Below are 57,486 nucleotides of genomic sequence, written 5' to 3' on the forward strand. Positions count from 1 at the left end.
CGAGGGCAGGCCCGCGGCCTTGTCCGCGCGGGCATTGAACAGCGGCCTCCCCTTGACCGGCACCCCGGGTTCGGCGGGTTTGGTCCAGTGCGGGATCAGCCCCCAGCGCATCCGCCGGAGGCGGCGGGTGGCGGGCCCGTCGGGGTGGTCGTGGTCGTGGCGATCGACCACGGTGACGATCTGCGTGGTCGGCGCGACGTTGTAGTTCACCCCCCGGTCCCGCTCGGTCGGGTCGGCGGATTCGGCGGCCGCGCTCGACTCGCCCCGTATACCGCTGCCCGATCCGGTCGCGGTGGCGGGTTCGGTCTCGTCCAGCGCGTCCAGTTCCACCGCGAGCCGTCCGGGGTTGGTCGTGGTCGCATATCGTCCGCACATATTTCGATCCTGGCACCGGATACCGACAGATGAGCACAATTACCGGCCGATGAACACAAATATCCGCCGAGTGGACGACAATGGGACTTGTACTGGGTGACGCGTTGAGAGTTATGCCCTAACATTCTCTCATCGGGGACGAGGCGGTCGGTTACTGCCCGTTCGCGCGCGCAGCTACCGCCCTACTTCCCGCAGAGGAGACCCTGTGACAACCACAGAAAAAGCCACCGAGAAAGAATCGGTGCTCACCTCGGTCGATCCGGCCACCGGCGCGACGCTGGCCACCTATCCGATCGCGGACGAGGCGGCCGTCGCCGCTGCCGTGGCCAAGGCCCGTGCCGCCGCCCCGGTCTGGGAAGATCTGGGTTTCGAGGGCCGTAAGAAGGCGCTGCTGCGCTGGTCCAGCAAGCTGGTCGCCAAATCCGACGAATTCTGCGCGCTGATCCACGCCGAGAACGGCAAACCGGTCGACGACGCCTTCCTCGAACTGATGCTGGCGCTGGAGCACATCGCGTGGGCGGCCAAACACGCCAAGAAGACGCTGTCCCCGCAGAAGGTGCCCTCGGGCGCCACGATGGCCAACTTCGCGGCGCGGATCGAATACCGCCCGCTCGGCGTCATCGGCGTCATCGGCCCGTGGAACTACCCGGTGTACACCCCGAACGGTTCGCTGGCCTACGCGCTGGCCGCGGGTAACACCGTGGTGTTCAAACCGTCGGAATTCTCGACCGGTATCGGCAATTTCATGGCCGAGGCGTTCTCCGAGGCCAATCCGGAACTGCCCGAGGGCGTATTCGTGGCGATCAACGGCTACGGCGCGACGGGCGCCGCGCTGGTGAAATCCGGTGTCGACAAGGTCGCGTTCACCGGATCGGCCGCCACCGGCAAGAAGATCATGGCCTCGGCTGCCGACACCCTCACCCCGGTGCTGCTGGAATGCGGCGGCAAGGACCCGGTGATCGTGGCGGCGGACGCCGACGTCAAGGCCGCCGCCGACGCCGTGGCCTGGGGCGCGACCGCCAACAGCGGGCAGACCTGCGCCGGTGTCGAACGTGTCTACGTCGACAAATCGGTCAAGGAGGAGTTCCTCGCCGAACTCACCCGCATCCTGAAGAACGTCAAGCCCGGTTCCGACGCCGGCGCCGCCTACGGCCCGATGACCATGCCCAGCCAGATCGATATCGTCAAGCGTCATATCGAGGCGGCGATCGCCAGCGGCGGCAAGGCCCTGCTCGGTGGGCCGGAATCGGTGAAGGGCCCCTTCATCGAGCCGGTGGTGCTGGTCGATGTGGACGAGGACTCCGCGGCGGTCAAGGAAGAGACCTTCGGCCCGACCGTCACCGTCACCACGGTGAACAACATCGACGAGGCCGTCGATCTGGCCAACAACACCACCTTCGGCCTGGCCTCGGCGGTGTACTCGAAGAAGCAGGGTCTCGAGATCGCGCGCCGGCTCAAGGTCGGTGCCACCTCGGTGAACTCGGTGCTCGGTTTCGCCGCCATCCCCGGCCTGCCCTTCGGCGGCAGCGCGGATTCCGGTATCGGCCGTATCCACGGCGAGCCCGGCCTGCGTGAATTCGTCCGCCCGCATTCGATCGCGGTCCAGCGGTTCGCGATCCCCGGGATGGCGCTGATGAGTTACAGCCGCACCGCGGCCAATATGAAGATGCTGCGGCGGATGGTGCCGCTGCTGCACGGCCGGAACAAGTAGGCCCCCGGTTCACACGACCACGCGGCCGGTGGTGCTCGGCGACACACTTGCGAGCACCACCGACGCGCATGTCACCCCGATGCGCCAAGATGGTCGGGTGAGTTTCTGGCCAGCGCCCCATGTCGACGCCCCCGTGCAGGCGACTGTCACCCTGCCCGGATCCAAATCGATCACGAACAGAGCGCTGGTCCTCGCCGCGCTCGCGGACGGGCCCTCCACCATCACCGGGGCCCTGCGCAGTCGTGACACCGGGCTGATGATCGCGGCGCTGCGCGCGCTCGGCACCCAGATCATCGGGGACGCCGAAACGCTGGCCGTCACCCCCGCCGCGCTCACCGCCGGCCGGGTCGATTGCGGTCTGGCCGGGACCGTGATGCGGTTCGTCCCGCCCGTCGCGACCCTCGCCGCCGGCGACAGCGCGTTCGACGGCGATATCGCGGCCCGGGTACGCCCACTGCGCACCATCCTCGACGCCCTGCGCGGGCTGGGCGCCGTCATCGAGGGCGACGCCCTGCCGTTCACCGTGCGCGGCGGCGGCGCGCTGCGCGGCGGCGAGATCACCATCGACGCCTCGGGTTCGTCCCAGTTCGTCTCCGGCCTGCTGCTCTCGGCCGCGCGTTTCGACGAAGGGGTGGTCGTCCGCCATTCCGGTAGCGCGCTGCCGTCCATGCCTCATATCGAGATGACGGTCGAGATGCTGCGACGGGCCGATGTCACCGTCGAATCGCCCGCCGACGCGCGCGGCGAGCAGACCTGGACCGTGGCGCCCGGTCCGATCCGCGCGGTGGACTGGACGGTCGAACCGGATCTGTCCAACGCCACCCCGTTCCTCGCGGCCGCCGCGGTCACCGGCGGCCGGGTGAGCATCCCGCACTGGCCCCGGCTGACCACGCAGGCCGGCGATGTGATCCGGGAGATCCTGGTGCGCATGGGAGCCGAGGCCGGTTTCTACGACGGCGCGCTCACCGTCACCGGCCCGGACCGGCTCGCGGGTATCGATATCGACCTGCACGATGTGGGCGAGCTGACCCCCACCGTCGCCGCACTGGCCGCACTGGCGGATTCGGAGTCGCGGCTGCGCGGGATCGCGCATCTGCGCGGCCACGAGACCGACCGGCTCGCCGCGCTGTCCACCGAGATCAACCGGCTCGGCGGACAGGTCACCGAGACCGAGGACGGCCTCGAGATCACCCCCGCTCCGCTGCACGGCGGACGCTGGCACTCCTACGCCGATCACCGGATGGCCACGGCGGGAGCGATTCTCGGCCTCGCGGTGCCCGGTATCGAGATCGAGGATATCGGGACCACCGCCAAGACCCTGCCCGATTTCGTCTCCCTGTGGGAGTCGATGCTCGACCCGGCGACCGCCGAACCGGGGGCGGCGCACTGAGCCGGCGCGGCCGCTCCACCGCCTCCTACGACGAATCCGATGTGCGGGTGCGGCCGGGGCGGAGCTCGCGGCCGCGCACCAAGACCCGCCCGGAGCATCGCGACGCGCAACCGGCGATGGTGGTGTCGGTCGACCGGGGCCGCTGGGGTTGTGTGCTCGACGGCGATCCCGAACGCCCGCTGATCGCCATGCGCGCCCGTGAGCTGGGCCGGACTCCGATCGTGGTCGGCGACCGGGTGGATGTGGTCGGCGATCTCTCCGGCCGCCCGGATACGCTGGCGCGCATCGTGCGGGTGGCCGAGCGCACCACCGTACTGCGCCGGACCGCCGACGATACCGATCCGTTCGAACGCGTCGTCGTGGGTAACGCCGAACAGCTGTTCATCGTGGTGGCGCTGGCGGATCCGCCGCCCCGCACCGGTTTCGTGGAGCGCGCCATGGTCGCCGCCTACGCCGGCGGCCTGACCCCCGTGCTCTGCCTGACCAAACACGATCTGGCCGCGGATTCGGATTTCGCGGAGGCCTTCCACGATCTGGACCTCACGATCGTCTACGCCGGGGTCGACGATCCGCTCGACGAGACGCTGGCCTTGCTCGGCGGCCGGCTGACCTGCTTTCTCGGCCATTCCGGCGTCGGGAAATCGACGCTGGTGAACCGCCTGGTCCCGGCCGCGGAACGGGCGGTCGGCGAGGTGTCGGGGGTCGGGAAGGGGAAGCACACCTCCACCCAGTCGGTCGCGCTGGCGCTACCGGGCGGCGGCTGGGTGATCGACACCCCGGGAGTGCGCTCGTTCGGACTCGCCCATATCACTCCCGACGATGTGATCGCGGCCTTCACCGATCTCTCCGACGCGATCGAGGACTGTCCGCGCGGGTGCACCCATCTGGGGCCGCCCGCCGATCCGGAGTGCGCGCTCGACGAACTTCCCGACCGGGCCCGCCGGGTAGCGGCCATCCGGCGACTACTGGTCGCGCTCAATTCCAACGACCAGTGGTGAGGCAGGGGCCGGGGTAGGACCCTACTTCGGTCGTTTCGGTTTCTTGGGTGGCAGCGAGCGGGCGAATCGCGCCCCGCGGCCGACCCAGGTGTCCAGGTCCCGGTCGGCGGCCACCGCGTCGGCGGTGATCCGCAACCAGCCGTCGAGCTCCCGGCCCTGCATCACCATGGGCCGCACCGTGCGGTCGTCCACCAGTTCGGCGGCCTCGGCGGGCGTCATCCGCACCATCAGCCCGCCTTCGCGGCTCACGGCGACCCCCATATGCCCGCCGAACAGGAAGGCCAGACCGCCGAACATCTTGCGTTCGGAGATATCGGCGCCCGGTTCCACCGAATCGCGGACACGTTCCGCCAGTTCTTCGTCGTAGGCCATCGGGTCATTGTGCGCGCACCGGCCGACAATTTCCGGCCTCGGACGCGCGGAACAAAAGTCACTTGTTATGATTCAAATATAACAAGGAGGTGCCCATGACGACCCTCGGCACAATCCGGCTCGGACTCCTCGCCGGACTACCACCCGTCCTGTCCGCCGTCCCCAACATTCTGTTGCTGAACGCCGCGGCGGACCGGCTGCCCGACCCGATCGCCACGCATTTCGGCGCGCACGGCGCCGACGGATTCACCGGCCGGGTCGCGACCATGTTCGTCTCCGCCGGTGTGGGAATCGCCCTGGGAGCGCTCATCGCGCTGATCGTCGTGGTCGGGGTGAAGACCGGCAAGCTGGTCCGCACGCCGGATACGCCACTGGATCCGATCCGCTTCCTGATCGCCACCGCCTGGGGCGCCGGCGCGTTCACCGGCGCCCTCATGTTCTCGGGCACCCGCGCCAACTTCGGCCTCGCCGATGCGGCGACCGCGCACCTGCCGGGCGCGGCGGTCGTACTCGCCCTGGCCATCGGAGTGCTGTTCGCGGTGGGGGGCTGGTTCAGCGCGCCGAAGGCCCCGCGGGTGGAAAGCACGAAGTCCCCGGCCCGGCCGCTGCCGCTGGGCCCGACGGAGCGGGTGAGCTGGACCCGCCGCATCTCGTCACCGTGGATGCTGCTGGCCGGGGCCGTCATGGTGGTCGTCGGCGTGATCGCCGGTTTCCTCACCCAACCCGGGATCGGCGTGCTGCTCGCGCTCACGGGCCTGCTCGTCGCCCATCTGGGCGTGATCCGGGTGGTCGTGGATCAGCGCGGACTCACGGTGGGTACCGGGCTGTTCGGCTGGCCGCGCTGGCGGCTGGATCCCGGCGAGATCACCTCGGTCGCGATCGAGGACCTCTCCCCCGCCCGCTACGGCGGCTACGGGATCCGGATGATTCCGGGCGCGACCGCGGTACTGCTCCGGAGCGGGCCCGGCATCGTGGTGACCCGGCGTTCGGGACGGCATTTCGCGGTATCGGTCGACGACGCGGAAACCGGCGCGGACGTGCTGGCCGGTGTCGTGCACCGGGCGGCCTGAGCGGTGTTGATCCGAGTCGACCCGGCGCGATCGGAACCCCTGGCCGATCAGATCGCCGCCTGCGTCCGCCGGGCGATCGCCGACGGCGAGATCCCCGCGGGCGGGCGGCTACCCGGCGCCCGCGAACTGGCCGCGTCGCTGGATGTCAGCATCCACACCGTGCTGGCCGGTTACCAGCAGCTCCGCACCGAAGGGCTGATCGATCTGCGCCGCGGCCGCGGCGCCACGGTCCGGGCGGGAGCGCCCGACGGCCGGGCGGCGGTCGTCGATCTGGCGCGCCGGCTCGTGACCGCGGCCCGGCGCATCGACCTGGACGACGAGGAACTCCTCGACCTGGTACGCGCGACCGCCGGCGACGGGCGCCGGGCCGGGCCGGACGGGGCCCGCGAAGCCTAGGCGCCGATCCCCGCCACCTCCGCCGGGGCGACCCGGCCGGGATGGCGGCCGAGCCCGTAGTGCCCGCGCAGCGTGGTCGCGGTGTAATCGGTGCGGAACAGCCCCCGCGCCCGCAGGATCGGCACCACCCCGTCCACGAAATCAACCAGGCCACCGGGCAGGTACGGGGGCATGATGTTGAATCCGTCGGCGGCGCCCGCTTCGAACCAGGCCTGCAGATCGTCGGCGATCTGCTCGGGCGTCCCGGCGAGCGTGCGGTGTCCGCGGCCACCGCCGAGCTGGGCGATGATCTCGCCCACGGTGAGCGATTCCCGCTCCGCCAGATCCTTCACCAGCTGGTAACGGCTCTTGTTGCCCTGGATCTTCTCGATCGGGGGCAGCGGCGGCAGCGGGGCGTCCAGCGGATGTCCGGTCAGGTCCAGTCCGAGCATCTGGGAGAGCTGGCGCAGCGAGTACTCGGGTGAGATCAGATCGGTGAATTCCTGTTCGAGCCGCTTCGCGGCGGCCGTCGTCTCCGCGATGAACGGGACGATCCCGGGCAGGATCCGCACCTCGTCCGGGCTCCGGCCGGAGGCCACCGCACGCGATTTCACCTCGCGGTAGAACGACTGCCCCTCCGCGATCGAACGCTGCGCGGTGAACACCGCCTCGGCGTAACGGCCCGCGAAATCCTTCCCGTCCGGTGAGGAACCGGCCTGGACCAGCAGCGGGCGGCCCTGCGCGGAACGCGGGACGTTCAACGGTCCCCGGACCTTGAATCGCGCACCCACGTGATCCACCGTGTGCACCTTCGCCGGATCGGCGAAGATCCCCGTGGCGGAGTCCAGCACCACCGCGTCGTCCTCCCAGGAATCCCACAGCGCGCTCACCACGTCGACGAATTCCGCCGCCCGGCGATACCGGCCGGCGTGATCGGGGACCTCGTCGTAGCCGTAGTTGGCGGCCTCGTCGGCGGTCCCGGAGGTCACGATGTTCCAGCCGGCCCGGCCGCCGCTGATCCGGTCGAGGGAGGCGAATTTCCGGGCGAGCGTATAGGGCTCGTTGTAGCCGGTCGACGCGGTGGCGATGAGTCCGATCCGCTCGGTGACCACCGCCATGGCCGTGAGCAGGGTGACCGGCTCGAAAACCGCCTGGGTGTTGTGCGCGATCCGCGGTCCCACGGCGAGACCGTCGGCGAAGAACACCGAATCGAGGGTGCCGCGTTCGGCGATCCGGGCGAGATCCTGGAAATGCGCCACCGACAGCACATCGTGGGCGCGGGTGCGCGGATGCCGCCAGGCCGCCTCGTGGTGACCGACGCCCATGAGGAAGGCGTTGAGATGTAGTTGCCGAGTCATCGGTACCTGTCTAGAGAGCCACACGCCAGCGCGACAGCCGGCGTTCCACGAATACGAGCACTGCGTTGAAGACCAGCCCGACCAGCGCGATCGCGATGATTCCGGCGTACATGTCGGGAATCTGGAAGTTCAGCTGGGCGGCGGTGATCAGATAGCCGAGACCGGCCTTGGCGCCGACCATTTCGGCGGCGATCAGCACCAGGATCGAGGAGGCGGCGGCCATCCGGAGCCCGGTGAAGATCGTCGGCACGGCGGCCGGCAGCACCACCTTGTACACCAGCGCGATCTGGGAGAAGCCCAGCGACCGCGCCGATTTGATGAGCAGCGGATCCACCGTCCGCACCCCGGAGATGGTGTTCAGCAGGATCGGGAAGGTGCACGCGTAGATCACCAGCGCGACCTTCGAGGTCTCGCCGATACCCAGGATCAGGACGAACACCGGCAGCAGCGCCAGCGCGGCGGTATTACGGAAGAGTTCGAGCACCGGGTTCAGGAAATCGGCCACCGGCCGGTACCACGCGATGGCGACCCCCAGCGGTACCGCGAACGCCGCGGCGATCACGAATCCGGTCAACGCCCGCGACAGACTCGTGGACACGTGCTCCCACAGCTGCCCGTTGCCCACCAGTTCGAAGAAGGTCCGGGCGACCTCGGTGAAGGGCGGCAGGAACACCTTGTCCACCAACCCGGCCCGCGGCGCGGCCTCCCACAGCGCGAGGAAGGCCAGGATCGCGAACGAGGGTTTGGACACCCGCCAGGCCAGGGCGCCGGCGCGGCGTCCGAGTCGCCGGGCCGGCCCGGGCGCCGCCGCCCGGGAGCGCGACGGCGCGGGCGCCGAAGTGGCGGTGCCGGGGGCGCGGTCGAGGGTGCCGGTGGCGAGAGCGCTAGACATGCTGGACCTCTTCGGTTGTCGAGATATCGGCGAGTTCGAGCGATCGGGCCCGCTCCACCTCGTCGTGCAGCAGCGACCAGATCCGGTGCCGCAGATCGCGGAAGCCGGCGCTGGAGCGCACATCGTCGGCGGAGCGGTCGATATCGACATCCACCACCGTTTTGACCCGGCCGGGCCGCGAGGTGAGCACGGCCACCCGCTGCCCCAGGTAGATCGCCTCGTCGATGCCGTGGGTGATGAACAGGATCGTCTTACCGGTGCGCGCCCAGATACGCAGCAGTTCGTCCTGCAGCGATTCCCGGGTCTGCGCGTCCAGCGCCGCGAACGGTTCGTCCATCAGCAGCACCTCGGGGTCGAAGGCCAGACTGCGCGCGATGGCGACCCGCTGCTTCATCCCGCCGGACAGTTCGTGCGGGTAGCGGTCGGCGAAACCGGCCAGCCCGACGAGTTCGAGGTAGTGCTCGGCACGCGCCCGGCGTTCGGACCGCGGCACCCCTTTGGCCTCCAGCCCGAATTCGATATTGCGGCGCGCGGTCCGCCACGGCAGCAGCGCGTACTGCTGGAAGACGATGCCGCGGTCCAGGCCCGGGCCGGTGATCGGCCGGCCGTCGAGCAGGATCCGGCCCGACGTGGGGGTGGAGAGCCCGCCGAGCAGGTCGAGCAGCGTGGATTTCCCGCAGCCGCTCGGCCCCACCAGTACCAGGAACTCACCGGCCGCCAGGTCCAGGGTGATGTCTTCGATCGCGGTCAGCGCGCTCCGCTGCCCCCGGATCGGGAACTGTTTGGTCACCTGCGCCAGGCGGAGTTTGGGTGTCGTGCTCATTTCTCTCCAGCCAGTGCTTGTCCGTCGGGGCCGCTCTCGGCGGGATAGGTCCCGTTGGCGTACGGGTTGTATTCGTTGGTGTACAGATCGCGGGCCGTCAGTTCGCCTTCGTCGAGCTCGCCGTTGCGCACCAGCCAATCGATCCAGATCTGCAGTTCGCGTTCGGCGATCACCGCGCCCGGTACCGGGACGCCGGAACTGCGCCAGTACTGGATCGCCTTATCGCTCTCGGCGCGGCCACGTTTGTGGATGATGTCCACGAAACGGGCGACCACCTCCGCGCGCGGATGGGTCTGGGTCCAGCGCACGGCCCGCGCGGTGCCCTGGACGAAGTCGCGCACCGCGTCCGGGTTGGCGGCGATGAAATCGTCGCGCATCACATAGGTGCCGTAGCTGAAGGCGCCGAACAGATCGCGATCGGTGAACAGCGCCCGGATACCCCCGCGTTCCAGCGCGACTTCCCGCTGCACGCTGCCGAGTGTGGCCACATCGATCTGGCCCTCGCGCAGGGCCTGTTCGGTGTTCACCGGCGGGACCACGATCAGCTGGACGGTGTCGATCTCCTCGGGGGTGAGGCCCTGCTGAGCGAGCCATTCCCGGGTGAGGAACTCGTGGTGCGCACCGAGTGTGTTCATCCCGACCTTCTTGCCGATGAGATCGCGCGCGGTGCGGATCGGGCTGCCGTCGAGGACGTAGTAGCCGGTGTAGTCGCCCTCGTCCGCTCCGTAGGAGCTGAGTACCGAGGTGATCGGGGCGCCGGCCGCGTCGAGTTTCACCACCGCGCCGTTGAAGGCCGATCCGACCTCCGTGTCACCGGTGGCGGCCGCCTGGATATCCTGCGGGCCGCTGGTGGTGTCGCCCACCCATTCCAGCTGGATCTTCTCGAAATAGCCCAGATCCGCGGCCAGCTCGTGGAACAGCACATCCCCGGACCAGCCCTGATATCGCACGATCGTGCGGCCGTCGGCGGTTTCGGCCGCCTTCCCGCCCGCACCGCAGGCGCACACCAGCAACAGTACGGCGAGCAGCGCCGTCCCCACCGGTCCGAGCGACCGGCGGTGCGCTCGTGGCTTCAAGTGTCCTGGCATGGCATCGATCCTCAACGTGATTGGGCTGCCAGCCATGGTGCGGACACGGTGGCGAAGTCTGAACCGTTTGAGTCAGTGCGAGCCGAACCGCGAGGCATTCCGGCGGAGCCGGGGCCGGGGCGGCATACCCCCGGACGCGTATCCGCCACAGCGAAATTTCGGCGAATTTACTTGTGCGCCATAGGAAGTTAAATGTGCTGCGATGTAATCCGAAGGCGTGTTCGGCGTGCCTACACTGGCGGGGCGCACCGAACGGCCGGATGCCGAAGGGAAGGTCAGTTCCTATGGTTCAAGAGCCGGGCACCTGGGCCGGTCTGAAACAGGACGCATCGCAGGACCTGTTGTATTTCGACCCGGCCGCGGCGGTGACCGGCGCGGAAGCGGCGAAAAGGATGGTCGATCAGATGCTGGCCATGCGGGCCGCGATCGACGATTTCTATATGGACGAGCTGGGCAACTTCACCGGCGGCATCCTGACCTCGGGCCAGAAGCTCGCCGAGATCTACAACAAACGGGCCGACCGGCTGTCCACGGTCCTGCAGGATCACGCCAATATCGGCACCGAGATGGCGAACGCGTTCGTCCAGGCCGGGCTCTACTACCGCCGGACCGAGGACCAGAACTCCGCCGACCTCGACAAACTCGCGAATTTCCATGTACCGGTCGAGGCGACCTCGGAGATTCCCAGCCTGTTCACGGGCGAAACCCGGTGGGACGACTACGTCCGCAACCACTACCCCGACGGCACCTCGACCGATGCGGGCCGGCCCGGGACCCAGGACGACTTCCTGCTCACGCCCGCGGCCGGTCTGCCGAACGAGTTGCAGAACTACCTCGGCCGTCAGGAGTCGATATCACCGGATGTCGTCGGTCTGGAGAACAGCGCGGCCCTGGGCTTCACGCATTTCCGCGGCCTCGCCGACAATCTGCCGTGGGGCATTTTCGTGCTCGCGGGAATATCGCGCCGCTGGTGGCAGCTGGCGGGGCATACGAAGGCCGAACTGGAGAAGTTCGAAACCGCCATCGAGGGTATCCAGGACAAATGGCTCGGGCAGGCCGCCGACAAGGCGCGGACCGCCACCAGGAACTACATCGACGCGATCGCGCCGCTGTGGAACTCCATGTTCTCGCTCAGCGAGAACATGCACTACAGCGCCGACTGGATGAACCGCACCCAGATGTCGATGCCGAAGGAGGACTTCACCTTCGACAGCATCTCGGTCGAGCAGGCCGTCCTGCAGCGGTATCGCGAGGAGTGGGAGAAGCACTACGCCGAGGGGATGCGCAACACCCTCCGGGAGATGCCGGTGATCGAGGGGCCGATCGCCGAGCCCAAACCGCCGCCGCCGGCCGACAACAACGATCCCGGCAACAACGGTCCCGGTGACAACAACAACAACGGAAACAACAACAACGGCGGAAACAACAGCCCCGAGGACGCCGCCTACCAGGACGGCTACGACGACGGCTACGAACAGGGCTTCGAAGACGGCCAGGAAGAGAACCAGGGGCAAGGCGGCAACGAAGGGCAAGGCGGCAACGAAGGTCAGGGCGGAAACCAGGGCCAGGGCGGAAACGAAGGCCAGGGCGGCAACGAGGGCCAAGGCGGGAACCAGGGGCAAGGCGGGAACCAGGGGCAAGGCGGCAACGAAGGCCAAGGCGGGAACCAGGGCCAGGGCGGCGAGGAGCAGACCGGGGGCCAGACTCCCGAGGTACCCAGCTACGACCAGGCCGAGTACGGATCCGGTGAAGAGACGACCGGGTCCGGGGGCAGCAGCGGCGGTTCGGGTGAATCGGATGGCCAGACCACGCCGACCGTGCCTTCCGTGCCGGCCGCGGATACCCCCGGGGAATCCGTTCCCGGGGAAGAGGCGATACCGGCGGGAGCCCCGGGCGTTCCGGTCACCGGCACCACCATGCCGAAGAACCCCACGGCCGCCGATATCCTCTCCAAACTCACCGGTATCCCGAAGTCACTGATGCCCGAGTCCCTGAAGAATCTGCCGATCACCGGCAAGGACGGCAAACCGCCCACCCTCGCCGACGCGCTGGCGGCGATCACCGGTATCCCGGTCGACGAGATGCCCCAGGAACTGCACGACACCCCGCTGGAGTCCCTGTACTCCGAGGACTCGCCGTACGGTATGGCCGATTCGTTGTTCGGGGCGATGGGCGGCGATACCTCGGGTGCGACGCCGAACGGACCGGAAGAAGCGATATCCGCGCTGCTCGGCGGCGATCCGAGCCTACCGGCCGGGGACACCTCGGTGCCCGGTCAGCAGCAGAACATCCTCGAACGACTCACCAATATGCTCACCCAGGGCATCACGGCCTTCACCTCCAACCCGCTGCCCGGCTTCGACCAGTTGCAGCAAATGCTCGATCCCAGCAGTGTGCAGCAGCATCTGGAGCAGTTGCTCGACCCGGCGAAATCCCTCGCGGCGGCCGGGATTCCCGCCGGCGATATCTCCGGCGGCGGGGGCGGCGGAGGCGGCGTGCCGGGTGGGGATTCCAACCCGCTGGAACCCTATCCGGGTACGAAACCGAGCCCGTTCCCCCGGGCCTCGGTCGCCGGGCCGGGGCTGGAACTCGCCGGGTACGCAGGCATATCGGCCGGTTCCGGTAGTCCGGGTGGAACGCCGGGTATGCCCATGATGGGTTCGCCCGCCATGGGCGGCGGCGCGCCCGGACGCCCGGGCGGGGGCGAGGACCACACGCCCGCGGAATTCCTGGTGGGACGCGAGAATCTGGATGAAGTCTTCGACGAGACCCCGGCCAAGGTCCGGCCGGTGATCGAGCAGTGAACCATACCTGGGAACTGTCCGACCTCGAATTCGTGCTGCTGTGCGAGGAACACGGCTGCAGCGAGATACCCGTCCCGTTCACCTTCACCAGCCGCACCTGGCTGGCCGCGGACTACCGGCAGGAGCGCGAGAAGACCCTGCGCGCCCTGCGCGAACGCGACGATTCCGACCTCGAGGCCATGGGCGGCACCGTCGCCCGGCCGGATGTCACGATCGTGGCGCAGGCCTGGGACGAACAGGATCCCGAGCGCCCGGAGGGCTGGACCCGGGTGCACGCGGTGCGGCAGCGGGCGCGCGGCTTCGTGATCACCCAGCGTCCCGGGGAGACGGTCTGGCACAGTGGCGGTTTCGATGTGACCACCTGCGATCCGCACGCCCTGGCCGAAGCCGCCCTGGAACTGTTACCGCACGCCAAGGCCGGCCGGATGCGCCAGATCACCATCATGGACCCCGAAATCGTGCCCGACGCCCGGCCGTTCGTACCGCTGATCAGCGACGACGACGAACCCGAGGACGACGAGGCCTACCGCAGCGAGACGTTCCTGAACACGCCCGCGACCGCGACCGGTCTGGTGCGGGTCTTCCAGGGCCGCTCCATGTTCGGGCCCCGCGGCCGGGTCGATATGGGGCTGCGATGGCGGGACCTGCCCGACGACGGCCGCTATGTGATCCCGCTGTCCGCCGAGATCCCGGTCGCGACCGGGATGGGGACCAAGGGCATGGTCGACTGGGTCCAGGAGCAGGTCGCCGAGGTGGTCCTGCGCCTGGACCGCAACCTCGAACACGAGGAATGACCTCTCCTCCCGCACCCGGCCGCGCGTCGCGTCGCACGACTCGCGGTCGCTGACGTCGCGGTCCGCGGCGCGTCGGCGGTTCTCCCCCGAAAAACAAACCGGCGGGAACTATTCCGGATACTATGCGCGCGTCGATGCAGTTCCTCCGCGACCGGTCGCGAGGTATCGATGTAATCGTCCGGGCCTGCGGCCCGGATATCTGTGTACGACAGCACCTCCCGTCCCCGCATGTCATCGAGCACAGAAGGAACGATGTCGAGAATATTGATCATCAGCGCGGCCGCGGCCGCGCTCGTATGCGCCGGTTCGCCGGCCGTCTGGGCCCATCCCCAGTCAGGTACCCGGCCCGGCGCCGCGGCCACCACCGGAATCCACAATCCGGCGGGCAAGGACGATTCCGTCGCCCAGCTACCGTTCAACGATCGAGAGTTCCTCCGGGCCAGCGCGTTCGACGACGAGGTCCGGCCCGTTCAGGACGGTGCCATCGCTCTGGCCCACGCCCAGTGCGAATATCTCGACAAGGCCGGGAACACCTCGGCCAACCGCACCTACCTCGCCGAGGAGGCGCGGCCTTTCGTGGAGTACCCCTACCTTTTCCTGGCGGCCGCGGTCGCGTCCTACTGTCCGCGGCACGGTTCCGCGGGCTAGCACGAACGGTCCGCGGACCGCGCCGGGCGGACCCGGGACCGGACAGCGAAACGGCGGCGCCCCTCCGGCCGGAGGGGCGCCGCCGGATCCGGTGCCTAGTGCTTACGGCGGGATTTCGGTCCCTTGCCCTGTTTGGTCTGCGCCCGGGCCGCCTCCCGGCGTTCCCGCCGGGTGCCCTGCGGCTGGCCGTCGGCGCCGTACTCCTCGACGTCACTGTGTACCGCCGTACGGCCGCCCTCGTCGGGTCCGGAGTAGCTCAGCCCGCGCGGGCCCGACTGGTCGAGACCCCGGGCCCGCAGGGCCGGCGGGGCGCCGTTGATGATCGGCAGCTTCTCCGTGGGGTACTGGCTCTCGGGCAGCGGCTGGGCTCCGGCCAGCGCGCCGACCGGCGACCGCAGACCCTGGTCCACCTGCACGCCCTCGGGCTGCGGCTGCTGCACCTCGACCTGGACGTTGAACAGGATGCCGGCGGCGTCCTCCTTCAGCCCCTCGAGCATATTGGCGAACATATCGAAACCCTCGCGCTGATACTCGACCAGCGGATCGCGCTGGGCCATGGCGCGCAGGCCGATACCTTCCTTGAGGTAGTCCATCTCGTAGAGATGCTCGCGCCATTTGCGGTCCAGCACCGACAGCAGCACCTGACGTTCCAGGGTGCGCATACTGCCCTCGCCGGCCAGCCCGTCGATCTCGTTCTCGCGCTGTTCGTAGGCGGAGTGCGCGTCGTCGAGCAGGGTGTCCAGCAGATCGTCGCGGGTGAGTTCGCCCGCTTCGCCGACCTCGGTCTCACCGGTGAGATCCTGGTGGGTCATGCTCACCGGGTAGAGGGTCCGCAGGGCGCCCCACAGTTTGTCCAGATCCCAGTCCTCCACATAGCCCTCGGCGGTGGCGCCGTTGACATAGGCGGTGATCACATCGGTGATCATGCTCTGGACCTGGCCCTCCATATCCTCACCGCGCAGGATCCGGTTGCGCTCGTCGTAGATGACGGTGCGCTGCTGGTTCATCACCTCGTCGTATTTGAGCACGTTCTTGCGGATCTCGAAGTTCTGCTGCTCGACCTGGGTCTGCGCACTCTTGATGGCCTTGGAGACCATCTTCGCCTCGATCGGCACATCGTCGGGCAGGTTGAGCCGGGTCATGATCGACTCCAGCGCCGCGCCGTTGAAGCGCCGCATCAGCTCGTCGCCCAGCGACAGGTAGAACCGGGATTCGCCCGGGTCGCCCTGACGGCCGGCGCGACCGCGCAGCTGGTTGTCGATACGCCGCGAGTCGTGGCGCTCGGTGCCGAGTACGTACAGACCGCCCGCGTCCCGCACCGCCTCGGCGTCCTCGGATACCTGCTTCTTGACCTTCTCCAGCGCGTGGAACCAGTTGGCCTGGTACTCCTCCGGCGTGTTCACCGGGTCCAGGCCCTGCTGGCGCAGCAGAGTGTCGGTGATGATGTCGGGGTTGCCGCCGAGCACGATATCGGTGCCGCGACCGGCCATATTGGTCGCGACGGTCACCGTGCCGGGACGCCCCGCCTCGGCGATGATCTGCGCTTCCTTCTCGTGGAACTTCGCGTTCAGCACGTTGTGCGCAACCCCGCGCTTGGTGAGCTGCTTGGACAGGTACTCCGAACGGTCCACGCTGGTGGTACCGATCAGCACCGGCTGCCCGGCCTCGTAGCGCTCCACCACATCGTCGACCACGGCGGCGAACTTCGCCTCTTCGGTCTTGTAGATGAGATCGGCCTGATCGGCGCGGACCATGGGCCGGTTGGTCGGGATCGGGATGACGCCCAGGCTGTAGATCTGGTGCAACTCCGCCGCCTCGGTCTCGGCGGTACCGGTCATACCCGACAGCTTGTCGTAGAGGCGGAAGTAGTTCTGCAGGGTGATGGTGGCCAGGGTCTGGTTCTCCGGCTGGATCTCGACCTCTTCCTTGGCCTCGATCGCCTGGTGCATCCCCTCGTTGTAGCGGCGGCCGACCAGGATGCGCCCGGTGAACTCGTCGACGATGATCACCTCACCGTCGCGGACGATGTAGTCCTTGTCCTTGGTGTAGAGCTCCTTGGCCTTCACGGCGTTGTTCAGGTAGCTCACCAGCGGCGAGTTGGCGGCCTCGTAGAGATTGTCGATACCGAGCTGATCCTCGACGAACTCCACGCCCGCCTCGTGCACGCCGATCGTGCGCTTCTTGATATCGACCTCGTAGTGCAGGTCCTTTTTCAGCAACGGCGCAATTCGGGCGAATTCCGCATACCACTTACTGGACGCATCCGCCGGACCGGAGATGATCAACGGCGTACGGGCCTCGTCGATCAGAATGGAGTCGACCTCGTCGACCACGGCGAAATTGTGGCCGCGCTGGACGAGATCGTCCAGCGAATGGGTCATATTGTCGCGCAGATAGTCGAAGCCGAATTCGTTGTTGGTGCCGTAGGTGATATCGGCGTTGTAGGCGTCGCGCCGCTGCGCCGGGGTCATCCCGGACAGGATCGCGCCCACCCCGAGACCGAGGAACCGGTGCACCCGGCCCATCCACTCGGAGTCACGTTTGGCCAGGTAGTCGTTGGTGGTGACGATATGCACACCGTCACCGCCGATCGCGTTCAGATACGCGGGCAGCACCGAGGTGAGGGTTTTACCCTCACCGGTCTTCATCTCGGCGATATTGCCCAGATGCAGCGCCGCGCCGCCCATGATCTGCACTTTGTAGTGCTTCTGCTGCAGCACCCGCCACGAGGCCTCCCGGGCCACCGCGAAGGCCTCCAGCAGCAGGTCGTCGAGAGTTTCGCCGTCGGCGTAGCGCTCCCGGAACTCCTCGGTTTTCGCCTGGAGCTCGGCGTCGGACAAAGGCTCGTAGTCGCCCTCGAGCCCGATCACCTCGTCGGCGAGATGGGAGAGACGCTTGACCATGCGGCCCTCACCAAAACGTAGCAACCTCGACAGTGTCAGCGCAGGCACGAGTCTCGTCAGTCCTCTGGGTCGGTTTCGGCTCCGATGTTCACTCACGGCCGCACGGTCCCGGCGACGGGCGCGTAGCCGCAGCTTGCTTCATGGTAATGCGGCTCCCATGGTAGGCGCCGCCGCATACCCCGCCGGTGTGCCCACCGCACAATCGACGAACCGCGGGCATGACGGGATATCTTACGGAGAGCATTCACGCAAGGTCTCGGAATGCTTATCGGAATATCGCACACAATCGTGCGGGAACGCCTGCCGCCTGGTCACAATGGAGTCCGGATTCCGGACTCCGAAGGAGCAGACACCAGCGTGATAGCGAGGCTGACGACGCAGGACGCGGACTTCTTCCGGCTGGAGTCGACCACCCACCCGGTGCATATCGGGTCGCTCGCCGTGCTGGAGAACTCCACCGCGGACGGCGACCGGATCCTCGATTACCAGGGACTGGTCGACCTGGTGGAATCACGCCTGCCCCTGATACCCCGATACCGCCGCAAGATCCGCGAGGTTCCGCTGTCGCTGGGCCGGCCCGTCTGGGTCGACGACAGCCGTTTCGACATCACCTATCACCTGCGCCGCTCCGCGCTGCCCTCACCCGGTAGCGACGATCAGCTCCACGAACTGGTGGCCCGCCTGGGCTCACGCCCGCTGGACCCGAGCCGGCCGCTGTGGGAGATGTACCTGATCGAGGGCCTGTCCGGCGGCCGGTGCGCGATCTACACGAAATCCCACGCCGCGCTCGTCGACGGCCGCGCCGCCCTGGAGATCGGCCATGTGATGGTGGACCCGGACGAATCACCGCGCGAGGTCGCCGACGATCTGTGGCGTCCGGGCCGCGAGCCCAGCGATACCGATCTGCTGCTGGGCGCGCTCGGGCATCTCGCGGCGCAGCCCGGTTCGGCGGTGGAGGTGCTGCGCGAGGCCGGCGCCAACGCGGCCGGTCTCGTCGGAGCCGCCGGCCGGACGCTGGACTCGGTGGTCTCGGCGGTGCGCTCGGTGGCGGGCGGCGCCCCCGACAGCCCGCTGAACGCCCGCACCTCCCGGCAGCGCCGGTTCGCGGTGGCGGTCACCGAGCTGGCCGACTACCGGCGGGTGCACCAGCAGGTGGGCTGCAGCATCAACGATGTGGTCCTGGCCGTGGTGACCGGCGCGCTGCGCAACTGGCTGCTGTCGCGGAACAAGGGCCTCACCGAATCGAGCGTGCTGCGCGCGGTGGTACCGATGTCGGGATACGGCGGCGAACCCGGGAGCGGGCGCACCCTGCCCAACGAGATCACCCCGCTGCTGATCGACCTGCCGGTGGGTGAGCCCAGCCCCGTGATGCGGCTCTCCCATATCGCCCACGCGACCACCGAGGACGGCCGGCAGCGGCACGCGGTCCGCGCCCGCACCCTGATCCATCTGGCCGGCTTCGCTCCACCCAGCCTGCACGCGATGAGCGTGCGGGCGGCGAGTACGTTCGCAGACCATACGTTCAATGTGGTGATCACCAACGCGCCGGGCCCGCAGACGCCCATGTACGTCGGCGGCGCGCGGATGCTGGAGATGTACCCGGTCGGTCCACTGCTGCGCAACCAGGCGACGAGTATCGGGATCACGTCCTACGACGGGCGGGTCTGCTACGGGCTCAACGCCGACCGCGAGGCCATGGCCGATATCGGGGTACTGGCCGCGTCGGTGCCCGAATCGATGGAGGAGATACTCGGTGCCTGCCTCTGAGCGCAAGACCATGCGCGTGTACGTGCCGGCCACCGTGCCGATGCTGCGCGAGCTGGTGGACAAACGCGAACTGCACGCGGTCGGGGGGACGGCGTTCGCCCTCACCCCGGCACTGCGCGAGGCCTACGCCTCGGGCGACGACGAGGAACTGTCCGAGGTCGCCATGGGCGAAGCCGCGCGGGCCTCGCTGCGGCTGCTGGCCGACGAGGTCCACGGTTCGACCGCGCCGATGTACCGGCGCGCGGTGATCGCCGTGGACGCCACCGGTGTCACCCTGCGGCCCGACCTCGACGACGCCGTGGTGAAACTGGACGGGCCGATCCAGTACAAGCGCATCGGCTCGGTGCATATGGACCTGGCCGAGGCCGAACCGGCGGTGGCCAAGGCGGTCGACATCATCGACGCCGCGGATCTGGGCGACGAGGACGCCGAGTTCGTCCTGGGCGACGCCGAGGACCACCAGCTGGCCTGGTACGCGACCCAGGAACTGCCTTTTCTGCTCGACCTGCTCTGAGCGCGCCGCCCCCGCGCGGCCCGATCCCGCGGGCCGCGACCCCGGCGGCTTTGTGATCCGTCGCAGTCACGACGCCGTCGCTCCCGCGCGAACCTACGATGCCGTAACCTGGCGTCGAGCGGTCACCGACGGCGACCACGACGACAGAAGGACGAAACGGCAGCGATGGTTCTCAAGAATGTCCGGGAGTGGCTCGAGGCACCGGCCGCGAGTGTGGCCGAACGCGGCGGCCGGCTCAACGTGCTGCGCGGCGCGGTCGCCCGGGCCACCACCCCGCTGCTCCCCGACGATTACCTGCACCTGGCCAACCCGCTGTGGTCGGCGCGGGAGCTGCGCGGCCGGATCGTCGACGTCCGCAAGGAGACCGCCGATTCGGCGACGCTGGTGATCAAACCCGGCTGGGGTTTCGACTTCCGCTACGAACCCGGCCAGTACATCGGGATCGGGATCCTGGTGGACGGCCGCTGGCACTGGCGTTCCTATTCGCTCACCAGCCCGCCGGAGTGGGAGGACCCGCAGCACGGCCGGAAGGTCATCGCGATCGCGGTGAAGGCGATGCCGGAAGGTTTCCTGTCGAGCCACCTGGTCAACGGCGTCTCCCCCGGCACCGTCGTCCGGCTGGCCGCACCGCAGGGCGCCTTCGTCCTCCCCTCGCCGCCGCCGCCGAAGGTGCTGTTCCTCACCGCGGGTTCCGGGATCACGCCGGTGATGTCGATGCTGCGTGCCCTGGACCGCCGCGACGCCGTCACCGATGTGGTGCACGTGCACTCCGCGCGGACCGCCGACGATGTGATGTTCGGCGCCGAACTCGCCGACCTGCACGCCCGGCGGCCCGGCTTCGTCTCCCACGTCCATCTCACCGGAGACCGGGGCAAATTCACCCCGGCCGCCCTCGACGAGCTCTACCCCGACTGGCGGGAGCGCCAGACCTGGGCCTGCGGCCCGCTGGGAATGCTCGCCGATATCGAGCGGCACTGGCAGGACGCGGGTATCGAATCCCGGCTGCACGTGGAACGTTTCGAGGTGGAGCGGTCCGCGAACGCGGAGGGCGGCACCGTCACCTTCGGCAGAACCGGCCGTGCGGTCACCGTCGACGGCGCCACCACGCTGCTGGAGGCCGGCGAATCCGCGGGCGTCCAGATGCCGTTCGGCTGCCGGATGGGTATCTGCCAGACCTGCGTGGTGACCCTGAGTTCGGGGCACGCCCGCGATCTGCGCAACGGCGCGGAACGGTTCGAGGGCGAGAAGGTGCAGACCTGCATCTCGGCCGCGGCCGGGGACTGCACGCTGGAGGTCTGAGGACGACCGGCCACGGGGCCGGTAATCCACTTGACACGGGTACCCTCGTAGGCGACACAGGTCCTTCCCGTACGGGAAGATCATCCATATCCGTTCGCCGTTTCCGAGCCGGGTCCGAAATCGACCGGCAGTGTCGACGGCGATATCGGCAGACGAACGCGCAGGGCCGGGGACGACGGCGGGGCACCGCCCGACGCACTCTCGTTTCCGCGGACCGCGCCAACAGAAGGGACGCCGGTGGCCATCACCGACATCAGAGCCTTTGCCCACCTCACGGCCGCCGATGTCGAGACGCTGGGCCAAGAACTCGACGGGATCCGGCGCTCGGTGGAGCAATCCCTCGGTGAACGCGACGCCCGCTATATCCGCCGGACCATCGCCGCCCAGCGCGGCCTGGAACTCGCGGCCCGCGCGGTACTGTTCGGCAGCCGGAACCGCTGGGCCTGGCTGACCGGCACCGCGATGCTGTCGGTGGCCAAGATCATCGAGAACATGGAGCTGGGTCACAACATCAGCCACGGCCAGTGGGACTGGATGAACGATCCCGAGATCCACTCCACCAACTGGGAGTGGGATATGACCGGGCCGTCGTCGCAGTGGCGGCGGGCCCACAACTATTCCCATCACACCTACACCAATGTGCTGGGCAAGGACGAGGACCTGGGGTTCGGCATCCTGCGCATGACGCGCGACGAGCCGTGGCGTCCGCTGCACCTGGTGCAGCCGGTCGCCAATGTGATCCTGGCCGCCCTCTTCGAATGGGGGATCGCGCTGCACGATTGGAGCATCGACAAGGAGCTCTCCGGGGTGCCGCGCTACCAGCTCGGCTCGGAACCCAACCGGGCGTTCGCCCGCAAGATCACCCGGCAGGTGACCAAGGATTTCCTGGTCTACCCCGCGCTCACCGGGCCCGCGTTCACCTCGACCCTGAAGGCGAACGCCACCGCGAATCTGATCCGCAACCTGTGGGCGTACGCGGTGATCTTCTGCGGGCATTTCCCCGACGGGGCCGAGAAGTTCACCGAGGAACAACTCGTCGGCGAGACGCCCGGCGAATGGTATCTGCGCCAGATGCTGGGTAGCGCGAACTTCTCGGCCGGACCGGTCATGGGCTTCATGAGCGGGAATCTGAGTTATCAGATCGAGCACCACCTCTTCCCGGACCTGCCGAGCAATCGTTACCCGGAGGTCGCGACCCGGGTGCGGGCGCTGTGCGAGAAATACGATCTGCCGTATACGACCGGATCGCTGGGCAAACAGTATCTGCTCGCTTTCCGCACCATTCACAAACTCGCCCTGCCGGACCGATTCCTGCGGCGCACCGCCGACGATGCCCCGGAGACCTCCTCCGAACGGAAATTCGCCGGGCTCACCCCGCACCCGGATTCCGAGCACCGCCCCTGGAGCATCGACCCGGCCACCGGAAAACGCCGGGGACTGCGCTCGGCATTGCACGAAGCGAAGGTGGCACTGCGCGCCAAAGCGGAACACGAGAAGGAAGTGCTGCGCGTCGCCGAGCGGAATCTGCGGGCCAAGGCGAAACAGGAGCGCGAACTGCTGCGGGCCAAGACCCGGCAGGAGCGGCTGCTGCTGCGCCGTGCCCGGTACGCGTTGCGCCGGGCGAGCACGCCCTCGGTATAGCGGGCGCCGGCCCCTTTCGCCGATATCGATTCGTGATGTAACGTGCGCCCGAGATCGATCGATCATGCAATCGAGGCCCGAGAGTGATCCGCGTCTACGGCGATCCCCCTTGACCTAACATCCGCTTTTGGGACGCGCAATAGGGCGCACACCACATTTTCTGCGGAAATCTCCAAACCTACGGTGCCGTAACTTACGGTAGGGTAGCCCCATGGCTATATCGGATGTCAAGGAATACGCGCACCTCACCGAGGCGGATGTGGAAGCGCTCGCGGCGGAGTTCGACGCGATTCGCCGCGACATCGAATCCACCCGCGGCGAACGAGACGCCCGCTACATCCGCAACGTCATCCGATTGCAGCGCGCGCTCGAGATCAGCGGCCGCACCGTTCTATTCGCGAGCTTCCTACCGCCGGCGTGGTTCGCCGGAGTGGCTCTCCTGGGCACCGCCAAGATCATCGAGAACATGGAGATCGGGCATAACGTGATGCACGGTCAGTGGGATTGGATGAACGATCCGGAGATCCACTCCACCCACTGGGAATGGGATAACGCCGGCCCGTCCAAGCACTGGAAGCACACCCACAACTTCCTGCATCACAAGTACACCAACGTTCTGGGCATGGACGACGATATCGGCTACGGCCTGCTGCGCGTCACCCGCGATCAGCGGTGGAAGCCGTTCAATATCGGCAACCCGGTCTACAACCTGGTGCTGCAGTCGCTCTTCGAATACGGCGTCGCCATCCAGCATCTGGAACTCGGCAAGGTCGCGGCCGGCAAGGTGAAACCCGGAAGTCCCGAACGCGCCGAATTCGACCGCAAGGTCGGCGAGGCCCTCGCCAAGATCAAAAAGCAGGCCCTCAAGGACTATGTGGTCTTCCCGCTGCTCACCGGGCCGTCGTTCTTCCACACCCTCACCGCCAACTTCGCGGCCAATGTGATCCGTAATGTCTGGTCCAATGCGGTCATCTTCTGCGGCCACTTCCCCGACGGCGCCGAGAAATTCACCAAGGCCGATATCGACAACGAGACCCATGCCCAGTGGTATCTGCGGCAGATGCTGGGCAGCGCCAATATCTCCGGCGGCAAACTCATGCATTTCATGACCGGGAACCTGAGCCACCAGATCGAACACCACCTCTTCCCCGATCTGCCGAGCAATCGCTACGCCGAGGTCGCGGTCCGGGTGCGCGAACTCTGCGATAAGTACGACCTGCCCTACACCACCGGTTCGCTGCCGGTCCAGTACTTCAAGGCCTGGCGGACCATCGCCAAACTCGCGCTGCCCAACAAATACCTGCGCCACACCGCCGACGACGCGCCCGAAACGGCTTCGGAGCGCAAGTTCAACGGGCAGGCCGTCTCCACCATCGATCCCGTCACCGGCAAACGGCGCGGACTGCGGTCGGCGATCGCGGAAGGACGGCGCAAACTCGGCCGCAGGGTCCTGCCGATCGCGAGCTGAGACCACCGACCGCGACCCGGTCGCCATATTCCGCGGCCCTCGGGGCCCCGTGACATCTAGTTACGGGGCCCCGAGTGCGCTCGCAGCCCTGCCGTGAACGCCGAGTGCGGTGAACCCGGCCCGTCCACCCGGACCGAGGGGACATACTGACGGGGTGGGTGCTGGTGAGATGAGTGTGTACGAGGCAATCCGGACCAGGCGCGATGTCCGCGCCGAGTTCACCGGTGAGCCGATCGACGAGGCCACCCTGCGGCGAATACTCGAGGCGGCGCATTGCGCGCCGAGTGTCGGCAATTCACAGCCCTGGGATTTCGTGGTGGTCCGCCAGAGCGCCACCCTGCGGAAGTTCGCCGCCCACGTCGCGGAGAAAAGGCTCGAATTCGCGCGCTCCCTGCCCCCGGACCGCGCGCGTACCTTCGATCCCATCAAGATCGAGGGCATCGAGGAGAGCGGCACCGGGGTGGTGGTCACCCACGACGATTCGCGGGGCGGCCCCCATATCCTGGGCCGGGCGTCGGTGCCCGAAACCGGGGTGTATTCGACAATTCTCGCAATCCAGAACCTGTGGCTGGCCGCGACCGCCGAACTGGTGGGGGTGGGGTGGGTGTCGTTCTACGACGCGCCGTTCCTGTCCGAGCTGGTCGATCTGCCCGCCGGAATCCGCCCGGTGGCCTGGCTGTGTATCGGCCCGGTCACCGAATTCCAGCGGACACCGGATCTGGAGCGCTTCGGCTGGCGGGGTCGCCGGCTGCTGGATCAGGCCGTACATCGGGAAACCTACGACCGGGAGCGGCCGGAATGAGAAAACCGGCCGGTCCGCGGGCGGACCGGCCGGTTGCGCTGTCGATCAGGCGAGCCTGATCAAACCGTAATCGAAGGCATGCCTGCGATAGACGACCGACGGACGGTCGGTTTCCTTGTCCTGGAACAAGAAGAAATCGTGGCCGACCAGCTCCATCTGGTAGAGGGCGTCATCGACCGTCATGGGGATCGCCGAATGGACCTTGGTGCGCACGATATGGCCGGGACCCTCGTATTCGGGGTAGTCGGCGGCGAAATCCGACCGCTTCGCACTGTGCGGCGAATGGTCGTGGGCCGCGCCGGACAGATCCCCGAGCAGTTCGTCGGTGAGATCGGCGGTGGCGTCGTGCACCGAGACCGGGGTCTTCTCGCCGTAGTGCACGCGGCGCCGGTCCTTGGTGCGGCGCAGCCGGCTCTCCAGCTTGGCGGTCACGGCCTCGAATGCGGCGTAGAAACTGTCCGCGCAGGCCTCGGCGCGGACGATCGGTCCTTTACCGCGGGCGGTGATCTCCACCCGCTGGCAGCTCTTGCGTTGACGACGATTGCGTTCGTGGAAGAGTTCCACATCGAACAGGAAGATCGAGGGATCGAAGCGTTCCAGCCGGGACAGCTTGTCCGCCACATAGATTCGGTAATGGTCGGGAACCTCGACATTGCGGCCCTTGACCACGATGTCGGCCCTGGTTTCTCGCGGTTGGTCCAGCTGCTCGTCCAGCCGGCTCGGGGCGGTGTCCTGTACTGAAGGTCGTGAAGATGTCGTCACGCGTACCTCCCGGTTCTGGCCGCACACTTCCGACGCGTGCGGCGGGATGAAACGGTGCCGGCCACGTTCCATCAGTCGGCCGGCATCTCGAGTCCTCGGCCCACCTCCAAACTCCCGGAACGGGGTGTGTGAACGCGACGCTAGTACGCGGATCCGACGTTCGCCACTGTTCACGCAAATTTCCCGGATTCACGCGGCACACGTCACCAATACGCCATCCAGACATGACCCCACCGCCGCCAGGGCACGCGCGCACGCGTACACCGTGGCCCCTGTCGTGAGCACATCGTCGACCATCACGACCTGCGCGTTCCGCGCCGATACCGGAAGCGGCGCGGCGCTCACCCGGCCGCGGAGATTGCGGCCGCGCTCGCGCGCCGACAGCCCGGCCGAATCGCGGACTCCCCACCAGACTCGCAGACACGGCACCACCTGGCAACCGTCCAGCGATCGGGCAGCCACCCGCGCGCAGCGCAGTACCGGATCACCGCCCCGCCGCCGGGCGGCGACGCCACGGCTCGGCGAAGGTACAAGTATCAGGGGCATACCGGGTGCCCGCAACTCGGCCAGCCCCGCCGCGAGCGCCGCCCCCAGCGGCCGGGCCAGATCCCGCCGCCCCCGTTCCTTCACCCCGAGCACCGCCTGCCGGGCAGGCCCCCTGTACGGACTCAGCGCCCAGCACGGCACCCCCGGATCCACCCGCGGAAACACCCGCCGCGGCGGACCCGCGAGATATTTCGCGCACTCCGCACACCACGCGGTCCCCGGACGTCCACATCCCCCGCACTGCGCCGGCACCACCAGATCGAGCAATGTCCCCACGCACGGCAGTCTGCCCCCGCCCACCGACACCCCGCCCGAACGACCAACCACTCGCACCCCCGAGTACAAACCCCCGACCACTCCCCACGGCGCCGAGTTCAGCGAGGCCCTCCAAGGGTTCGGCCCGCGTCGCCTTTCAGCCCTCGAAGCGCAGGTGGCGAAGCCACGAGTCTCGAGGGCTGAAAGGCGACGCCAAGAGGGCCGAACCCCGCGCCGACGAAGTCGGCGCCGAAAACACAGCTCACCCCGGCAGGACGGGTACCGCGTCCGCTCCCAGCCCCGGCACCTCACGCCAATACGGGTCGCCGCCCTCGGGTGTCCGGGTCAGCTCCAGCACCGCCCGCGAATCGGCCACATACTGCCGTTCGATGGACCCCGTGACCAGCCGGACCGGCGGAGTGAGATTGCGCCCGCCCAGTGAGGACATACCCGACCCGTCGATCTTGACCGTCCGCACCGGATCGACCGTGCCGCTGCCGGCCAGGATGATCGTATCGTCGCTGTACCAGTCCAGGCTGGTGGCGGGCGCGCTGAGTTCGATCGCGATCTGCTGGGGAGAGGCGAGCGCGAAACTACCGTCGGGCCGGCGCAGCACCATCGCGGTGTACACCTCGCCGTCGGCGATCAGCGCCGCGCTGACCCCGTTGCGGGAGATCCGCAGTTCGGTGATGGGCGCTTCGATCGCGGACCCGGAATCGTCGGCGAACAGCTGGGCGGTGTCGACCTCCTGCACCGAGACATTGCCGGTATCACGGTTCGTGACCGCCCGGATCACCCGGTTGCCGTTGATGACGGCCCAGGCGGCACTGCCGTCGGCGGTCCAGGACGGGCGGGTGATCGCGCTGCCCTCGGCGACCGGGAACGCGTTTCCGCCGTAGCTGCCGACCATCAGGGTGCGCTGCGGCTGCGGTGGCGCCCGGCCCGCGTCGGCGACCGCCGCGACGAGTTTCGCGTCCGGCGACAGCCCGACCGACTGCAGGTTCTGCACCGAACCGAAGTAGCCCGGGGTGGGTGTGAGCGAACTGTTGTTGCCGACCTCGACGAGGGCGCCGTTGCGCAGCGCGTGCAGGCCCACCTGGGCCTGGGGCTGGACGGTATCGGCGATCGGGCCCAGATCGTCGACCGACCAGCCGCTGCCGGCGAATCGCTCGTCGAGCGGACGGCCGTCGGCGAGCAGCATGTAGGGCCCGAGCACATCGGCGGCGGCGAGGGTGAGGATCACCTGGGCGGCGAACAGTTCGCGGTCACGTTCGTTCAGGTCACCGACGCCGGAGAAATCGATCCGGACGCCGCCCAGTCCCACGCCCACCCCGACCGGATCGCCGTTGGCCTTGGTCACGGTCCCGCGCACCGCCACCGGTGGGGCGAGGTAGTTGCGGACCGCGGGGGCGATGAAGGGCTGTGGCCCGGCGATCAGCATGGTCACCAGTTGCTGCGCCACCTCGTCGGGGCGTACCGAGATCCAGCGCAGATCCGGCGCCACCGCCTGGCCGTCGGCGGTGACGAAGTACAGCGCCTGCCGCCGGTAGGACTGGGTGAAGGCGCTGTATTCCATCACCACGCCGTCGGGGAGTTCGTCGATCCGCCATTCCCCGTCGACCCGGTTCATCTCGATCTTGTGCTCGATGATCCCGTCCACCGCGTGGTACGAACCGTCCGGGGCGAGCTCACCGACCTTACGGGCGCGCAGCACATAGGTCGCCTCGTTCTCGGTGCGCGATTCGCGCAGCGTATCGGCCCGCTCCACGATCACATTGGAATCCGCGTCGTTCCACTGGGTGGAGGCCGCGGGGGTCATGTACTGGCGGGCGGCGAGATGACCGTCGGTGGGATCGGCGGTGGCCTTCAGGAAATCGCCGAGCAGCAGGTCGGGATCGCGGCCTTCGGTGGGCAGCGGCGGGCCTTCGGCCGTGGGCTCCTGCTCGATGGTGCCCAGCGCCTGGGGCTGCGAGGAATCGGGCAGGTTGGCACATCCGCCCGCGGCCACCAGCGCCGCGACGGCGGCGAGGACGGTGAACAGCCGTAACCATCGGGGATGTCCGGAGCGCACGGTCATGGTTTCTGGTCTCCGCTGTCGGTGGACTTCCGCCCTTCGGTGGGGGCCTGGGAATCGCTCGCTTCGCGGGGGCCGGCCTGGGCGACCGGTTCCACAGCGGCCGGTGCGGGGCCGGGCGTAGCGGTCCCGGTTTCCGGCGCCGCGGCGGGATCGGTCGTATCGCCGTCGGCGGGCGCGGGGTCCGCGCCGGGCTCGGCGGACGCGGGCTCGGTCCGGTCGGTCCGCTGCGGAGCCCACGGTTCGGTCTCGCTGACCGGCGGGCCGAGGTCCTCCGGTCCCTGCTCGTCGGTATGCGGACGGCGGGGCCCCCGCCGCATACCCGGTTCCAGCGGCAGCGGGCTCTTCCCGAGTTTCTGCCCGCGGACCAGCGGCAGGGTCAAGCGGAAACTGGCGCCGACACCGGGCCGGCCCCAGGCCTCGAGTTTTCCGTCGTGCAGGTTCGCGTCCTCGACACTGATGGACAATCCGAGGCCGGTCCCGCCGGACCGGCGCATCCGCGAGGGGTCCGAGCGCCAGAACCGGCTGAAGACCAGTTTCTCCTCGCCCGGGCGCAGGCCCACCCCTTGATCCCGCACCACCACCGCGAGCGCGTTCGCCTCGGTATCGCCGCGCATCCGGATGAGTACCGGTTTGCCCTCGCTGTGGTCGATGGCGTTGGCGAGGAGATTCCGCAGCACCCGCTCCACCCGGCGGGGGTCGACCTCGGCCACCACCGGGTCCTCGGGCAGATCGATGACGACCTCGACCGCCGCGTCGCGCGCGAGATGGCGGACGGTGGAGATCGCCGCCCGCACACACATCCGCACATCCAGCGATTCCACCTGGAGTTCGGCGACTCCGGCGTCGTGGCGGGAGATCTCGAGCAGATCGTTGAGCAGGCCCTCGAACCGGTCCAGCTCGGTTACCAGCAGCTCCGCGCTGCGGGCCAGGGCCGGATCCAGATCGTCGCTGCTGCCGTGGATCAGATCGGCGGCCATCCGCACCGTGGTCAGCGGAGTACGCAGTTCGTGGCTGACATCGGAGGTGAACCGGCGCTGCAGATTGCCGAATTCTTCGAGCTGGTTGATCTGGTTGGACAGGCTCTCGGCCATTTCGTTGAACGCCTTGGCCAGCCTGGCGATATCGTCGTCGCCGCGCACCAGCATGCGTTCTTTGAGGCGGCCGTCGGCGAACCGGCCGGCGATCCGGGCGGCGGAGCGGATCGGGAGCACCACCTGCCTGGTGACCAGCGCGGTGATGGCGGCCAGCAGGATCAGCAGCACCACCCCGCCGACCAGCATGGTCCCGCGCATCAGCGCCAGGCTGCGTTCCTCGTTGCCCAGCGGGAAGATCAGATAGATCTCCAGCGTGGGTACTTCGGCGCTGGGACTGCCGATGATCAGCGCCCGGCCGTGATAGCCGTCCGGATCCGCGACGGTGGCGAACTGATAGCTCACCTGGTTGCGCTGGACGAAGCGGCGCAGCGAATCCGGGACCTCCTGGATCGGCCCGGCGGCCATCACCTGTTGCGGCGTGCCGCCGATCATCACCAGGGCCGCGTCGAAACTGCCCGCCGCATCGCTGGAACGGCTGGAATCACGCCGGTTCGACAGCGAATCGCGGGCGTCGGAGAGCCGCTGCTGCTGGCTGGTGGGATCGCTGACACCGGCGAGCTGGCCCTCGACGGTGTTGCGGACGCGATCCATCTCCTCGACACCGGCGTTGATCTTCGCGTCCAGGAGACGGTCGGTGATCTGGCTGGTCAGCACCACGCCCAGGACCGTGATGACGATCAGCGAGAGCGTCAGCGTCGAGACGATGACCCGGAGTTGCAGCGAACGCCGCCACAGCAGACCGAGCGATTTACCGGCATGCTGAAACCACCGCTCGACCGGCACCATCGCCTTGCGCACGTCGGCGAGACGCCCGGCCGCTCCGGAGTCCGGAGTCGCGCGGGACCCTTCGTGGTCGGGCAAGTTACCGCCTCCGGGCCCGCGTCACCTCGGACCGGATCACGGCGGTCCGGCCTTGTACCCCACACCGCGGACCGTCAGGACGATCTCCGGATTCTCCGGATCCTTCTCGACCTTGGCCCGCAGTCGCTGCACATGGACGTTGACCAGCCGGGTATCGGCCGCGTGCCGGTAACCCCACACCTGCTCGAGCAGAACCTCGCGGGTGAACACCTGCCGGGGTTTACGGGCCAGGGCCACGAGCAGATCGAATTCCAGCGGCGTCAGCGAGATCTGCGCGCCCTCGCGGGTGACCTTGTGCGCCGGTACGTCGATGACGATATCGGCGATGGTCAGCAGCTCGGCCGGTTCCTCCTCGGTGCGGCGCAGCCGTGCGCGCACCCGGGCCACCAGCTCTTTGGGCTTGAACGGTTTGACGATGTAGTCGTCGGCCCCGGATTCGAGACCGAGCACCACATCGACGGTATCGGTCTTCGCGGTGAGCATCACGATCGGCACACCGGAATCGGCGCGCAGCACCCGGCATACGTCGATACCGTTCATCCCCGGCGGCATGAGATCCAGCAGCACCAGATCGGGCCGGATCTCACGAACCGCCGACAGGGCCTGGGTGCCGTCGCCGACCACGTGCGGGTCGAACCCCTCGCCCCGCAGGACGATGGTGAGCATCTCCGCGAGCGCCATATCGTCGTCGACGACCAGAATCTTCGGCTTCATAGTTACTATGTTGTCATCTCCCGCGCTCGTAACGGGTCGCCACGCCACACTCGGGCGCGTTCCCGCCGGATATCCAACACTAATTCGCGACCAGTGCGGCGAGCCGCGCGGCCAATTCGTTCATTTCCTCGGTGAGCCGGGCGGAACCCTCGCCGGTGAACCGGAAAACCCACCAGGTTCCATACCAATCGCGCCGAGCAAGATCACGGTACACCTCGGCGGTACGTTCCTGTAATCCGCCGTCGCGTTCGTAGGCGTCGAGTTCCCGGGTGGTGTCGAGTTCGGCGCGCCGCCGGGCCCGCCCCGCCGCGACCTCCACCGGAACGTCGAGCAACAACTGCACCCGGGGCACCGGCAGCTCGAATCGGCCGAATTCCAATTCGCCCACCCAGCGCACTATTTCCCCGTCGGCCGATTGCCTCAGCCGCGCGGCGTTGTAGGCCGCGTTGGACGCCACATAGCGGTCCAGCAGGACCACATCGTGATCGGCGAGTGATTTCGCGAGTCGGTCGGCGGCCCCGGCCCGGTCGAGCGCGAAAAGGACCGCCATGGCATTCACCGAACCGGCCAGATCGCCGTGCCCGCCGCGTAGCGCCTCGGCGGCCAGATCGGCGTGCACCGACCGCCCGTACCGCGGGAAGGCGAGCGAGTCCACGCGCAATCCGCGGGCGTCGAGCGCCGCGATCAGACCCGTGATCAGCGTGCGCTTACCTGCGCCGTCGAGGCCTTCCACCGAGACCAGCACACCCATGAGGTGCAGCGTACTCGGCACGACCGCGCCCGCCTGCGGTGGCAGGCGGGCGCGACGGAGACCGGAAAACGGGGCGGGATCAGTAGCGGTAGTGCTCCGGTTTGAACGGGCCCTCGACATCGACGTTGATGTACTCGGCCTGGTCCTTGGTGAGCTTGGTCAGGGTGCCGCCCAGCGCCTCCACGTGGATGCGGGCGACCTTCTCGTCCAGCACCTTGGGCAGCCGGTAGACCTCGTTGTCGTATTCCTCGGGCTTGGTCCACAGTTCGATCTGGGCGATCACCTGATTGGAGAAGCTGTTGCTCATCACGAACGAGGGGTGACCGGTGGCGTTGCCGAGATTGAGCAGACGTCCCTCCGACAGCACGATGATGGCCTTACCGGAATCACCGAACGTCCACAGGTCGACCTGAGGTTTGATATTCAACCGCGTCGCGCCCGACCGTTCCAGGCCCGCCATATCGATTTCGTTGTCGAAATGGCCGATATTGCCGAGAATGGCCTGGTCCTTCATCGCCCGCATATGGTCGAGGGTGATGATGTCCTTGTTGCCGGTCGAGGTGATCACGATATCGGCCGCGCCGATCGCCTGTTCCACCGTGACGACGTCGTAGCCGTCCATCAGCGCCTGCAGCGCGTTGATCGGGTCGATCTCGGTGACCTGGACGCGGGCGCCCTGCCCGGCCAGCGATTCCGCGCAACCCTTACCGACATCGCCGTATCCGCAGATCAGCACCTTCTTGCCGCCGATGAGCACATCGGTGCCGCGGTTGATGCCGTCGATCAGCGAATGCCGGGTGCCGTATTTGTTGTCGAACTTCGATTTGGTCACCGAATCGTTGACGTTGATGGCGGGGAAGGTCAGTTCGCCCGCGGCGGCGAACTGGTACAGCCGCAGCACACCGGTGGTGGTCTCCTCGGTGACGCCCTTGACGCTCTGGGCGATCGCCGACCACTTGCCCTTATCGGTTTCGAACCGCTCGCGCAGCAGGTTCAGGAAGACCGTGTACTCGGCGGAATGGTCCTTATCGGCCGGGGGAACCACGCCGGCCTTCTCGAACTGGGCGCCGCGCAGTACCAGCATGGTGGCGTCGCCGCCGTCGTCGAGGATCATATTCGCCGGTTCGCCCGGCCAGGTGAGCATCTGCTCGGCGGCCCACCAGTACTCCTCCAGCGATTCACCCTTCCAGGCGAACACCGGGGTGCCCTTCGGCTCGTCGACGGTGCCGTGCGGGCCCACCACGACGGCCGCGGCCGCGTGATCCTGGGTCGAGAAGATATTGCAGGAGGCCCACCGCACCTGCGCGCCCAGCGCGGTGAGAGTTTCGATCAGCACCGCGGTCTGGACGGTCATATGCAGCGAACCGGAGATGCGGGCGCCCTTCAGCGGCGCGACATCGGCGTACTCGTGGCGCAGGGCCATCAGCCCGGGCATCTCGTGCTCGGCCAGCCGGATCTCTTTACGGCCGAATTCGGCCAGCGACAGATCCGCCACCTTGTAGTCGATGCCGTTGCGGGTATCGGGGCTCAACGAGGTTCGAGGCAGTTCGGAGGTCGTCATCAGCGTGGATCAGCCTTCTCTCGGTGTCGGCATGGGCGAGTCGAGCCCGGAGGCGGTGGTGCGATACCTCCGCCTTCGCTCCGGTCTCCGCGTCTGGAGGTGGACCGATCGGCCGGCCCCTCGGCCATGCCCGGTGAACACGGTCTCGTTGGCAAGGCTAGCCGGTACCGGGCGGCCGGGGTTCGGCCGTGCCGGTTGGTGCCGGGCCGGGGCCGAAGCGGCCACACGGGGGCGCGGGGCGGCTATGCCGCGACCCGCCGGTTCTCGGCGCCGGCGGCCCGCCGGCGCAGCCGCGGGGCGATATTGACCCGGCTCGGATCGCCGTCGTAGTGCGCGAGCACCCGCTTGTCCATCACCCGGCGCCACAGCGGCGGGACCGCCGCCAGGACGACCATCGCCGCGTATCCGGCCGGCAGCTGCGGCGCCTCGTCGGAGCTGCGCAGCGTCTGATAGCGACGGCCGGGGTTGGCGTGATGGTCGCTGTGCCGCTGCAGATGGAACAGGAAGATATTGGTGACCAGGCGATCGCTGTTCCAGCTGTCACGCGGGGTGCAGCGGCGGTAGCGCCCGTCCGGGCGGCGTTCCCGTAGCAGCCCGTAGTGCTCGATGTAGTTGACCGTTTCCAGGAGCCCGGCGCCGAGTACGGCCTGCAGGATCAGATAGGGCAGGATCTCCCAGCCGAAGACCAGCATCAGCGCACCGAACAGCACCACCGTCATCGACCAGGCCTGCAGGATGTTGTTGCGGGGCGTCCACCAGCCGCTGCCGGTACGGCGCAACCGTTCCCGCTCGAGGGTGATCGCGGACCGGAAACCGCCGGCCACACTGCGGGGCAGGAATTCGTACAGGCTCTCGCCGAACCGGCCGCTGGCCGGATCCTCGGGCGTGGCGACCCGGACGTGGTGGCCGCGATTGTGTTCGACGAAGAAATGCCCGTAACCGGATTGCGCCAGGGCCACCTTGGCCAGCCATCGTTCCAGCCGCTCGACCCGGTGGCCGAGTTCGTGGGCGGCGTTGATACCGATCCCGGAAACCAGTCCCAGGGTGGTGGCGAGCCCGATCTTGTCGACGACGCTCAGCTCACTGCCCGCCCACAGATATCCGGCGAGCGTCAATCCGATCAGCTGGAACGGCAGGAAGAGGTAGGTGCACCAGCGGTAGTAACGATCGTTGGAAAGGGTTTCGTAGTCCTCGTCGCGCGGATTGGTGCCGTCGTCACCGACCAGGATGTCGAGCACCGGGATGAACACCAGGATGACCAGCGGCCCGATCCACCAGAACACCTCCAGGCCCGTATGCAGCACCAGTTGCGAGGGCAGCAGCGCACAGGCCGGGGCGATCAGGCCGAGGACCCACAGAAGGCGTTTGGGATCGGCCGATCCGGCCGACTTGCCTACCAATTGCACTTTTGCCCCGCTAGTGGATACCGAACTTACAGCGGCCTACATATTTGCAGAACCCGCGTCTTCATTGCGTCGTTGTTCGCCCCAAACGTGGCAACCGTTACACGACGGGACGGAACCGACGGCTCGGTTTGCCGGGGCCGGCGCGGCCGGGCGCACCCCCCGCAACCAGCGGACGGCCAGTCCAGGACATAACCGGGCGCACACCGGATTCCACAGCGATTTCAGCGCGACCCGTCGGCGGCCGATCCCACGCCGGATACTTGCCGGGCGGCCAGGATCGCCGCCACATAGGGGCTGAAAACCCGGCCCAATTCGGTCGGGGCGTCGTAGTCGGGCCCGGGCGGGGTGGGAATGAAACTGATGGCCAGCCGTACCAGCGCGTGGGCGAAGGTATCGGCCTGTTCGGGCGTGGCGGCGATCCAGCTGCGCTGGATCACACCGGACAGGCGGTCGGTGGCGTGGGCGATGAGCGGTCCGGCGTCGAGGGTGATCAGCCGCAGCAGGTCGAGTTTCACCTCACCCGTCAACAGCGATTGCACCAGCGGGTCGCGGGCCGCGTCCTGGAAATAGCCGGCCAGCCCCTCGCGAATGGAGGCGTGGGCGTCACCGGTATTGGCCGCCAGCGCGCTTTCCACATGGTCGACGAGATCGTCGGCCAGCCGTATCGCATAGGATTCGGCGAGACCGCCGCGCGAACCGAACTCGTTGTACAGGGTCTGCCGGCTCACCCCCGCGCCGGCCGCCACATCGGTGAGGGTGATCTTCGACCAGTCGCGTAGCAGCAGCAGCTCACGCATCGCGTCCAGGATCGTCGTGCGCAACGACTCACGCGCAGACCCCTGCTCGGCATTCCGGGATCCGGTGCTCGGCATGGCTGCGACACTGGCACGGCCGGAGGTGTTCAGTCAAAGTTTCAAGTTCGTTCGATTTCCACCATGAAGAAATCCGCCTTGGCCGCCCCGCAATCCGGGCAGCTCCAGTCGTCCGGGATCTCGTGCCAGCGCGTCCCGGGCGCGATCCCGTCCTCGGGCCAGCCCTCGGCCTCGTCGTATTCGAATCCGCACTGCGTGCACCGGTACACCTTGTAGTCGTTCACGCGAGACCCGGCCTTTCGCTCGGCGCGCACCGTCCCGTCTCCGGGGCCGGTGCGCACACCGGTTCGAAATCGACCTTCTCCCGGACCGCGCAGTCCGGGCAGCACCACTCGTCGGGAATCTCCGACCACGGTGTCCCGGGTGGAAATCCCTCGCGTGGCGCGCCGTCCGCTTCCGCGTAGACGTACTGACAGAGCGGACAGCGAAAGGCCCTCATCGGGCGGCCTCCGGCGCGGCCACTCCGTACCGGGTCAGGACCCGGTCCCGCACCCTCGGATGGATATTGACCCGGGTGATGTCGCCGCCGTAGTGCGCGAGCACGCGTTTGTCCATCACCCGCCGCCACAGCGGGGGTACATAGGCGAGCAGGATCATGCCCGCGTAACCCGCGGGCAGCGCCGGAGCCTCCTCCCGGCTGCGCAGCGTCTGATAGCGGCGGGTGGGGTTCGTATGGTGATCGCTGTGCCGCTGCAGGTGGTAGAGGAAGACATTGGTGATCAGATGATCGCTGTTCCAGCTGTGTGTCGGCCCGGGCCGTTCGTAGCGGCCGGATTCGGTACGCCGGCGGGCCAGGCCGTAGTGCTCGAGATAGTTCACCGCCTCCAGCAGGCCGAAACCCATCACCGCCTGCAGCACCAGATACGGCAGCAGATCCGGGCCGAATACGGCGACGAGCACGGCGAACAGCACGGCACTGAGCAGCCAGGCGGTCAGGACATCGTTGTGCAGACTCCAGGGACCGTGGCCCAGACGGCGTAACCGGGTGCGTTCGAGGTCCCAGGCCGACCGCACACCGCCGCGTACCGACCGCGGCAAGAAGGCCCAGAAACTCTCGCCGAACCGGGCGCTGGCCGGATCCTCCGGTGTCGCCACCCGCACGTGATGGCCGCGATTGTGTTCGATGTAGAAGTGGCCGTACGCGGTCTGGGCGAGGGCGATCCTGGACAGCCGCCGCTCCATATCGACCTTCTTGTGCCCCAGTTCGTGCGCGGTGTTGATACCGATCCCCCCGACCACCCCGACCGTGAGCGCCAGCCCGATCTTGTCGGCCAGGTGCAGCCCGCCGTCGATACCGGGCAGCCGCAGGTCGTCGGCGGTGATCAGATAGCAGGCCGTGACGAGGGTGGCGTATTGGCACGGCAGGTACAGATAGGTGAGGTAGCGGTAGTACCGATCGTTCTCCAGCGCTTCCAGCACCTCGTCGGGTGGATTGGAACTGTCGGAACCGAAGACCAGATCGGCGAGCGGGATCAGCAGGTACACCAGAATCGGGCCGAGCCAGAACGCGACCCGCACCAGCTCGTGCCAGCCCGACAGGCCGGCGACCCACACCATCGGCACCCCGATGATGAACAGGCCGGTGGGCGCGAACAACCCCCAGAGCCACAGGTAGCGCTTCGGGTCCCGCCATGGCCGGGGCGGAGCCGATTCGGAGAGGTCGGCAGACATCGCTGACTCGCTTCTAGTAGGGCCCGGCAGCTACGGCCGGTGACTTCCTCACGCCGCGGTGTGGTGCACTGCTATCGACCGTAGGCGTGGAAAGGCTCTCGAGTCGCGAGGTTTATGGCTTTGAAAGAGTTCGGATCGTCCTTGACGCATGTTGTTGACCAACGCGTGACCTGGACCGACGTCAATCGGCCGTCGGTCCCGGCCGCTGCTCGCCCGTGCACGGGGGCGAGCAACGGCCGCGTCAGCGGATCAGCACATCGGAGTCCGGCGGTAGCGCGTCCACCGGCCACCACCGCAGATCGGTGGATTCGGCGCTGCGCACGGGCACCGCGCCCGGCGGCGCGGTGAAACGGAACAGCAGGTCCAGATGCCGGGTGGGGACGCCCAGCGAGCAGGTGATCGGATGGGCCTGGGCTGCGTAGAGCCCCGCTTCCGCCCGCAGGCCGGCGATACCCGACTCCTCGGTCGCCTCCCGCAGGGCCGCGTCGGCGACCGTCTCGTCACCTTCTTCGCAGTGCCCGCCCAGCTGGATCCATCGACCCACCCGGGGATGCAGGGTCAGCAGCACCTCGCGGCCGTCGGCGGAGAACACCACCGCCGAGGCGGTGATATGTCCGGGCGCGTACTCACGCAGGCAGCCGCGCGGAGCCGAACCCAGGAAGGCCAGCATCGCCTCCCGCAGTGAGGACTCGGGTCCGGTTTCGGGTTTCCAGCCGGTGAGCAGCGCGGTCGCCGACTCGTGCAGGGAGCGGGCGCTCACAGTTCCACCAGACCCGAGGCGGGATCGCGGGGGTCACGGGGGGTCAGCTCCTCGAGCGGGTGCCCGACGGCGACGGCACCCAGCGGAGTCCAGTCCTCGTCCAGGCCGAGTACCTCCCGGGTGACCTCCGGGGCGAAGATCGTCGAACCGATCCAGCAGCTGCCCAGGCCCTCGGTCGCGAGAGCGACCAGCAGTCCCTGTACCGCGGCGCCCACCGCGACGGTGAACATGGTCCGCTCCGCATCGCGGCGGCGGTCGTCGGGATAGTCGTGGGCGCCGTCGGGCACGCAGAACGGGATGATCACCTCGGGGGCGTCGACGAGGATGCGGCCCCGGTCCACCCGGCGGCGCACCCGTTCCGGATCCAGCCCGTCCCGGGTGAGATCGGCCCGCCAGGCCTCGGCCATCGCCGAGAGCAGCCGCTCGCGGCGGGCCCGGTCGCGCAGCCAGACGAAGCGCACCGGACGGGTGTGATGCGGAGCGGGCGCGGTCAGCGCCACCGCCGTGGCCGCGCGGATCCGCTCCGGGTCCACCGGATCAGCGGCGAACGCGCGGACCGAACGCCGCATGAGCACCGCCTCGGACCGGCCGCGCTGCAGGGCCTCGGCGGTCCCGAGCCAGAAGAGGTCGTCGGTACCCGCGCGGACCAGATCGGCCGCCTTCGATCCGTCGTCGGTGAGCGCCAGCCCGCGCACCACCGCGACCGGGACCCCGCCCAGCTTGCCCTTCACCAGGTCCGCGGCCGCGGCCAGTTCGTCGGCGACGGCGACCTGGGTCACCTGGAGTTCGTTGCCCTGGCCGTCCACGGTGCCCGAATAGTCGTGCAGTACCCGCAATCCCGCGGATCCGATCGCGACATCGGTCTGCCCGTTGCGCCAGGCCCGGCCCATGGTGTCGGTGACCACGACGGCGACGTCGATCCCGAGCCGGGCGGCGAGCGCGGAACGCAGCCCTTTCGCGCTGCCGTCCGGATCCGCCGGGAGCAGAACGAGTTCGTCGCGCTCCACATTGGAACCGTCCACCCCGGACGCGGCCTGCACGATGCCGAGCCGGTTCTCGGTGATCAGGGTGCGCCCGCGCCGCGCCACCACCCGCACCGATTCCTGGTCCACCAGCCGCCGCCGCGCGGTGTCGCGCTGCTCCGGATCGGTTGGCGCGGGCACTATCCGGCCCTCGGCCTTGGCGACGATCTTGCTGGTGACGACGAGGATATCGCCGTCGGCGAGCCAGGGGGCGTGGGCGGCGATCTGCTCGGCGAGATCGTCGCCGGGGCGGAATTCCGGCAGCCCGGTAATAGGCAGAATCCGCAGTTGCGTCGCGGCGTGATCGGCGATCACCGGTGGCGCGTAGGGCTCGGTCACGGCTTCACTCCCGCCAGTTCCAGTGCCGCACGCACCATTTCGGCGGTGGTCGGCGGATCGGTCATCAGCAGCGGCACACTGCGCACCTCGACGCCGGGCACCTCGGCGGTATCGGTGGTGTGGATCAGCCAGCCGTCGAGAATGCCTGTGGCCGAACGTGATCCGTAGTGACGGCCGACCGCCTCGGCCGTGGTCTCGACGCCGATCACGGACAGGCACTCGTCGGCCATACCGCGCAGCGGCTTGCCGTCGATCACCGGGGAAATCCCGATCACCGGCGCATCGGTGGTGCGCAACGCACCCCGGATTCCGGGTACCGCGAGGATGGAACCCACGCTCACGACGGGGTTCGACGGCGCGAGTAATACCACATCTGCATCGTTTATGAGTTCAATCACATTAGGGCCCGGTTTGGCCTCATCCGCCCCGATTGTGGCGAATCCGTGAGTTCGAACCTCCGCGCGGTACCGAACCCACCACTCCTGGAAATGGATCGCGCGGCGTTCGCTGGGGTCGTCCGGATCACTGATAACAACATGCGTTTCGCAGCGATCATCGGTTGCCGGGACGAGTTCCACACCCGGTTGCCATCGATTGCAGAGCGCTTCGGTAACCGCCGAGAGCGGATACCCGGCGCGCAACATTTCGGTACGAACGAGATGTGTGGCGATATCCCGATCCCCCAGTCCGAACCAGTCCGGCTGGGCATGATATTTCGCCAACTCCTCCTTCGCGTGCCAGGTTTCCCCCAGCCGCCCCCAACCGCGCTCCGGATCAATTCCACCACCGAGCGTATACATGCAGGTGTCGAGGTCGGGGCAGATTCTCAGCCCGTGCATCCAGACGTCGTCGCCCACATTGACGATGGCGGAAACCTTCGCTTCGGGCAGCAGCTCCCGGACGCCCAGCAGGAACCGCGCGCCACCGACTCCGCCGACCAGGACGGCGATACGGGGACCATTGGCAGCTCCGATGTCCGCTTGTTGTGAAGTCACATCTGTACACACTATGCCGCCCGGGAAATAGTGCACGTTCGGCTATATTTGCCGCTCATTTGCTATTCGGGTCACAAGATCGACTCGGAATGCCGCGCGGGATAGTAACGGAATAGTGACGGTGGCTTGACCATAGGCACCGGCGGCGTGTCTAATCACAGACATGTCATTCCGGGTCGCGCGGGAAGTGCATGGCGCGCACGGAAATTCGAACAGATGTTCGAAGAGGAATGACGGCTCGGGGAAGTCCGCGAGACAACGTCGCGGAGTTTGGCCGTCGGTATGCGTGTGGATCGACGGAAAGAAATCATTCTGCGCTAACACACAGTGAGGAGGCGGAGCGATGGCCGAAGAACTGGCCCCGACCGGCATTCCGGTGGGTGTATCGCGAACCGATTCCACGGCAGGCGCAGCACGAGGCGCCGCTGCCGACAACGGCTGGACCGATCGCGATCGGAGCGAGCGAGAATCGACGCCCCGGCTCAGCTTGATCGTGACCGGTTTCGACGAGATGTTCGACTCCATCGAAGAACAGTGGCAGGAACGCGCACTGTGCGCGGAGACCGACCCGGAAGCCTTCTTTCCGGAAAAGGGCGGATCCACTCGCGAAGCCAAGAGAATCTGCATGGGCTGCGAGGTCCGCGACGAGTGCCTGGAATACGCGCTCGCGCATGATGAGCGCTTCGGTATCTGGGGCGGCCTGTCGGAGCGGGAGCGCCGGCGCCTCAAGCGCGGTATCGGCTGACGACACCGCTCGCGTCGGTGCGCCCCGGAGCACGTGGCCGGGGCGGGCCGTCGCGGTCGGCGATCACTGACTAACGTTGGCAGTCATGGCACGATCCCGCAACCGCAGACCCCCGACCGCCCGGTCGGTCAGCCGTCGCGGCCGCGGCGTGCGCGGGCCGATGCTGCCCCCGACCGTTCCCGCCTGGCGCACCCGCGGCCAGAAATTCGACCGCCTGGTACTCGAGGCGTTCGCGCCGCTGGACACCCGCTGGCACGAGCGCCTCACCAAACTGGATATCGCCGTCGACGATGTCCCGAAAATCCGCCCTCTCCACCCCGATACGGTGACCTGGCCCGACGAGGTGGTGGCCGACGGCCCGGTACCGCTGTCCCGGCTCATCCCCGCCGGTGTCGACCGGCACGGCACTCCGATCCGGGCCCGGGTGGTGCTGTTCCGCAAGCCCCTGGAACTGCGCGCGGGCGACCCCGACGACCTGGTGGAACTGCTGCGCGAGGTACTGGTCCAGCAGATCGCCACATATCTGGGAGTCGACCCCGACGTCATCGATCCTGAGTAGTTGGAGCGGCTGTGATTTTGGAGGCGCTCCGCGCCTCGAGGGCGGGGCCCTATTAACCCCGGTTCTTCACTCCCGGCGGTCGGTCGCTGCGCTCCCTCCCTCTGGTCGCTCCAGAACCGGGCGGGCCCCACCCGAGCGGAGGCGACCGTCAGGGTGAGTGATCGTCAGGGTGAGTGTGGGGTTGTCGGTGTCGGGTATGCGATGAACGCGGGACGGGTTCTGTGGTCGGGGGTGGGGCTTGTAGGTCGGGGTGGAGTGTGTGGGCCGTATTTATTTCGCAATCCGGGGGCGGGCAAGGGCACTCGGTCGTCGAATGTGAGCGTGTCTACTCCACTCCGGAGTCTTCGCCGGGTTACTCTCGACTTCGTGATCTCCATGCGTCGTTGCTGCCGACCAGGTTGCAAGAATCCGGCCGTCGCGACGCTCACCTATGTCTACTCGGATTCCACCGCCGTGGTGGGCCCGTTGGCGACGGTCGCCGAACCTCATTCCTGGGACCTCTGCGCGACCCACGCTTCCCGGATCACCGCCCCCAAGGGCTGGGATATGGTCCGGCACGAAGGCGGTTTCGCCACCAGCCCGGACGACGACGACCTCACCGCGCTCGCCGAGGCGGTCCGCGAGGCCGGCCTGCGCCGCCGCCCGCCCGAGCCCGAACAACGCGGCTACCGCGAGCACACCCCACCCCCGCGCCCCACCCGCACCGGCCGCCGGGGCCATCTCCGCGTCCTCCCCGACCCGCCGAGCTGACCGTTGCGCACCCACTCTCGGGGACATGTCCGGCCGGTCACCCGGGGGCACTAGGGTAATCGTCATGACAGTCGCCCGCTCTGCCGAGTCCGTGAACGCGGTGATCAAGGCCTACGACATCCGCGGTGTGGTCGGGGAACAACTCGATGCCGATTTCGTCCGCGATTCCGGCTCGGCATTCGCCCGGCTCATGCGGGCCGAGGACGCGCGGCGCGTGGTGATCGGACACGATATGCGCACCTCGTCTCCGGGGCTGGTCGCCGCTTTCGCCGAGGGCGTGCTCGCCCAGGGCCTGGACGTCGTCCATATCGGGCTGGCGTCCACGGATCAGCTGTATTTCGCCTCCGGTGAGCTCGACTGCCCGGGGGCCATGTTCACCGCCAGCCACAACCCCGCGCGCTACAACGGCATCAAACTGTGCCGGGCGCGGGCGCTGCCGGTGGGGCAGGACACCGGTCTGGCCGTGATCGCGGAGGAGGTGACCCGCGGGGTCCCCGGCTACGAGGGCACGCCCGGAACTGCCACCGAAGTGGATCTGCTCAGCGATTACGCCGCGTTCCTGCGCGGGCTGGTCGATCTGGACGGCCTCCGGTCGCTGACGGTCGCGGTGGACGCCGGCAACGGGATGGGCGGTCATACCGTGCCCGCCGTTCTCGGTGCGCTGCCACAGGTGAAGATCGTGCCCCTGTACTTCGAACTGGACGGCTCGTTCCCCAACCACGAGGCCAACCCGCTGGACCCGGCGAACCTGGTCGATCTGCAGGCCCTGGTCCGGGAATCGGGCGCCGATATCGGCCTGGCCTTCGACGGCGACGCGGACCGCTGCTTCGTCGTCGACGAACGCGGTGAACCGGTGTCCCCGTCGGCGATCACCGCGCTGGTGGCCGAGCGGGAGCTGGCCAAGGAGTCCGGCGCCACGATCATCCACAATCTGATCACCTCGCACGCGGTGCCCGAACTCGTCACCGAACTCGGCGGCAACCCGGTGCGGTCCCGGGTGGGGCATTCCTTCATCAAACAGCTCATGGCCGGTACCGGCGCCGTCTTCGGCGGGGAGCATTCCGCGCACTACTACTTCCGCGACTTCTTCGGCGCGGATTCCGGCATGCTGGCGGCCCTGCACGTGCTGGCGGCGCTCGGTGAGGACAAGCGACCGGTATCGGAGCTGATGGCCTCCTACACCCGTTACGCGGCGTCCGGCGAGATCAACTCGACCGTCGCCGACGCCGCCGGACGTACCGACGCGGTGCTCGACGCCTTCGCGGGGCGCGCGATCTCGGTCGACCGGCTCGACGGCGTGACGGTGCAACTACCCGACAACGCCTGGTTCAACCTGCGTGCCTCCAATACCGAACCGCTGCTGCGGCTCAACGTCGAAGCACGGTCGCCGGAGGAAGTAGACGCACTCGTGACCGAGATCCTGCGCATCGTCCGCGCCTGACTGGAATAGTGGAAATACACACCGTGGATTCGCCCGTTCCAGGCCCGGTGTCCACGACCCGGGCGGTGGCGGCCGAGACCGCTGACAGCGCGATGAGGGGAGGTGCCACGCCCGATGATCGCTGATACCCCGGTATTCGATCTGGACGATGCCGCAATGCTCGAGGCCGCCGATACCGGCGGCGCCCTTCGTTCCGCCGCATCCGGCGGCGCCCAGGTACGTGCCGTCGCCGCGGCCGTGGCGGAGGACGCGCTCGCACGTCTGACCGGCCTGCGGCCACGCAGCCTGCTCCTGATCTCGGGCCCCGGCCGGGCCGCCCGGGCCGCCGCCCTGCTGGTCGCCGCGCTGGGCGACCGGGCGGGCCTGCCCCTGGTCCCGGTGGCCTCCGTCCCTTCCTGGGCCGGACCGCTGGACGTGGTCCTGGTCGCCGGTGACGACGCCGGCGATCCCCGGCTCATCGATGCCGTGGACCGGGCGCAGCGACGCGGCGCCGAGGTCGTGGTGGCCGCGCCGAACGAGGGCCCGCTGCGCGCGGCGGCGGCCGGGCACGCCATGCTGCTGGAACCCCGGGTGCCGGTGCTGGACGACAATCGCCTGCTGCGATACCTGGCGGTCGGGATCGCGGTGCTGCGCGCGCTCGGCCCCACCCGCGGCGCGACGCCGCTGCCCGAACTCGCGGAACTCGCCGATCTGCTCGACACCGAGGCCCTGCGCGACGGGCCGCTGCACGAGGTGTTCCACAATCCGGCCAAGAATCTGGCCGCCCGGACCCAGCAGCGTGCTCTGATCCTCACCGGCGACACCCCCGCCACCACCGAACTGGCGGTGCACGCCGCGGAGGTTCTGCTGCAATCGGCGGGAGTGGCGGCCACCGCCGTGGAACATGCCGTCGCCGTGGCGGCGCTGCCGCGGATATCGGCCGCGGCCGAAGCCGCCGCACCCGATTACGATCCGCTGTTCCACGACGAACAGCTCGACGGACCCCCACCGGTCGAGAAACGCCGGGTCTTCCTGTGCAGCACCGATGCCGATACCCTCGCGGCCCGGCGCAAACTCGCGGTGTTCGCCGGGGCGACCGTCGACGCCGACCTGGTCACCGCGGATCTCGAAGCGGTCCCGGCCGACCCGTCACCCGCCGAGCCCGGTACCCCGGCGGCCCCGGCGCCCGGTGGCGAGATCGAACGTCTCGCCGTCTTGGCGCTGCGCTGGGAAATGGCTGCCGCGTATCTGCGGATCATCGGTGGCCGGACGGTCACCGCGCACGATCCCGGCGGCTACGACGGGGGACGCTACTAGTGCACGAACTAGTAGGTGCGCTGCGCTCGTATGCCTGGGGCTCGCGCACCGCGCTCGCCGAACTCTGCGGCCGTCCGGTCCCTTCGGCGCATCCGGAGGCCGAACTCTGGTTCGGCGCGCATCCGGCCGATCCGGCCTATATCCGCACCGAGGACGGCACCCGGTCGCTGCTGGAGGTGGTGTCCGGCGATCCGATCGGGGAACTGGGCCCGGCGGCGGGTCGTTTCGGCGACCGGCTGCCGTTCCTGTTGAAGATCCTGGCCGCCGAGGAGCCGCTCTCGTTGCAGGCCCACCCCAGCGCCGAACAGGCGCGGGCCGGTTTCGCGCGGGAGAACCGCAACCGGGTCCCGTTCGATTCGCCGATGCGCAACTACCGCGACGACAGCCATAAACCGGAGCTGGTGGTGGCGCTGGAACGGTTCGAGGCGCTCGCCGGCTTCCGCGATCCGCTGCGGACGGTGGATCTGTTCCGGGCGCTGGCGGTCGCCGAACTCGGACAGTACGCGGATCTGCTGGCCGCCCAACCGGATTCCGACGGGCTGCGGACACTGTTCACCAGCTGGATCACCCTGCCGCCGACGGTACTGGACACCCTGCTGCCGGCCGTGCTCGACGGATGTGTGCGCTATCTGTCGAATTCGGAACGGGAATTCGCCGCCGAGGCGCGCACCACGCTGGAACTGGCCGAGGCCTATCCGGGCGACGCGGGCGTCCTGGCGGCGCTGCTGCTGAACCGGATCACCCTGCAACCGGGGCAGGGCCTGTTCCTGGACGCCGGTAACCTGCACGCCTACCTGCGCGGGGTCGGCGTGGAGATCATGGCGAACTCGGACAATGTGCTGCGCGGCGGACTCACCCCGAAACACGTCGATGTGCCGGAATTGCTGAAGGTCCTCGATTTCGAGCCGATCGATCTGCCCCTGGTACTACCGCAGCCCGCGGGCGACGGCTCCGTGCGCTACCCGACCCCCGCGCCGGAGTTCTCGCTGCGGCGTTTCGATCTCACCGCGGGCTCGGCACTGGTCCCGCTCACCGATGCCGGGCCCGGGATCGTACTGTGCACGGCCGGATCGGCACGACTGCTGCACGGCGACGACACCGTGCTGCTCGAACGCGGTACGGCGGCCTGGATCTCGGCCGCCGACACCGATATCCGCGCCCAGGCCGCCGACGGTCCGGCCAGCCTCTTCTGCGCCTGCGTCGGATCCTGGTGACCCGGCGGGAATCCTCCGGAGAGACCACACCGCGGCCCGGCGCGGGCTGTTACGCGGTCGCTGCGGCCACGGCCTAGCGATCCGGGATCGGAGCAGGTTTCCCGGCGGCCAGCTCGCGGGGATCGTCGTCGCGGCCGAATACGGTGCGCAGCACATGGCCGGCCGCGTGCAGGCCGGCCATACCGTGTACCCCGCCACCCGGCGGGGTGGCCGAGGAGCACAGATACAGACCCGGAACGCCGGTGGCATACGGATTCCGGCGCGGTGTGGGACGGAACACCGTCTGGCCCAGGGTCATCGCGCCCGTGCCGATATCGCCACCCACATAGTTGACGTTGTAGGCGGACAGCTGCGCCGCCGTGCGGACGTGCTGCGCCAGGATCAGATCCCGGAAACCGGGCGCGAAACGTTCGATCTGCCCGATCACCTGCTCGCTGATATCGCGGGTCGACCCGTGCGGTACATGGGCGTAGGCGTAGAGCGTGTGCCGGCCCTCGGGCGCCCGTCCGGGATCGACCACACCGGGCTGGATGACCAGCGTGTACGGGGTGTCGGTGTGTATTCCGGACGCCACCGCGTGTTCGGCGGCCAGCGCCTCGGCCCGGGTGCCCACCAGATGCAGGGTGCCCGCCTCGGCGCAACCCGGCGCCTGCCACGGGACCGGGCCGGAGAGCGCGAAATCGACCTTGCAGGAACCCGGGCCGTAGCGGAACCGGTTCAGCCCGGCGCGGTATCGGCCGGGTAGCCGGTCCCCGGCGAGGCGGACCAGTTCCGCCGGTGAGGTGTCGCAGAGAATCGCGCGCGCTGCCCCGAACTCCGCGATCGAATCCACGGTGTGACCGGTGATCACCCGGCCGCCGCGCCGGACGAGTTCGGCGACCAGCGCGTCCACGATCGCCTGGCTGCCGCCGCGCGGTACCGGCCAGCCCCCGGCATGCGCGAGAGTGGCCAGCAGCAGGCCCGCCCCGACCGCCGGCAGCGCCCGCGGCAGGCTGACCACATGCGCGGCCACCCCGGTGAACAGCGCCGGGGCGATCGGCCCGGAGAATCGCGCGTTCCACAGCGGTGAGGCCTGCTCCAGCAGCCGCAGGCCGAACCGGACGGTCGCCGGGGTCGGCGGTATGTGCCGCATATCCGACATGGCCGTGCGCACCACCGCCGGCCAGTCGCGGACCAGCGGCCCGAACAGTCCGCGCCAGGCCGCACCGTCGGCACGGAGTTCGGTCGCGGTGCGATCCAGATCCCGCCAGGCCACCCCCGCCACCCCGCCGTCGAGAGGATGCGCGTAGGACGCCTCGGGCGTCAGCAACTCCACTCCGTGGGCGGCCAGGTCGAATGCCCGGAAGAACGGCGACGCGTAGGCCATCGGATGGGCTCCGGCGCAGATATCGTGCCGGAAACCCGGCAGCGTCACCTCCGCGGTCCGGCAGCCGCCACCCGGCACCGGCGCCGACTCGTAGACCTCCACCTCGAGACCGGCGCCCGCGAGGATCACCGCGGCCACCAGGCCGTTGGGCCCCGACCCGACCACTACGACGTCAGCCATACACCCGATTCTGCCGCAGCCCCGGAGGCCGCCACGCTGTCAGCCGGTGGGCTGGTGACTGCGCACGCGCGGCCCGGTCCGGGCGGGCAGGTGCTCGAAGCCGTGCAGGGTGAATTGCTGCCGCCGCACCGGCGGATCGGTCAGGCGCAGGTCCGGGAAGGTGTCGAACAGTGCGCGCAGGGCGTAGGCGCCCTCCATCCGGGCCAGGCCCGCACCCAGGCAGACATGGATTCCGCTGCTGAACGCCAGATGGCTCTTCGCGTTGTCGCGGGTGATGTCGAACCGGGCCGGATCGGGGAACATCGCGGGGTCGCGGTTCGCGCCGGCCAGCGACAGCACCACGGTGGACCCCCGGCGCAACCGGTGACCCGCGATCTCCAGATTCTCGCGGGCGGTCCGGGCCGTGGTCTGCACCGGCGGATCGAAGCGCAGGATCTCCTCGACCGCGTTGGGCCACAGTTCCGGTTCGGCGCGCAACCGCGCGAGCTGCTCGGGATGACGCAGCAGCAAGACGATGCCCTTGCCGATCAGATTGACCGTCGTCTCGAACCCCGCGCCCATCAGCAGCGTCGCCGACGCGCACAGTTCGTGGGTGGACAGATCACCGGCGGTGACCAGGCTGCTGAGGATATCGTCGCCGGGTTCGGCCCGCAGCCGCTCGATATGGTCGAGCAGATAGTCCTGTACCCGCTCCGAGGATTCCATCGCCCGCTGATGGGTCCGCCAGGAGATCCCCAGATCCAGCAGCGGGCTGATGTCGTCGCCCCAGCGCAGGAACATCTCCCGGTCGCGGTCGGGGAATCCGAGCATCTCGGAGATGATCGCGATGGGTACCTGCGACGCGTACCGCGTGACCAGATCGGTGGGCCCGTCGTCGGGCAGCGCGTCGAGCAGTTCGTCGGTGACGGTGGCGATCCGGTCCCGCAACCGGGCGATCGCGCGGGGGGTGAAGGCCGTGGTGACGGGTTTGCGCAGCCGGGTGTGCTCCGGTTGGTCCATCACCAGCATCGACGGCGGGTCGACCGGGTTGGCCGGGACCTCGCGGTGGTTCAGCGCGCGGAGCACGATCCGGGGCGTGGGCAGGACGGTGGGCATGCCGACGCCGAAGCGGTTGTCCCGCAGTATCTCCCGGACCAGTTCGTAGTCGAACGTGCTCCAGACCGGAGGGGTCCGGCGCAGTCCCCCGGCACCGCGTAGCTCCTCGATGACCGGGTACGGGTTCTCGATCCCCTCGGCACTGCCGTTCAAACGCGCGAAGGGATCGCCACTGCGCAGCCTGACCTTCTTGAAGGCCCGGACCACACCGTGGTTGTTGACCCATCGATACACGTACTGCGGTTTCATGCTGCCCCTCCGTCGTCGCACCGTCGCGTCCTGCTGAACGCTACGGACACCACCGGGATTGCGGAACCTGCCGTAGTCGGAATTCGCGACCTACCGTAGTAGGAGGGGAAGGGGTCAGAGGGTGCGGGTCACCCGTTCGCTGTCCACGCGCCGGTCCCGCAGCGCCGGATCGGGATTGGCCACCTGCACCAGCGAGGCGCCGGCCACCAGCACGGCGATGAAACGATCGATCAGCTCGTCGGCGGTATCCCAGCTTCCCGACGAGAGCACCCGGTCGGTTTCCGAGAGGCCCTGCCGGGCAGCGGATTTGCGCGCCGCCACCAGCACCTCCGAAACGGGCAGTCCGTCGAGGGCGGCGCCGGCGCCACCCGGGAGGAACTGGTCGCCGTGGACGCGGACCGCGGTCGCGTAATCGGTGACGCCGATCGGGAGGTCCCGGACGGGCCCGCCCATCGGGTCCAGCGACAGCGCCGCGACCTCGGGGGCGTCCTCGGTCTCGTCCAGCCGGTCCGCGACGGCGAATACCAGTTCCGCGTCGGGATCCGGGCCCAGCACCACCTCCGTGCCCGCCCACCAGCAGCCGAGCAGTACGGCGGCGGTCTGCCAGTGCGCGGGCAGCAGCACCGCGACCCGGGCGCCGGGGGTGAGCCCGAATTCGTCCCGGATCAGGTTGGCGGTTTTGGCGGCCCAGTTGGCCAGCGTGAGCCCGGAGAGTTCGATCCGGGCGCCGATCGCGTCGTCGTACCAGGTGACGCGGGGCGCGGCGGGTTCACGCTCCAGAATCGGCTCGAGCAGTGCCTCGGGAAGGGTCGTGGCCTGGTCTATGTCGCGCATCGTCTGCTTTCGCGTTCAATTCACACAGGTGGGTCCGTCTTCGGCCGCCGCGATGGGCGGGGCGGGCGGCACCGGGGTCGCCGATGTCGACGACTCGCCGAAATCGATCACGTCCTCGCTGCCGGATCCGGGGCCAGCGTAGTCGCTCGCCAGAACCACGCTCACCGTCCCCGTCGCGATCGACGGGTCCGCCACCACCGGCAACCCGCCGAGTGCCGCGGCGACCGATTTCGCCGCCGGATCCGACGCGGACGGAGCGCGCACCTGGCTCTGCGACACCGGCCCGTCCGCATAGTTACCCACCTCGCCCTCGACGTAACCGAGTGCGGTGAGTTCCTGCGAGACCGTATAGGCCAGCCCCGCGATCGTGCTGGAGTTGTACACCGCGACCTCCACCAGCCCCGGCGTCACCTGCGGCACCGCCGAGGTGCTGGTCTGCGGTTGCGACGCGGACCCACTGGGTTCCTCCCCGACCAGCGCCGCGACATAGTCCTGCACCTCGCCGGTATCCACCCGGACCACCGATTCCCCGTTGGACGTGGTGCCGTTGAGATCGGCGACCGGAATGGTCTCGAAGGTGACCTCCCCGGCCGTGAGGTCCTGCAACTGGTCGAGGAAGCCCAGCAGATCCCAGTTCTCGTCGAGCACCACGGTGCGGCCGACCGCCTGACTGAGTTCGCGCAGCCGGCCGGGGTTGCTCAGGGTGTCGGCGCTGACCACCTGGTGCACCAGCTGGGCCATGAACACCTGCTGGCGCACGATCCGGTCCAGGTCGCCGCGTTCGAGATTATGGCGTTGCCGGACGAAACTCAGCGCCTGGGGCCCGTCCAGTTTCTGACGGCCGGCCGGGAAATACGCCCCGGAGAGCGGTTCGTCCACCTCGTGCCGCAGGCATACGTCGACCCCGCCCACCGCGTCGGTGAGCAGCACGAATCCGAGCAGGCTGACCTCGGCGTAGTGGTCGACGGTGATTCCGGTGAGACCGGCGACCGATTCGATCAGCGCCTGGCGGCCCCGCTGGGTGGACTGCTCGTCGGCCACCTCCTCGGATTCACCGTCGGCGAGCATTTCGTCCTGAACGGTCTGTTTGGTGATCCCGTAGGCGGAGTTGATCTTGCCCTTGCCCAGGCCGGGAATATCGACGTAGGCATCGCGGGGAATCGAGATGGCGGTGGCCGAACGCCCGTCGTTGGGCACCCGGACCAGCACGATCGTATCGGTGTTGGTGCCGATCTCGTCGCCCGCGTGCAGCATGGCCCGTTCGGCGTCGCTGAGCGGATCACCCTTGGCGTCGGTGCGCGAATCCACGCCCACGAGCAGGATGTCCACCGCCCCGTCCTTGTGCCCGCCCAGGCCGAGATCGCTGATCCGTTCGATATTCGAGACCAGCGAATCCACACCGCGCCAGGCGAACCCGGTACCCACCAGCACAATCAGAGCAACCGATGCGACGATAACCCGCACCGGACTCCACAACGTCGGCTCCCCACGCTGCGCCACCTGTTTACTTCCTCTCCCCATCCGGATCGGTCGAGGACCCCGACCCGTGTCGCGTATGCCGTCGAAACACCTTCCGCACCACGCAGGCTAACCAACGGCAGGCCGGGTGAGCCCGATTCGGCCGCCGACGGCGTGCCAGACTGGGCCGGTGAACACCGCAGTGCCGCCCGGAACCGATCTCACCGCCCGTCTTCTCGTCACCGGAGCCGGCGGGCAACTCGGCCGCGAACTGCTGCGGCTGGTTCCCGGAGCCCGCGCCCGTACCCGGTCCGGGCTCGACATCACCGATCCGGCGGCCGTGGAATCGGCGGTCCGCCCGGGCGATATCGTCCTCAATTGTGCCGCCTACACCGCGGTCGATCGAGCGGAATCCGACTCCGAGGCCGCGTTCGCCGTCAACGCGACCGGCCCGGAACTACTGGCCAGGGCCTGCGGCCGGGCCGGCGCCCGGCTGATCCACGTCTCCACCGACTACGTTTTCCCCGGTACCGGGACCGCCCCCTACGAGACCACCGACCCCACCGGCCCGGCGACGGTCTACGGCCGCTCCAAACTCGCCGGTGAACAGGCCGTACTGGAGCACTGCCCGCACGGACAGATCGTGCGGACGGCCTGGGTGTACTCCGGCGACGACGGCGACTTCGTGGCCACCATGCGGCGCCTGGAAGGCGAACGCGACAGCGTGAACGTGGTGGACGATCAGATCGGCTCCCCCACCTACGCCGCCGACCTCGCCGCCGCGCTGCTCGAACTGGCCGCCCGTCCCGGCACCCCGGCGGTACTGCACGCCACCAACGCCGGCCGGGCCAGCTGGTTCGATCTGGCCCGCGCGGTATTCGCCGGCATCGGCGCCGATCCCGGCCGGGTGCGGCCGTGCACCTCCGCCGAATTCCCGCGGCCCGCCCCCCGGCCCGCCTACTCGGTGCTGTCCACCGCGGCCTGGCGCGAGGCCGGCCTGACCCCGTTGCGCCCGTGGGAATCCGCGCTGACCGAGGCACTGGCCCGGGTGGCCCATTAGGGTGGGGCGCTGTGAGCGCTTCCGATACCCCGGATCAACCGCATGACCGCCCCCGCCTGGCGGTGGTGACGGTCACCTATTCGCCGGGCGAACATCTCGAGCATTTCATCAGCACCCTGGCCACCGCGACCACCGAGAAACCGCAGGTGATCCTGGCCGACAACGGATCGACCGACGGTGTCCCCGAACTGGCGGCACAGGCCAACGCACATGTGCGCTTCCTATCGACCGGCGGCAACATCGGCTACGGCGGCGCCATCAACCGGGCCGTCGCCGAACTCGACCCCGACCTCGAATACGTGCTGATCGCCAACCCGGATATCCGCTGGGGTAACGACTCCATCGACATCATGCTCGAGGCCGCGGCCCGCTGGCCCCGGGCCGGTGCCATCGGCCCGCTGGTCCGGGAACCCGACGGCAGTGTCTACCCCTCCGCGCGCTCGGTCCCCGGCCTGCTCGACGGCGCCGGGCACGCGATTCTCGGCGCGGTCTGGAAATCCAATCCGTGGACCCGCCGCTACCGGCAGGAGAACGAGGAGATCTCCGAACGCGCCGTCGGCTGGCTGTCCGGTTCCTGCCTGCTGGTGCGGCGGGCGGCCTTCGACTCGATCGAAGGCTTCGACTCCCGCTATTTCATGTACATGGAGGACGTCGACTTCGGCGACCGGATGGGCCGGGCCGGCTGGCACAACGTCTTCATCCCCGACGCCGAGGTCACCCACGCCAAGGGGCACGCCGCCGGACGCAACCCGGAGAAGATGCTGCCCGCCCACCACGCCAGCGCCTACCGCTTCCAGGCGGACCGGCATCCGCACTGGTGGCAGGCGCCGTTGCGGCTCGCCCTCAAGGCCGGACTTGCGATTCGCTGCCGGATTGCGGTTCGATCCGCTCTGCGAGCACGGGAGCGAGAACTCGCCGGTTAGCTCAGCGCCGGTACCGTGCCGGGTCGATGATCGGATGGGAACAAGGGAGCTCCATGGCATCACACACAGGCACGGACGCGGTGATTCTGGTCGGCGGAAAGGGCACCCGGCTGCGGCCGCTGACCCTGTCGGCGCCCAAGCCGATGCTCCCGACCGCCGGCGTTCCCTTCCTGACCCATCTGCTGGCCCGGATCGCCGCCGCCGGTATCGAACATGTGGTCCTCGGCACCTCCTACAAGGCGGAGGTGTTCGAGGACCATTTCGGTGACGGCGCCGAATTCGGCCTGACGATCGACTACGTCACCGAAACCGAACCGCTGGGCACCGGCGGCGGTATCCGCAACGTGCTGCCCAAGCTCACCGCCGACAATGTGATGGTCTTCAACGGCGACGTCCTCGGCGGCACCGACCTGCGCGCGATCCTCGAAACCCACGAGACCACCGAGGCCGACGTCACCCTGCACCTGGTGCGGGTCAGCGATCCGCGGGCCTTCGGCTGCGTCCCCACCGACGCGGACGGCCGGGTAACGGCGTTCCTGGAGAAGACCCAGGATCCGCCCACCGACCAGATCAACGCCGGCTGCTACGTCTTCCGCCGCGAATACATCGAGAAGATCCCGGCGGGCCGGGCCGTCTCGGTGGAACGCGAGGTGTTCCCCACCCTGCTCAGCGAGGGTGCCCGGCTCCAAGGCCACGTCGACGCCTCGTACTGGCGGGATATGGGCACCCCCGAGGATTTCGTCCGCGGCTCGGCCGATCTGGTCCGCGGTATCGCCCCCTCCCCCGTACTGCCCGGACAACGCGGCGAATCCCTGGTCCACGAGGGTGCCGGAATCGCACCCGGCGCCCTGCTCATCGGCGGCACCGTGGTCGGCCGGGGCGCGGAAGTGGGCGCGGGCGCCCGGCTGGACGGGGCGATCCTGTTCGACGGCGCGAAGGTGGAGGCCGGGGCCACCGTCGAACGCTCCATCATCGGCTTCGGCGCCCGGATCGGACCGCGTGCGCTGGTCCGCGACGGTGTGATCGGCGACGGCGCCAGCGTGGGCGCCCGCTGCGAACTACTGCGCGGCGCGCGGGTCTGGCCGGGTGTGGAGATCCCCGACGGCGGCATCCGCTTCTCGACAGACGTGTAATTCGGAGCTGTGATGTTGGAGGCGCTCCGCGCCTCGAGGGTGGGGCTGTGATGTTGGAGCGGCTCCGCCGCTTGAGGGTGGGGCCCTGACATCCCGGTTCTTCACTCCCGGCGGTCGGTCGCTGCGCTCCCTCCCTCTGGTCGCTCCAGAACCGGGCGGGCCCCACCCTGGCGGAGGCGATTATCGGGAAGAGGTTCGGGGGCACCTCGCAGGTACTGGTGGGCGGCCGGGGATCGTCGGGCCCGGGAGGGCCTCAGGCGAAGCCGACTGCGCGTTCTCCCCATGCGGTCAGGAGTTCGCCTTCCGGATCCGGGACTACGCGGTCGGTGTTGTCGATCAGCAGGGTGTCGCGGGATTCCGGGTGGTAGGGGGGCCAATGTTTGGAACCGTCCAGCGCGGCCGGGACCCCGTGCTCGGCGAACGCCAGCCAGCGGCGCATCATCCGGCCCGAGACCTCGGCGGCCTGTCTTCGGCCGCCCAGCCAGAAGGTGGGGTCGCGGTCGAAGGTGCCGAAGTTACCGAAGACGTACGGCAGTTCCGTGGCGTGACCGGCGCCGACCCGGGCGGCGCGCAGCATGGGGGTCGCGTGGTCGAACCGGTACATCCAGGTCCGGGAGTGCTGGGCATGACCGTCGGCGACCCACAGGGCGGGCATCCGGAACGCGGCGTCGGTGGACATGGCCAGGGCGCCGCGCGGTTTGGCGAGGTCGGGATACACGGACGTGATCTCGGCCAGCCGTTCCGCCGAGAGGCCCGGGTGGCCGGCCTGAACCTGTTCGAGCATGGTGTTCACGGCCTGCGGGGTGACCGGCATGATCGGTGAGCGGAACAGCCGGAACAGCGAGGCCTCGTCCTTGTTGGTGCCGATGATGAGTGGGACCCGGTGCGACCGCCCGTCCCGGAACCGGTCGGTGGGATAGCCGGGCAGCAGATCCTCGTCGACCACCGGCGCCGCCGCCAGCGTCCCGGGTGACAGCAGCGGCACCTCGTCGATCAGCACCGCCGCCGCCCGCACGATCCGCTCGATCGGGCAGGTCAGCAGTTCGTCGATCCGGGCCCGGGGTAGGTCCATCAACTCGCGGAACCGTTCGGCGACTCCGGCGGCGCGTTCCCGGCCGTAGACGGTGGTGGCGGGCGGGCTCTGGGCGATGGCGCGCTGGAACAGGCCCGCCGCCCGCGGGGCGGTGAGCAGGGCGGTGACACAGCCCGCGCCGGAGGATTCGCCGAACAGGGTCACATTGCTGGGGTCGCCGCCGAAGTCGGCGATATTGTCGCGCACCCATTCCAGGGCGGCGAGCTGGTCGAGGAGGCCGAGGTTGGGGACGAAATCGTCGGACAGCGAGGAGAGGTCCAGGAAGCCGAGGGCGCCGATCCGGTAGTTCACCGTGACCACCACGACATCGCCGGCCGCGGCGAGATGGCTGCCGTCGTAGACCGCCTGCGCGGCCGAGCCCAGACAGTAGGCGCCGCCGTGCAGCCAGACCAGGACCGGCCGCGGCTCCGCCGGTTCGGACGGTGCCCAGACATTGACCCAGAGGCAGTCTTCGCCCATCCGCAGGGAGCGGTCCATGGGAACGGTGTTGTCCATATCCTGCGGAGCGATCTGCCCATCGGTGACGCAGTCACGGACGCCGTCCCAGCGTTCGGGTGCCCGAGGCGGCCGGAACCGGCGCGACCCGGCCGGGGCGGCGGCGTAGGGAACTCCACGCCACACCGACAGCGAGCCCTCCCGGGTCCCCCGGACCGCGCCGAACTCGGTCCGGACCACCGGGGCGGACTCACCCACCTCAGGTGTCATCTCGAAGCACTGGACGTTCATCACAGACCTCCTCTACCTGTGCATTCGAGGGTACGGGTGACTTGGTTACACCTTGGTTTCAGAATTGTCGCGTTGCGCCCGGATTCCGGACTTCCGCGCATCCCTAGAATGCGGGCATGCCGAGTTACGAGTTCCGCTGCCGCGAATGCGGCGACACCTTCGAGGTCAAGCGTCCGATGGCGCAATCCTCGGATCCCGCGACCTGTCCCGGCGGGCACGATGACACGGTAAAGCTGCTCACGACCTTCGCCACCGCCGGACGAGCGGCCGCGCCGATGGTCGCGGCGCCCGCCCCCACCTCCGGTGGCGGCGGTTGCTGTGGCGGCGGTTGCTGCGGCTGACCCGGTCAGCTCGCGCCCGACGATGCCGGACCTCGATCACGGTCGGCGTGTCCGAGGTCACGATCCGGTGCGATCCGGTCGCGCACCCGTTGCTTGAGTACCGCGATATCCGGGAAACCCCCGTCGGCGCGCCGCTCCCACACCTGGGTCCCGTCGACCGTGATACGGAAGATCCCGCCCGCACCGGGTATCAGGGCCACTTCCCCGATCTCGGTGGTGAAGGTGCTCAGCAGTTCCTGCGCCAT

Annotated in this window: 52 protein-coding genes (2 of these 52 cut by a window edge); 24 read left to right on the forward strand and 28 right to left on the reverse strand. The window is 68.6% G+C overall.

Going from position 1 to position 57,486, the window contains the following annotated elements:
- Positions 1-375 carry the 5' end (the start) of an SOS response-associated peptidase gene (locus ACZ6SF_RS14230; RefSeq protein WP_466062528.1) on the reverse strand. The gene continues 486 nt to the left of window position 1, outside the view, so the window shows 375 of its 861 coding nt (coding positions 1-375); it begins with the start codon at positions 373-375; its stop codon lies off the left edge, out of view.
- Between the two features lie 205 nt (positions 376-580).
- Between ACZ6SF_RS14230 and ACZ6SF_RS14235 the strand changes: the two genes are divergently transcribed.
- The 3 genes from ACZ6SF_RS14235 to rsgA all read left to right on the forward strand — a co-directional run bounded on the left by ACZ6SF_RS14235 (position 581) and on the right by rsgA (position 4,474).
- Complete coding sequence (locus tag ACZ6SF_RS14235; protein ID WP_466062529.1) at positions 581-2,086, forward strand: aldehyde dehydrogenase family protein; 1,506 nt, start codon at positions 581-583, stop codon at positions 2,084-2,086.
- 79 nt (positions 2,087-2,165) lie between these two features.
- Complete coding sequence (gene aroA / locus ACZ6SF_RS14240; RefSeq protein ID WP_466062530.1) at positions 2,166-3,476, forward strand: 3-phosphoshikimate 1-carboxyvinyltransferase; 1,311 nt, start codon at positions 2,166-2,168, stop codon at positions 3,474-3,476.
- On the forward strand, positions 3,473-4,474 hold the full coding sequence (rsgA, locus tag ACZ6SF_RS14245) for a ribosome small subunit-dependent GTPase A (RefSeq protein WP_466062986.1): 1,002 nt from the start codon (positions 3,473-3,475) through the stop codon (positions 4,472-4,474). Before aroA ends, rsgA begins: the two co-directional genes overlap by 4 nt.
- A gap of 21 nt (positions 4,475-4,495) precedes the next feature.
- Here the strand turns inward: rsgA and ACZ6SF_RS14250 are convergent, their stop codons facing one another.
- On the reverse strand, positions 4,496-4,846 hold the full coding sequence (locus ACZ6SF_RS14250; RefSeq protein WP_466062531.1) for a TfoX/Sxy family protein: 351 nt from the start codon (positions 4,844-4,846) through the stop codon (positions 4,496-4,498).
- Positions 4,847-4,941: 95 nt separating this feature from the next.
- On the opposite strand from ACZ6SF_RS14250, the gene ACZ6SF_RS14255 reads away from it, so the two are divergent.
- Positions 4,942-5,916: an SdpI family protein gene (locus ACZ6SF_RS14255; RefSeq protein ID WP_466062532.1), complete on the forward strand. Its 975-nt coding sequence runs from the start codon at positions 4,942-4,944 to the stop codon at positions 5,914-5,916.
- A gap of 3 nt (positions 5,917-5,919) precedes the next feature.
- A complete protein-coding gene (locus ACZ6SF_RS14260) occupies positions 5,920-6,312 on the forward strand; it encodes a GntR family transcriptional regulator (RefSeq protein ID WP_466062533.1) in 393 nt (130 codons plus the stop codon).
- On the opposite strand, the gene ACZ6SF_RS14265 is transcribed toward ACZ6SF_RS14260, so the two are convergent.
- The 4 genes from ACZ6SF_RS14265 to ACZ6SF_RS14280 are packed head-to-tail and all read right to left on the reverse strand — an operon-like array spanning position 6,309 to position 10,452.
- Positions 6,309-7,649: an LLM class flavin-dependent oxidoreductase gene (locus tag ACZ6SF_RS14265; protein WP_466062534.1), complete on the reverse strand. Its 1,341-nt coding sequence runs from the start codon at positions 7,647-7,649 to the stop codon at positions 6,309-6,311. The two genes, ACZ6SF_RS14260 and ACZ6SF_RS14265, sit on opposite strands and share 4 nt — an antisense overlap.
- A 10-nt stretch (positions 7,650-7,659) precedes the next feature.
- Positions 7,660-8,541, reverse strand: a complete 882-nt coding sequence (locus ACZ6SF_RS14270; protein WP_466062535.1) for an ABC transporter permease — start codon at positions 8,539-8,541, stop codon at positions 7,660-7,662.
- Positions 8,534-9,364 (reverse strand): ABC transporter ATP-binding protein, encoded by an 831-nt coding sequence (locus ACZ6SF_RS14275; protein WP_466062536.1) that lies wholly within the window; start codon positions 9,362-9,364, stop codon positions 8,534-8,536. Before ACZ6SF_RS14275 ends, ACZ6SF_RS14270 begins: the two co-directional genes overlap by 8 nt.
- Complete coding sequence (locus ACZ6SF_RS14280; RefSeq protein WP_466062537.1) at positions 9,361-10,452, reverse strand: ABC transporter substrate-binding protein; 1,092 nt, start codon at positions 10,450-10,452, stop codon at positions 9,361-9,363. The genes ACZ6SF_RS14275 and ACZ6SF_RS14280 overlap by 4 nt, the downstream gene beginning before the upstream one ends.
- 284 nt (positions 10,453-10,736) lie before the next feature.
- Here ACZ6SF_RS14280 and ACZ6SF_RS14285 point away from each other — a divergent pair, with 284 nt between their 5' ends.
- The 3 genes from ACZ6SF_RS14285 (at position 10,737) to ACZ6SF_RS14295 (ending at position 14,698) form a co-directional block, all read left to right on the forward strand.
- Entirely contained in the window at positions 10,737-13,256 is a 2,520-nt protein-coding gene (locus ACZ6SF_RS14285) for a hypothetical protein (RefSeq protein ID WP_466062538.1), read from the forward strand.
- Positions 13,253-14,050, forward strand: a complete 798-nt coding sequence (locus tag ACZ6SF_RS14290) for an ESX secretion-associated protein EspG (RefSeq protein WP_466062539.1) — start codon at positions 13,253-13,255, stop codon at positions 14,048-14,050. Before ACZ6SF_RS14285 ends, ACZ6SF_RS14290 begins: the two co-directional genes overlap by 4 nt.
- 252 nt (positions 14,051-14,302) lie before the next feature.
- Positions 14,303-14,698 (forward strand): DUF732 domain-containing protein, encoded by a 396-nt coding sequence (locus tag ACZ6SF_RS14295; protein ID WP_466062540.1) that lies wholly within the window; start codon positions 14,303-14,305, stop codon positions 14,696-14,698.
- Between the two features lie 95 nt (positions 14,699-14,793).
- Here the strand turns inward: ACZ6SF_RS14295 and secA are convergent, their stop codons facing one another.
- Positions 14,794-17,649: a preprotein translocase subunit SecA gene (gene secA, locus ACZ6SF_RS14300; protein WP_466062541.1), complete on the reverse strand. Its 2,856-nt coding sequence runs from the start codon at positions 17,647-17,649 to the stop codon at positions 14,794-14,796.
- Positions 17,650-17,958: 309 nt separating this feature from the next.
- Between secA and ACZ6SF_RS14305 the strand changes: the two genes are divergently transcribed.
- The 6 genes from ACZ6SF_RS14305 to bluB all read left to right on the forward strand — a co-directional run bounded on the left by ACZ6SF_RS14305 (position 17,959) and on the right by bluB (position 25,092).
- Complete coding sequence (locus tag ACZ6SF_RS14305; protein WP_466062542.1) at positions 17,959-19,368, forward strand: WS/DGAT/MGAT family O-acyltransferase; 1,410 nt, start codon at positions 17,959-17,961, stop codon at positions 19,366-19,368.
- 10 nt (positions 19,369-19,378) lie between these two features.
- Positions 19,379-19,882, forward strand: a complete 504-nt coding sequence (locus tag ACZ6SF_RS14310; RefSeq protein ID WP_466062987.1) for a DUF6912 family protein — start codon at positions 19,379-19,381, stop codon at positions 19,880-19,882.
- 165 nt (positions 19,883-20,047) lie between these two features.
- A complete protein-coding gene (locus tag ACZ6SF_RS14315; RefSeq protein WP_466062543.1) occupies positions 20,048-21,181 on the forward strand; it encodes a ferredoxin reductase in 1,134 nt (377 codons plus the stop codon).
- A 237-nt stretch (positions 21,182-21,418) separates the two neighbouring features.
- Positions 21,419-22,822, forward strand: coding sequence for a fatty acid desaturase family protein (locus ACZ6SF_RS14320; protein ID WP_466062544.1), 1,404 nt, complete (start codon positions 21,419-21,421; stop codon positions 22,820-22,822).
- Between the two features lie 211 nt (positions 22,823-23,033).
- Positions 23,034-24,290, forward strand: a complete 1,257-nt coding sequence (locus tag ACZ6SF_RS14325) for a fatty acid desaturase family protein (RefSeq protein ID WP_466062545.1) — start codon at positions 23,034-23,036, stop codon at positions 24,288-24,290.
- A gap of 169 nt (positions 24,291-24,459) precedes the next feature.
- Positions 24,460-25,092 carry a 5,6-dimethylbenzimidazole synthase gene (gene bluB, locus ACZ6SF_RS14330; RefSeq protein ID WP_466062988.1) on the forward strand — a complete coding sequence of 211 codons (633 nt, stop codon included), beginning with the start codon at positions 24,460-24,462 and terminating at the stop codon, positions 25,090-25,092.
- A gap of 45 nt (positions 25,093-25,137) precedes the next feature.
- Here the strand turns inward: bluB and hpf are convergent, their stop codons facing one another.
- From hpf to cofD, 15 genes are all read right to left on the reverse strand, one after another.
- The gene (gene hpf / locus ACZ6SF_RS14335) at positions 25,138-25,854 is read right to left on the reverse strand and encodes a ribosome hibernation-promoting factor, HPF/YfiA family (RefSeq protein ID WP_466062546.1); all 717 of its coding nucleotides are present in this window, start codon (positions 25,852-25,854) and stop codon (positions 25,138-25,140) included.
- A 189-nt stretch (positions 25,855-26,043) separates the two neighbouring features.
- On the reverse strand, positions 26,044-26,484 hold the full coding sequence (locus tag ACZ6SF_RS14340; protein ID WP_466062547.1) for a ComF family protein: 441 nt from the start codon (positions 26,482-26,484) through the stop codon (positions 26,044-26,046).
- 433 nt (positions 26,485-26,917) lie between these two features.
- Complete coding sequence (gene lpqB / locus ACZ6SF_RS14345) at positions 26,918-28,732, reverse strand: MtrAB system accessory lipoprotein LpqB (protein ID WP_466062549.1); 1,815 nt, start codon at positions 28,730-28,732, stop codon at positions 26,918-26,920.
- Positions 28,729-30,612: an MtrAB system histidine kinase MtrB gene (mtrB, locus tag ACZ6SF_RS14350; RefSeq protein ID WP_466062989.1), complete on the reverse strand. Its 1,884-nt coding sequence runs from the start codon at positions 30,610-30,612 to the stop codon at positions 28,729-28,731. The genes lpqB and mtrB overlap by 4 nt, the downstream gene beginning before the upstream one ends.
- A 111-nt stretch (positions 30,613-30,723) precedes the next feature.
- Positions 30,724-31,401 (reverse strand): MtrAB system response regulator MtrA, encoded by a 678-nt coding sequence (gene mtrA / locus ACZ6SF_RS14355; RefSeq protein WP_466062550.1) that lies wholly within the window; start codon positions 31,399-31,401, stop codon positions 30,724-30,726.
- 79 nt (positions 31,402-31,480) lie between these two features.
- On the reverse strand, positions 31,481-32,152 hold the full coding sequence (locus ACZ6SF_RS14360; RefSeq protein ID WP_466062551.1) for a dTMP kinase: 672 nt from the start codon (positions 32,150-32,152) through the stop codon (positions 31,481-31,483).
- Positions 32,153-32,231: 79 nt separating this feature from the next.
- A complete protein-coding gene (gene ahcY, locus ACZ6SF_RS14365) occupies positions 32,232-33,713 on the reverse strand; it encodes an adenosylhomocysteinase (RefSeq protein ID WP_466062552.1) in 1,482 nt (493 codons plus the stop codon).
- Positions 33,714-33,955: 242 nt separating this feature from the next.
- Positions 33,956-35,113: an alkane 1-monooxygenase gene (locus tag ACZ6SF_RS14370; RefSeq protein ID WP_466062553.1), complete on the reverse strand. Its 1,158-nt coding sequence runs from the start codon at positions 35,111-35,113 to the stop codon at positions 33,956-33,958.
- A gap of 227 nt (positions 35,114-35,340) precedes the next feature.
- The gene (locus tag ACZ6SF_RS14375; RefSeq protein WP_466062554.1) at positions 35,341-35,991 is read right to left on the reverse strand and encodes a TetR/AcrR family transcriptional regulator; all 651 of its coding nucleotides are present in this window, start codon (positions 35,989-35,991) and stop codon (positions 35,341-35,343) included.
- Between the two features lie 41 nt (positions 35,992-36,032).
- A complete protein-coding gene (locus ACZ6SF_RS14380) occupies positions 36,033-36,215 on the reverse strand; it encodes a rubredoxin (protein WP_466062555.1) in 183 nt (60 codons plus the stop codon).
- Positions 36,212-36,430, reverse strand: coding sequence for a rubredoxin (locus ACZ6SF_RS14385; protein WP_466062556.1), 219 nt, complete (start codon positions 36,428-36,430; stop codon positions 36,212-36,214). The genes ACZ6SF_RS14380 and ACZ6SF_RS14385 overlap by 4 nt, the downstream gene beginning before the upstream one ends.
- On the reverse strand, positions 36,427-37,662 hold the full coding sequence (locus ACZ6SF_RS14390) for an alkane 1-monooxygenase (protein ID WP_466062557.1): 1,236 nt from the start codon (positions 37,660-37,662) through the stop codon (positions 36,427-36,429). The genes ACZ6SF_RS14385 and ACZ6SF_RS14390 overlap by 4 nt, the downstream gene beginning before the upstream one ends.
- 241 nt (positions 37,663-37,903) lie before the next feature.
- Complete coding sequence (locus ACZ6SF_RS14395; RefSeq protein WP_466062558.1) at positions 37,904-38,422, reverse strand: NUDIX hydrolase; 519 nt, start codon at positions 38,420-38,422, stop codon at positions 37,904-37,906.
- Positions 38,419-39,783 (reverse strand): coenzyme F420-0:L-glutamate ligase, encoded by a 1,365-nt coding sequence (locus tag ACZ6SF_RS14400; protein WP_466062559.1) that lies wholly within the window; start codon positions 39,781-39,783, stop codon positions 38,419-38,421. Before ACZ6SF_RS14400 ends, ACZ6SF_RS14395 begins: the two co-directional genes overlap by 4 nt.
- Positions 39,780-40,778, reverse strand: a complete 999-nt coding sequence (gene cofD / locus ACZ6SF_RS14405; RefSeq protein ID WP_466062560.1) for a 2-phospho-L-lactate transferase — start codon at positions 40,776-40,778, stop codon at positions 39,780-39,782. Before cofD ends, ACZ6SF_RS14400 begins: the two co-directional genes overlap by 4 nt.
- A 511-nt stretch (positions 40,779-41,289) precedes the next feature.
- On the opposite strand from cofD, the gene ACZ6SF_RS14410 reads away from it, so the two are divergent.
- The 6 genes from ACZ6SF_RS14410 (at position 41,290) to manA (ending at position 46,783) form a co-directional block, all read left to right on the forward strand.
- Positions 41,290-41,523 (forward strand): WhiB family transcriptional regulator, encoded by a 234-nt coding sequence (locus tag ACZ6SF_RS14410; protein ID WP_033243613.1) that lies wholly within the window; start codon positions 41,290-41,292, stop codon positions 41,521-41,523.
- An 85-nt stretch (positions 41,524-41,608) separates the two neighbouring features.
- Positions 41,609-42,082, forward strand: coding sequence for a metallopeptidase family protein (locus ACZ6SF_RS14415; RefSeq protein WP_466062561.1), 474 nt, complete (start codon positions 41,609-41,611; stop codon positions 42,080-42,082).
- Positions 42,083-42,457: 375 nt separating this feature from the next.
- On the forward strand, positions 42,458-42,832 hold the full coding sequence (locus tag ACZ6SF_RS14420) for a DUF3499 domain-containing protein (RefSeq protein ID WP_466062990.1): 375 nt from the start codon (positions 42,458-42,460) through the stop codon (positions 42,830-42,832).
- A gap of 64 nt (positions 42,833-42,896) precedes the next feature.
- Positions 42,897-44,273 (forward strand): phosphomannomutase/phosphoglucomutase, encoded by a 1,377-nt coding sequence (locus ACZ6SF_RS14425; protein ID WP_466062562.1) that lies wholly within the window; start codon positions 42,897-42,899, stop codon positions 44,271-44,273.
- A 114-nt stretch (positions 44,274-44,387) separates the two neighbouring features.
- Entirely contained in the window at positions 44,388-45,569 is a 1,182-nt protein-coding gene (locus tag ACZ6SF_RS14430) for a tobH protein (RefSeq protein ID WP_466062563.1), read from the forward strand.
- Entirely contained in the window at positions 45,569-46,783 is a 1,215-nt protein-coding gene (gene manA / locus ACZ6SF_RS14435) for a mannose-6-phosphate isomerase, class I (protein WP_466062564.1), read from the forward strand. Before ACZ6SF_RS14430 ends, manA begins: the two co-directional genes overlap by 1 nt.
- A gap of 73 nt (positions 46,784-46,856) precedes the next feature.
- On the opposite strand, the gene ACZ6SF_RS14440 is transcribed toward manA, so the two are convergent.
- From ACZ6SF_RS14440 to ACZ6SF_RS14455, 4 genes are all read right to left on the reverse strand, one after another.
- Positions 46,857-48,329 (reverse strand): phytoene desaturase family protein, encoded by a 1,473-nt coding sequence (locus ACZ6SF_RS14440; RefSeq protein ID WP_466062565.1) that lies wholly within the window; start codon positions 48,327-48,329, stop codon positions 46,857-46,859.
- Positions 48,330-48,368: 39 nt separating this feature from the next.
- Entirely contained in the window at positions 48,369-49,673 is a 1,305-nt protein-coding gene (locus ACZ6SF_RS14445; RefSeq protein WP_466062566.1) for a cytochrome P450, read from the reverse strand.
- A gap of 114 nt (positions 49,674-49,787) precedes the next feature.
- A complete protein-coding gene (locus tag ACZ6SF_RS14450) occupies positions 49,788-50,507 on the reverse strand; it encodes a TIGR03089 family protein (protein ID WP_466062567.1) in 720 nt (239 codons plus the stop codon).
- A gap of 15 nt (positions 50,508-50,522) precedes the next feature.
- The gene (locus ACZ6SF_RS14455) at positions 50,523-52,028 is read right to left on the reverse strand and encodes an LCP family protein (protein WP_466062568.1); all 1,506 of its coding nucleotides are present in this window, start codon (positions 52,026-52,028) and stop codon (positions 50,523-50,525) included.
- A 127-nt stretch (positions 52,029-52,155) separates the two neighbouring features.
- On the opposite strand from ACZ6SF_RS14455, the gene rfbD reads away from it, so the two are divergent.
- Genes rfbD through manB form a run of 3 tightly spaced genes read left to right on the forward strand, consistent with a single transcriptional unit; the run spans position 52,156 to position 55,081 of the window.
- Positions 52,156-53,025: a dTDP-4-dehydrorhamnose reductase gene (rfbD, locus tag ACZ6SF_RS14460; RefSeq protein WP_466062569.1), complete on the forward strand. Its 870-nt coding sequence runs from the start codon at positions 52,156-52,158 to the stop codon at positions 53,023-53,025.
- An 11-nt stretch (positions 53,026-53,036) separates the two neighbouring features.
- Complete coding sequence (locus ACZ6SF_RS14465; RefSeq protein ID WP_466062570.1) at positions 53,037-53,948, forward strand: glycosyltransferase family 2 protein; 912 nt, start codon at positions 53,037-53,039, stop codon at positions 53,946-53,948.
- Positions 53,949-54,001: 53 nt separating this feature from the next.
- Positions 54,002-55,081 carry a mannose-1-phosphate guanylyltransferase gene (gene manB / locus ACZ6SF_RS14470; RefSeq protein ID WP_466062571.1) on the forward strand — a complete coding sequence of 360 codons (1,080 nt, stop codon included), beginning with the start codon at positions 54,002-54,004 and terminating at the stop codon, positions 55,079-55,081.
- 253 nt (positions 55,082-55,334) lie between these two features.
- Here manB and ACZ6SF_RS14475 read toward each other — a convergent pair whose 3' ends face one another.
- Entirely contained in the window at positions 55,335-56,900 is a 1,566-nt protein-coding gene (locus ACZ6SF_RS14475) for a carboxylesterase/lipase family protein (protein ID WP_466062572.1), read from the reverse strand.
- Positions 56,901-57,016: 116 nt separating this feature from the next.
- Between ACZ6SF_RS14475 and ACZ6SF_RS14480 the strand changes: the two genes are divergently transcribed.
- Complete coding sequence (locus tag ACZ6SF_RS14480; RefSeq protein ID WP_466062573.1) at positions 57,017-57,241, forward strand: FmdB family zinc ribbon protein; 225 nt, start codon at positions 57,017-57,019, stop codon at positions 57,239-57,241.
- A gap of 5 nt (positions 57,242-57,246) precedes the next feature.
- Here ACZ6SF_RS14480 and ACZ6SF_RS14485 read toward each other — a convergent pair whose 3' ends face one another.
- A protein-coding gene (locus ACZ6SF_RS14485; protein ID WP_466062574.1) for an Rdx family protein crosses the window boundary here: on the reverse strand, positions 57,247-57,486 show its 3' portion. It continues 60 nt past the right edge of the window; 240 of the gene's 300 nt are visible here — the last part of the coding sequence; the start codon falls outside the window, past its right edge — the gene reads right to left on this strand; the stop codon is at positions 57,247-57,249.

The organism is Nocardia sp. NPDC049935 (genome assembly GCF_055586645.1).

Excerpts from the sequence above, each read along its gene's own strand:
- ACZ6SF_RS14325 (WP_466062545.1), top strand. The coding sequence starts at position 23,034 with ATGGCTATATCGGATGTCAAGGAATACGCGCACCTCACCGAGGCGGAT.
- ahcY (WP_466062552.1), bottom strand. The coding sequence starts at position 33,713 with ATGACGACCTCCGAACTGCCTCGAACCTCGTTGAGCCCCGATACCCGC.
- ACZ6SF_RS14295 (WP_466062540.1), top strand. The coding sequence starts at position 14,303 with ATGTCGAGAATATTGATCATCAGCGCGGCCGCGGCCGCGCTCGTATGC.
- ACZ6SF_RS14385 (WP_466062556.1), bottom strand. The coding sequence starts at position 36,430 with ATGAGGGCCTTTCGCTGTCCGCTCTGTCAGTACGTCTACGCGGAAGCG.
- ACZ6SF_RS14440 (WP_466062565.1), bottom strand. The coding sequence starts at position 48,329 with ATGGCTGACGTCGTAGTGGTCGGGTCGGGGCCCAACGGCCTGGTGGCC.
- ACZ6SF_RS14375 (WP_466062554.1), bottom strand. The coding sequence starts at position 35,991 with ATGCCGAGCACCGGATCCCGGAATGCCGAGCAGGGGTCTGCGCGTGAG.
- manB (WP_466062571.1), top strand. The coding sequence starts at position 54,002 with ATGGCATCACACACAGGCACGGACGCGGTGATTCTGGTCGGCGGAAAG.
- lpqB (WP_466062549.1), bottom strand. The coding sequence starts at position 28,732 with ATGACCGTGCGCTCCGGACATCCCCGATGGTTACGGCTGTTCACCGTC.
- ACZ6SF_RS14390 (WP_466062557.1), bottom strand. The coding sequence starts at position 37,662 with ATGTCTGCCGACCTCTCCGAATCGGCTCCGCCCCGGCCATGGCGGGAC.
- ACZ6SF_RS14475 (WP_466062572.1), bottom strand. The coding sequence starts at position 56,900 with ATGAACGTCCAGTGCTTCGAGATGACACCTGAGGTGGGTGAGTCCGCC.
- mtrB (WP_466062989.1), bottom strand. The coding sequence starts at position 30,612 with ATGGTGCCGGTCGAGCGGTGGTTTCAGCATGCCGGTAAATCGCTCGGT.
- ACZ6SF_RS14275 (WP_466062536.1), bottom strand. The coding sequence starts at position 9,364 with ATGAGCACGACACCCAAACTCCGCCTGGCGCAGGTGACCAAACAGTTC.
- ACZ6SF_RS14315 (WP_466062543.1), top strand. The coding sequence starts at position 20,048 with ATGGTTCTCAAGAATGTCCGGGAGTGGCTCGAGGCACCGGCCGCGAGT.
- ACZ6SF_RS14450 (WP_466062567.1), bottom strand. The coding sequence starts at position 50,507 with ATGCGCGACATAGACCAGGCCACGACCCTTCCCGAGGCACTGCTCGAG.
- ACZ6SF_RS14420 (WP_466062990.1), top strand. The coding sequence starts at position 42,458 with ATGCGTCGTTGCTGCCGACCAGGTTGCAAGAATCCGGCCGTCGCGACG.
- ACZ6SF_RS14415 (WP_466062561.1), top strand. The coding sequence starts at position 41,609 with ATGGCACGATCCCGCAACCGCAGACCCCCGACCGCCCGGTCGGTCAGC.
- mtrA (WP_466062550.1), bottom strand. The coding sequence starts at position 31,401 with ATGAAGCCGAAGATTCTGGTCGTCGACGACGATATGGCGCTCGCGGAG.
- ACZ6SF_RS14310 (WP_466062987.1), top strand. The coding sequence starts at position 19,379 with ATGCGCGTGTACGTGCCGGCCACCGTGCCGATGCTGCGCGAGCTGGTG.
- ACZ6SF_RS14425 (WP_466062562.1), top strand. The coding sequence starts at position 42,897 with ATGACAGTCGCCCGCTCTGCCGAGTCCGTGAACGCGGTGATCAAGGCC.
- ACZ6SF_RS14360 (WP_466062551.1), bottom strand. The coding sequence starts at position 32,152 with ATGGGTGTGCTGGTCTCGGTGGAAGGCCTCGACGGCGCAGGTAAGCGC.
- ACZ6SF_RS14285 (WP_466062538.1), top strand. The coding sequence starts at position 10,737 with ATGGTTCAAGAGCCGGGCACCTGGGCCGGTCTGAAACAGGACGCATCG.
- ACZ6SF_RS14270 (WP_466062535.1), bottom strand. The coding sequence starts at position 8,541 with ATGTCTAGCGCTCTCGCCACCGGCACCCTCGACCGCGCCCCCGGCACC.
- bluB (WP_466062988.1), top strand. The coding sequence starts at position 24,460 with ATGAGTGTGTACGAGGCAATCCGGACCAGGCGCGATGTCCGCGCCGAG.
- ACZ6SF_RS14410 (WP_033243613.1), top strand. The coding sequence starts at position 41,290 with ATGTTCGACTCCATCGAAGAACAGTGGCAGGAACGCGCACTGTGCGCG.
- ACZ6SF_RS14255 (WP_466062532.1), top strand. The coding sequence starts at position 4,942 with ATGACGACCCTCGGCACAATCCGGCTCGGACTCCTCGCCGGACTACCA.
- ACZ6SF_RS14445 (WP_466062566.1), bottom strand. The coding sequence starts at position 49,673 with ATGAAACCGCAGTACGTGTATCGATGGGTCAACAACCACGGTGTGGTC.
- aroA (WP_466062530.1), top strand. The coding sequence starts at position 2,166 with ATGCGCCAAGATGGTCGGGTGAGTTTCTGGCCAGCGCCCCATGTCGAC.
- ACZ6SF_RS14430 (WP_466062563.1), top strand. The coding sequence starts at position 44,388 with ATGATCGCTGATACCCCGGTATTCGATCTGGACGATGCCGCAATGCTC.
- ACZ6SF_RS14455 (WP_466062568.1), bottom strand. The coding sequence starts at position 52,028 with ATGGGGAGAGGAAGTAAACAGGTGGCGCAGCGTGGGGAGCCGACGTTG.
- ACZ6SF_RS14280 (WP_466062537.1), bottom strand. The coding sequence starts at position 10,452 with ATGCCAGGACACTTGAAGCCACGAGCGCACCGCCGGTCGCTCGGACCG.
- ACZ6SF_RS14250 (WP_466062531.1), bottom strand. The coding sequence starts at position 4,846 with ATGGCCTACGACGAAGAACTGGCGGAACGTGTCCGCGATTCGGTGGAA.
- ACZ6SF_RS14265 (WP_466062534.1), bottom strand. The coding sequence starts at position 7,649 with ATGACTCGGCAACTACATCTCAACGCCTTCCTCATGGGCGTCGGTCAC.
- ACZ6SF_RS14480 (WP_466062573.1), top strand. The coding sequence starts at position 57,017 with ATGCCGAGTTACGAGTTCCGCTGCCGCGAATGCGGCGACACCTTCGAG.